This window comes from Arthrobacter sp. B6 (genome assembly GCF_001663775.1).
In the GTDB taxonomy this organism is placed as follows: Bacteria; Actinomycetota; Actinomycetes; order Actinomycetales; family Micrococcaceae; genus Arthrobacter.
In genome coordinates this window covers 1,102,178-1,152,010 of record NZ_KV467168.1, presented here as the reverse complement: position 1 = coordinate 1,152,010, position 49,833 = coordinate 1,102,178, and the positions used below count along the sequence as shown (strand labels likewise).

41 protein-coding genes and 1 tRNA gene (1 of these 42 running past the window's edge) are annotated in these 49,833 nt (G+C 65.5%); 24 read left to right on the top strand and 18 right to left on the bottom strand.

Translation table 11 applies throughout. From position 1 onward, the window contains the following. Nucleotides 1–52: 52 nt before the first annotated feature. From AU175_RS04895 to AU175_RS04885, 3 genes are all read right to left on the bottom strand, one after another. Nucleotides 53–1,474, bottom strand: a complete 1,422-nt coding sequence (locus AU175_RS04895) for a class II fumarate hydratase (RefSeq protein ID WP_066286314.1) — start codon at nt 1,472–1,474, stop codon at nt 53–55. Nucleotides 1,475–1,550: 76 nt separating this feature from the next. Beyond that, nucleotides 1,551–2,165 carry a carbonic anhydrase gene (locus AU175_RS04890; protein ID WP_066286313.1) on the bottom strand — a complete coding sequence of 205 codons (615 nt, stop codon included), beginning with the start codon at nt 2,163–2,165 and terminating at the stop codon, nt 1,551–1,553. A 9-nt stretch (nt 2,166–2,174) separates the two neighbouring features. Continuing rightward, a complete protein-coding gene (locus AU175_RS04885) occupies nt 2,175–2,855 on the bottom strand; it encodes a DUF4245 domain-containing protein (RefSeq protein ID WP_082979010.1) in 681 nt (226 codons plus the stop codon). A 230-nt stretch (nt 2,856–3,085) separates the two neighbouring features. On the opposite strand from AU175_RS04885, the gene glpX reads away from it, so the two are divergent. Further along, nucleotides 3,086–4,108 carry a class II fructose-bisphosphatase gene (gene glpX / locus AU175_RS04880; protein WP_197497133.1) on the top strand — a complete coding sequence of 341 codons (1,023 nt, stop codon included), beginning with the start codon at nt 3,086–3,088 and terminating at the stop codon, nt 4,106–4,108. A 113-nt stretch (nt 4,109–4,221) separates the two neighbouring features. Here glpX and AU175_RS04875 read toward each other — a convergent pair whose 3' ends face one another. From AU175_RS04875 to AU175_RS04850, 6 genes are all read right to left on the bottom strand, one after another. Next, nucleotides 4,222–5,178, bottom strand: coding sequence for an endonuclease domain-containing protein (locus AU175_RS04875; RefSeq protein ID WP_066286305.1), 957 nt, complete (start codon nt 5,176–5,178; stop codon nt 4,222–4,224). 280 nt (nt 5,179–5,458) lie between these two features. Continuing rightward, on the bottom strand, nt 5,459–6,427 hold the full coding sequence (locus AU175_RS04870) for a lipid II:glycine glycyltransferase FemX (RefSeq protein ID WP_066286302.1): 969 nt from the start codon (nt 6,425–6,427) through the stop codon (nt 5,459–5,461). 3 nt (nt 6,428–6,430) lie between these two features. Then, nucleotides 6,431–7,681 (bottom strand): mannose-6-phosphate isomerase, class I, encoded by a 1,251-nt coding sequence (manA, locus tag AU175_RS04865; protein ID WP_066290565.1) that lies wholly within the window; start codon nt 7,679–7,681, stop codon nt 6,431–6,433. 57 nt (nt 7,682–7,738) lie between these two features. Beyond that, nucleotides 7,739–9,382, bottom strand: coding sequence for an LCP family glycopolymer transferase (locus AU175_RS04860; RefSeq protein ID WP_066290562.1), 1,644 nt, complete (start codon nt 9,380–9,382; stop codon nt 7,739–7,741). Between the two features lie 10 nt (nt 9,383–9,392). After that, nucleotides 9,393–9,980 carry a 5-(carboxyamino)imidazole ribonucleotide mutase gene (purE, locus tag AU175_RS04855; RefSeq protein ID WP_066286301.1) on the bottom strand — a complete coding sequence of 196 codons (588 nt, stop codon included), beginning with the start codon at nt 9,978–9,980 and terminating at the stop codon, nt 9,393–9,395. Further along, entirely contained in the window at nt 9,977–11,173 is a 1,197-nt protein-coding gene (locus tag AU175_RS04850; protein WP_082979009.1) for a 5-(carboxyamino)imidazole ribonucleotide synthase, read from the bottom strand. The genes purE and AU175_RS04850 overlap by 4 nt, the downstream gene beginning before the upstream one ends. Before the next feature lie 174 nt (nt 11,174–11,347). On the opposite strand from AU175_RS04850, the gene AU175_RS04845 reads away from it, so the two are divergent. Continuing rightward, entirely contained in the window at nt 11,348–11,923 is a 576-nt protein-coding gene (locus AU175_RS04845; protein ID WP_066286300.1) for a GtrA family protein, read from the top strand. Nucleotides 11,924–11,985: 62 nt separating this feature from the next. Here AU175_RS04845 and AU175_RS04840 read toward each other — a convergent pair whose 3' ends face one another. Further along, nucleotides 11,986–12,681: a TIGR03089 family protein gene (locus AU175_RS04840; RefSeq protein WP_066286299.1), complete on the bottom strand. Its 696-nt coding sequence runs from the start codon at nt 12,679–12,681 to the stop codon at nt 11,986–11,988. A 412-nt stretch (nt 12,682–13,093) separates the two neighbouring features. On the opposite strand from AU175_RS04840, the gene AU175_RS22265 reads away from it, so the two are divergent. The 3 genes from AU175_RS22265 to AU175_RS04825 are packed head-to-tail and all read left to right on the top strand — an operon-like array spanning nt 13,094 to nt 18,592. After that, nucleotides 13,094–13,639 carry a WhiB family transcriptional regulator gene (locus tag AU175_RS22265; RefSeq protein ID WP_082979008.1) on the top strand — a complete coding sequence of 182 codons (546 nt, stop codon included), beginning with the start codon at nt 13,094–13,096 and terminating at the stop codon, nt 13,637–13,639. 11 nt (nt 13,640–13,650) lie between these two features. Continuing rightward, on the top strand, nt 13,651–16,998 hold the full coding sequence (locus AU175_RS04830) for a glycosyltransferase family 2 protein (RefSeq protein ID WP_066286297.1): 3,348 nt from the start codon (nt 13,651–13,653) through the stop codon (nt 16,996–16,998). After that, on the top strand, nt 16,991–18,592 hold the full coding sequence (locus AU175_RS04825) for a DUF5719 family protein (protein WP_066286295.1): 1,602 nt from the start codon (nt 16,991–16,993) through the stop codon (nt 18,590–18,592). The genes AU175_RS04830 and AU175_RS04825 overlap by 8 nt, the downstream gene beginning before the upstream one ends. 36 nt (nt 18,593–18,628) lie before the next feature. Here the strand turns inward: AU175_RS04825 and AU175_RS04820 are convergent, their stop codons facing one another. Continuing rightward, nucleotides 18,629–19,144, bottom strand: a complete 516-nt coding sequence (locus AU175_RS04820; protein ID WP_066286293.1) for a metallopeptidase family protein — start codon at nt 19,142–19,144, stop codon at nt 18,629–18,631. Between the two features lie 116 nt (nt 19,145–19,260). Here AU175_RS04820 and AU175_RS04815 point away from each other — a divergent pair, with 116 nt between their 5' ends. The 4 genes from AU175_RS04815 (at nt 19,261) to AU175_RS04800 (ending at nt 22,845) form a co-directional block, all read left to right on the top strand. Then, entirely contained in the window at nt 19,261–19,650 is a 390-nt protein-coding gene (locus AU175_RS04815; protein ID WP_066286292.1) for a DUF3499 domain-containing protein, read from the top strand. Nucleotides 19,651–19,727: 77 nt separating this feature from the next. Further along, nucleotides 19,728–19,982 (top strand): Trm112 family protein, encoded by a 255-nt coding sequence (locus AU175_RS04810; RefSeq protein ID WP_066286291.1) that lies wholly within the window; start codon nt 19,728–19,730, stop codon nt 19,980–19,982. A 73-nt stretch (nt 19,983–20,055) separates the two neighbouring features. Next, nucleotides 20,056–21,543: an adenosylhomocysteinase gene (gene ahcY / locus AU175_RS04805; RefSeq protein ID WP_066286289.1), complete on the top strand. Its 1,488-nt coding sequence runs from the start codon at nt 20,056–20,058 to the stop codon at nt 21,541–21,543. A gap of 63 nt (nt 21,544–21,606) precedes the next feature. Beyond that, complete coding sequence (locus AU175_RS04800) at nt 21,607–22,845, top strand: L,D-transpeptidase (protein ID WP_066286287.1); 1,239 nt, start codon at nt 21,607–21,609, stop codon at nt 22,843–22,845. Between the two features lie 4 nt (nt 22,846–22,849). On the opposite strand, the gene AU175_RS04795 is transcribed toward AU175_RS04800, so the two are convergent. After that, nucleotides 22,850–23,650: an RDD family protein gene (locus AU175_RS04795; RefSeq protein ID WP_066290553.1), complete on the bottom strand. Its 801-nt coding sequence runs from the start codon at nt 23,648–23,650 to the stop codon at nt 22,850–22,852. 72 nt (nt 23,651–23,722) lie between these two features. Here AU175_RS04795 and AU175_RS04790 point away from each other — a divergent pair, with 72 nt between their 5' ends. Both AU175_RS04790 and AU175_RS04785 read left to right on the top strand, forming a co-directional pair. Then, entirely contained in the window at nt 23,723–24,715 is a 993-nt protein-coding gene (locus tag AU175_RS04790) for a stage II sporulation protein M (protein ID WP_197497033.1), read from the top strand. 123 nt (nt 24,716–24,838) lie between these two features. Next, nucleotides 24,839–25,900: a TIGR01906 family membrane protein gene (locus AU175_RS04785; RefSeq protein ID WP_066286283.1), complete on the top strand. Its 1,062-nt coding sequence runs from the start codon at nt 24,839–24,841 to the stop codon at nt 25,898–25,900. A gap of 30 nt (nt 25,901–25,930) precedes the next feature. On the opposite strand, the gene AU175_RS04780 is transcribed toward AU175_RS04785, so the two are convergent. Both AU175_RS04780 and AU175_RS04775 read right to left on the bottom strand, forming a co-directional pair. Continuing rightward, entirely contained in the window at nt 25,931–27,760 is a 1,830-nt protein-coding gene (locus AU175_RS04780; protein ID WP_066286282.1) for an AMP-dependent synthetase/ligase, read from the bottom strand. 68 nt (nt 27,761–27,828) lie between these two features. Beyond that, nucleotides 27,829–29,559 (bottom strand): dolichyl-phosphate-mannose--protein mannosyltransferase, encoded by a 1,731-nt coding sequence (locus AU175_RS04775; RefSeq protein WP_066286280.1) that lies wholly within the window; start codon nt 29,557–29,559, stop codon nt 27,829–27,831. A gap of 46 nt (nt 29,560–29,605) precedes the next feature. On the opposite strand from AU175_RS04775, the gene rsmI reads away from it, so the two are divergent. Together rsmI and AU175_RS04765 are read left to right on the top strand one after the other, a co-directional pair. Then, the gene (gene rsmI / locus AU175_RS04770; protein ID WP_442855274.1) at nt 29,606–30,511 is read left to right on the top strand and encodes a 16S rRNA (cytidine(1402)-2'-O)-methyltransferase; all 906 of its coding nucleotides are present in this window, start codon (nt 29,606–29,608) and stop codon (nt 30,509–30,511) included. 223 nt (nt 30,512–30,734) lie between these two features. Then, entirely contained in the window at nt 30,735–32,234 is a 1,500-nt protein-coding gene (locus AU175_RS04765) for an NAD-dependent succinate-semialdehyde dehydrogenase (protein ID WP_066286278.1), read from the top strand. A gap of 27 nt (nt 32,235–32,261) precedes the next feature. On the opposite strand, the gene AU175_RS04760 is transcribed toward AU175_RS04765, so the two are convergent. Genes AU175_RS04760 through AU175_RS04750 form a run of 3 tightly spaced genes read right to left on the bottom strand, consistent with a single transcriptional unit; the run spans nt 32,262 to nt 37,324 of the window. After that, nucleotides 32,262–34,742 (bottom strand): transglutaminase family protein, encoded by a 2,481-nt coding sequence (locus AU175_RS04760; RefSeq protein WP_066286276.1) that lies wholly within the window; start codon nt 34,740–34,742, stop codon nt 32,262–32,264. Then, nucleotides 34,739–36,184, bottom strand: coding sequence for a DUF58 domain-containing protein (locus AU175_RS04755; protein ID WP_066286274.1), 1,446 nt, complete (start codon nt 36,182–36,184; stop codon nt 34,739–34,741). Before AU175_RS04755 ends, AU175_RS04760 begins: the two co-directional genes overlap by 4 nt. Before the next feature lie 9 nt (nt 36,185–36,193). Continuing rightward, nucleotides 36,194–37,324, bottom strand: a complete 1,131-nt coding sequence (locus AU175_RS04750) for an AAA family ATPase (protein ID WP_066286272.1) — start codon at nt 37,322–37,324, stop codon at nt 36,194–36,196. A gap of 163 nt (nt 37,325–37,487) precedes the next feature. Here AU175_RS04750 and AU175_RS04745 point away from each other — a divergent pair, with 163 nt between their 5' ends. The 5 genes from AU175_RS04745 to AU175_RS04725 all read left to right on the top strand — a co-directional run bounded on the left by AU175_RS04745 (nt 37,488) and on the right by AU175_RS04725 (nt 43,696). Beyond that, a complete protein-coding gene (locus AU175_RS04745) occupies nt 37,488–38,393 on the top strand; it encodes a TatD family hydrolase (RefSeq protein WP_066286270.1) in 906 nt (301 codons plus the stop codon). A 282-nt stretch (nt 38,394–38,675) separates the two neighbouring features. Further along, on the top strand, nt 38,676–39,833 hold the full coding sequence (locus AU175_RS04740) for a resuscitation-promoting factor (RefSeq protein ID WP_066286268.1): 1,158 nt from the start codon (nt 38,676–38,678) through the stop codon (nt 39,831–39,833). 167 nt (nt 39,834–40,000) lie between these two features. Further along, the gene (rsmA, locus tag AU175_RS04735; protein ID WP_066286265.1) at nt 40,001–40,873 is read left to right on the top strand and encodes a 16S rRNA (adenine(1518)-N(6)/adenine(1519)-N(6))-dimethyltransferase RsmA; all 873 of its coding nucleotides are present in this window, start codon (nt 40,001–40,003) and stop codon (nt 40,871–40,873) included. Further along, nucleotides 40,870–41,832, top strand: coding sequence for a 4-(cytidine 5'-diphospho)-2-C-methyl-D-erythritol kinase (locus AU175_RS04730; protein WP_066286263.1), 963 nt, complete (start codon nt 40,870–40,872; stop codon nt 41,830–41,832). Before rsmA ends, AU175_RS04730 begins: the two co-directional genes overlap by 4 nt. Before the next feature lie 37 nt (nt 41,833–41,869). Beyond that, nucleotides 41,870–43,696: an ABC-F family ATP-binding cassette domain-containing protein gene (locus AU175_RS04725; RefSeq protein ID WP_066286261.1), complete on the top strand. Its 1,827-nt coding sequence runs from the start codon at nt 41,870–41,872 to the stop codon at nt 43,694–43,696. Between the two features lie 63 nt (nt 43,697–43,759). Here AU175_RS04725 and AU175_RS04720 read toward each other — a convergent pair whose 3' ends face one another. After that, nucleotides 43,760–44,386, bottom strand: coding sequence for a TetR/AcrR family transcriptional regulator (locus tag AU175_RS04720; protein ID WP_066286260.1), 627 nt, complete (start codon nt 44,384–44,386; stop codon nt 43,760–43,762). A gap of 124 nt (nt 44,387–44,510) precedes the next feature. On the opposite strand from AU175_RS04720, the gene AU175_RS04715 reads away from it, so the two are divergent. The 6 genes from AU175_RS04715 to AU175_RS04690 form a co-directional block, all read left to right on the top strand. Beyond that, nucleotides 44,511–44,582, top strand: a tRNA-Gln gene (locus tag AU175_RS04715). Nucleotides 44,583–44,705: 123 nt separating this feature from the next. Continuing rightward, entirely contained in the window at nt 44,706–46,190 is a 1,485-nt protein-coding gene (gene glmU, locus AU175_RS04710; RefSeq protein WP_066286259.1) for a bifunctional UDP-N-acetylglucosamine diphosphorylase/glucosamine-1-phosphate N-acetyltransferase GlmU, read from the top strand. Then, on the top strand, nt 46,187–47,167 hold the full coding sequence (locus AU175_RS04705) for a ribose-phosphate diphosphokinase (RefSeq protein WP_066286255.1): 981 nt from the start codon (nt 46,187–46,189) through the stop codon (nt 47,165–47,167). The genes glmU and AU175_RS04705 overlap by 4 nt, the downstream gene beginning before the upstream one ends. A 247-nt stretch (nt 47,168–47,414) precedes the next feature. Continuing rightward, nucleotides 47,415–48,014 carry a 50S ribosomal protein L25/general stress protein Ctc gene (locus AU175_RS04700; RefSeq protein WP_066286253.1) on the top strand — a complete coding sequence of 200 codons (600 nt, stop codon included), beginning with the start codon at nt 47,415–47,417 and terminating at the stop codon, nt 48,012–48,014. A 76-nt stretch (nt 48,015–48,090) separates the two neighbouring features. Beyond that, entirely contained in the window at nt 48,091–48,681 is a 591-nt protein-coding gene (gene pth, locus AU175_RS04695; protein ID WP_066286251.1) for an aminoacyl-tRNA hydrolase, read from the top strand. Between the two features lie 121 nt (nt 48,682–48,802). Further along, nucleotides 48,803–49,833, top strand: partial view of a helix-turn-helix transcriptional regulator gene (locus AU175_RS04690; protein ID WP_066286250.1) — the 5' portion only. Its footprint extends 1,708 nt past the window's final position; the window shows 1,031 of its 2,739 coding nt (coding positions 1–1,031); it begins with the start codon at nt 48,803–48,805; its stop codon lies beyond the right edge, outside the window.

Sequence of the window (49,833 nt, the reverse complement as noted above, 5' to 3'; positions counted from 1 at the left end):
TGGGGGGGGGGGGGCCCGCCGTCGTACGGGGGGCCTCCGGTCGTCTGGGGACCTATGCCTTGTGCGGCGGGCGGGTCATGGACATAACGTCCAGTGCCGTGTCCAGCTGCTCTTCGGTTACTTCGCCGCGCTCCAGGAAGCCCATGGCCACCACGGTTTCACGGATGGTGAGGCCCTCGGCCACTGCCTTCTTGGCGATCTTCGCCGCGTTTTCGTAGCCGATGTACTTGTTCAGCGGGGTGACGATGGACGGTGACGCTTCGGCAAGGAAGCGGGCGCGCTCCACGTTTGCGGTGATGCCGTCAATCATCTTGTCGGCCATGACGCGGCTGGTGTTTGCCAGCAGGCGCACGGACTCAAGCAGATTGGCGGCCATCACGGGGATGCCGACGTTCAGTTCGAAGGCGCCGTTGGTTCCGGACCACGCAATTGTGGTGTCGTTGCCGATGACCTGCGCGGCCACCATGATGGAGGCCTCACAGATGACGGGGTTGACCTTGCCCGGCATGATCGAGGATCCGGGCTGCAGGTCCGGAATGGCGATTTCGCCCAGGCCGGTGTTTGGACCGGAGCCCATCCAGCGGAGGTCGTTGTTGATCTTCATGAAGGAGATCGCAATGTTGCGCAGCTGGCTGGACGCCTCGATGAGGCCGTCGCGGTTGGCCTGTGCTTCGAAGTGGTCGCGGGCCTCGGTCAGAGGGAGGCCCGTGTCGGTGGCGAGCAGTTCAATCACCCGCTCCGGGAACCCGGCCGGGGTGTTGATGCCGGTGCCCACAGCCGTGCCGCCGAGCGGAACTTCAGCGACGCGGGGGAGCGAGGCGTTGATGCGCTCGATGCCATAGCGGACCTGCGCAGCATAGCCGCCGAACTCCTGGCCGAGCGTCACCGGAGTGGCGTCCATGAGGTGGGTGCGGCCCGACTTGACGACGTCCTTGAACTCCACGGCCTTGCGCTCCAGCGACTCGGCCAGGTAGCCGAGGGCCGGGATGAGGTCGTTGATCAGGGCCGAGGTGGCCGCGACGTGGACCGAGGTCGGGAAGACGTCGTTGGAGGACTGCGAGGCGTTGACGTGGTCGTTCGGGTGCACAACTTTGTCGCTGCCCGCAGCCTTGAGGGAGCGCGTGGCCAGTTCGGCGATGACCTCGTTCGTGTTCATGTTCGACGACGTGCCGGAGCCGGTCTGGAAAACGTCGATCGGGAAGTCGCCGTCGTATTTGCCCGCAGCCACCTCATCGGCGGCCTCTGCAATCGCCTTGGCCAGCTCGCCGTCGAGCACTCCAAGTTCTGCGTTGGCCTGGGCCGCTGCCTTCTTTACCCGGGCGAGGGCCTCGATGTGGGCGCGTTCCAGGGTTTTGCCGGAGATGGGGAAGTTTTCAACTGCACGCTGCGTCTGTGCTCGGTACAGGGCGTTCACGGGGACGCGGACTTCGCCCATCGTGTCGTGTTCAATGCGGAATTCTTCAGTGGAAGTCATGGGGCTAGCTTAGGACGCACCAACGCCGCATCGAAAACCGTGAACCGCATGCTACGGGCAGCCTTTCAGCGGGCGTTCAGAGCTCGCCTATCCCGGAAACAAGGTCCGCGCGGCCGTCGGCGAGGCTGTACGAAAGTCCGATGACCGCTGCCCGGCCGCTCTCGATTGCGTCCGAAATCACACGGGAGCTGTCCACGAGGCGGTGGGAGGTCTGTTTGACGTGCTCCACCACCATGTCGTTCACGTCTGGTTTGTCATTCCGGAGGGACGTCAGCACGGACGGTGTGATGCGCTCGACAAGGTCCCGGATGAAGCCCACCGGCATCTGTCCGGTTTCGACGGCGGACTTTGTGGCACTCACGGCACCGCAGCTGTCGTGGCCCAGCACCACGATCAGCGGCACCCCCAGCACGCCGATGCTGTATTCGAGTGAGCCGAGGACGGCGTCGTCGATGACCTGGCCCGCTGTCCGCACCACAAAGACGTCACCGAGTCCGACGTCGAAAATGATCTCGGCGGCGAGGCGGGAGTCGGAGCAGCCAAAGATCACGGCGAAGGGATGTTGGTTCTCCACGAGCGAAGACCGCCGGGAGGCGTCTTGGTTGGGGTGGGAGGATTCGCCGTTTATGAAACGTTCGTTGCCTTCGCGAAGTCGTCGCCAGGCCAGGGCCGGAGTCAGGTAGGTTGCCACGGCCCTACCTTACGATGTGGGGCCCGCCGAGGGGGAAACCGTGACGGCAGGGTTACTTTCCAGGGACTTCACGACGGCGTCCGCCAGCACCGCGAACTCGTCGAGTTTTGCGGGTCCACTGAGGACAACGGTGGTGCCCCGGTAACTGAGCACCATGCTCCTCTCGCCCTTGCCAGTATCCCGAAGTTCCCATTCCTGTCCGCCTGCACTGCGCGACCCCGTGACAGGGGCGTTTCCTGTTTGCTGGAGGAGCCAGGTGGGATTGGCCTGACGGGTCTGGACAAGACCGATGAAGGACTCGTCAGGTGTCAGGAAGCCGACTTCCCAGGTGGGTACACCGCTGCCGCTGCCGGACTCCCAGCGGGCGTAGTTGGAACTGAATGTGTCACCAGTGTCCGGCGCCACGGGTGTGAATCCTGCCACATCCGTAGCGTTCCGGGCCACCGCGCTCACGTCGATGTCCGGCCGGAAGCCGTCACTCTTCGGGAGCGGGTTCATCAGGACGACCGGCAGGAACGCGGCGATGCTGACCAGAAGCGCGATGACCATGCCGATGACTGACGCGTTCGCGCGTTTGGCCGCTGCCGCCGGGATTACGGGCTTGACGGGCTGATCCCCGCCGTCCTCCGTGGCCTTGCCGGCGCCCCCGGAACCGGAGGCATCGTGGTCCGGGCTGGTCTTTTCCTGCATATCACTCACCCCTCTATAGTCGCCCATGCGGGCGTCCAACTCACACTCCGGACGCTGGTTGTGCGGGAGGCCGCCCCCACAGCGCACATTGCGGGCGCGCGTCATGCCATGCCCGGAACGCGATGCCCCGACTATGATCGTTAGCAGAGGAATCACCGTATCCGCCTGAACAGGGGGAACAGGTCCAATGATCGCCACTCAAAGAAGAGGTTCACGTGTCACCAGCGCCTATGACCCAGCAATACTCCACGATTTCACCGTCCCTGGCTGTGGGGATCGACGAGCCGGACCGCAACCTTGCCCTTGAACTCGTCCGCGTCACCGAAGCCGCGGCCATTGCCGGTGGCCACTGGGTTGGCTTCGGTGACAAGAACAAGGCCGACGGCGCCGCCGTTGACGCCATGCGCTCCTTCCTCCACACGGTCCACTTCAACGGCGTTGTGGTCATCGGTGAAGGCGAAAAAGACGAAGCCCCGATGCTCTTCAACGGCGAGCACGTCGGCGACGGCACCGGCCCTGAATGCGACGTCGCCGTAGACCCCATCGACGGTACCCGCCTGACCGCCCTCGGCATCAACAACGCCCTGGCCGTGCTGGCCGTGGCCGAGCGTGGGTCCATGTTCGACCCCTCCGCTGTGTTCTACATGGAGAAACTGGTCACCGGCCCGGAGGCCGCTGACATGGTTGACCTGCGTTTACCGGTCAAGCAGAACCTGCACTTAATCGCCAAGGCAAAGGGCGTGAAGGTCAACCAGCTGAACGTCATGATCCTTGACCGTGACCGCCACCGTCCCCTGGTCGAAGAGATCCGCGAAGCGGGCGCGCGTACTAAGTTCATCATGGACGGAGACGTTGCCGGCGCCATTGCCGCGGCCCGTTCCGGTACAGGTGTTGACGCCCTGATGGGCATCGGCGGCACCCCGGAAGGCATCGTGGCGGCCTGCGCCATCAAGTCCCTGGGCGGCGTCATCCAGGGCCGGCTGTGGCCCACCAGCGACGATGAGAAGCAGAAAGCCATTGACGCCGGCCATGACCTGGAACGCGTACTGTCCACCAACGACCTCGTGTCCAGCGACAACTGCTACTTCGCGGCCACGGGCATCACGGACGGCGACCTCCTCAAGGGCGTCCGCTACTCCAAGGACAAGGTCCTCACCCAGTCCATCGTGATGCGCTCCAAGTCGGGGACCATCCGTTTCGTTGACGGTGAGCACCAGGCCAGCAAGTGGGAAGGCTACGCCCGCAAGAGCTAGGTTCTTCGGCTCCCCCCGAAGACGCGAACGTACAGTTGAGGCCCCGGATCCAAGCGGATCCGGGGCCTCAACTGTACGTTCGCCGGCCGCCAGGCGCCTGTCCCCAACCACGTTCATCCTCGGGCGACGGACTGATGCTCCGTCTGGCTCTCCGGCAGTCGTCGGGTGGCTGCCCTGACTTTTTCCAGGACAAAGGGCTTATCACCCTCGAGGTCCTCCTTGAAGACCCTGATTTCAGTCCAGCCCAGCCGCTCCGTGGTCGCCCGCCTCATTTCATCGAGTTTGATCTGGCCGGGATCCGAGTGGTGCCCGCCGTCGTACTGCAGGGCAATACGATGTTTCGGGTAGGCCGCGTCCGGCCAGACAGCGGGGTAACCCCAGCTGTTGCGGACCACATGGTTTAGCAGCGGCTCGCCAAGGTTGGATCGAGCAAGGGCCAAACGCATTCGTGTTTCCTGCGGTGAATCTGCGCCAGTGCGTATTTCCTCGAGGGCCAGCCGCGCGGTCTTCACGCCCCGCATGCCCGGGTGCGCAGCGATCATCCTATTCAGGTCAACTATCGTGGCCAGAGGCTTCTTTGGTCGCGGGAATTCAGGCCCGTGGGCCGCCACCACGGAATCTCCTGCCGCAATCAATTCATCAACGGTGAGCAGGCTTGCAAGATCCAGCCACGTCCGCGCCGGCGAGGTGACACGGACGCCGTCGTGCATCACCACCTCGCCTGGCTGGAACGTCATCCGGTGGCCAATGACGTTCCTGCGCCTGGGCTTACCGTCTGACCGGCCGCGCGCGATATGGATCCGCCAGTCTTCCTCGAGCCAGGCAGGTAGGCCGAGCGCCCAGATCCTGCCTCCAGAATGGTGTGTCAAGGTCGATGACTTGTCCAGCGTCGTATAGGCACGAAGGTTGGCGGGCACAGCCGCGTTTCCGTTCATGGGGATGCGGATGCCGCGGGACGGAATGAGGACGTCGGGCTGCCGCTGGCGCTTTCGTGACACGCCGGAGCACGCGGCGATAGCCGTGGTAAACGAGCCGGCTAACAGTTCGTCAGGGAGCGGTGAGAGTGCCATGCTCCAGTGTGCAAGAAAATCGCAGCGGTCGTGAGGGTTATCCACAGGCCAGCGACGCTCAATTACGCGAGCGTACACTTGGGGCCCCAGAATCTTCCGGCGTTTTCTAGTGGGTCGTTGAAACTCCAAGGAGTCTGGGTCTTGGATAGGGCCACAAGTGTACGTTCGCGCCAGCGGACAGGGCCACAAGTGTACGTTCGCGCCAGCGGACAGGGCCACAAGTGTACGTTCGCGCCAGCGGACAGGGCCACAAGTGTACGTTCGCGCCAGTGGGAGGGGCTTAAGTGTTCGTTCGCGCCAAGGGGGAGGGGAGTGTCCGCAGCCTGTCCCGCAGCTTGCGCGCCAACTGGTACGCGTTGTACCGGAGCTTTTTTACCGGGAGGTCCCAGGCACCGGGGTACGAGATTTCGCGGCCACCGAAGGATTTCTTGAAGGCACTGAAGCCTGACCACTTGTGGTCGGGCTGGTCCGCCGGTGCCACTCCCCAGAGGTCCACGTGCTTCAGCCCCCGGTCCTTCGCGTCTGCCATGAGGGTCACCAATAGCGGAATGCCGGCACTGAGCTTCCGGTGGGTGTCGTCCAGGGCTGCATGGGCGTAGGTGCGGGTGTCGGCGGAATCGTAGGCCAGGGCTGCGGCGATGGGCTCTCCCTGCAGTTCCGCGATGAAGAGCGTCGCGGCGCCTGCGGGCATCATGGAGGTCACCACGCTGGTCAGGTAGTCGTCGCTCTGCGGCTTGAATCCGTTGCGCCGTGCCGTCATGTGGAGGAACTTCAGCAGGATGCCAATGTCATCCGGGTCCTGCGACGTCCGGAAGGTGACGCCCTTCTTGTGGATGTTCCGGTACAGGTTCCGGTTTACGGGCTTCATGGCGGCCAGGACGTCCTTGAAATCACCGTCCAGGTCCACGATCCAGCTGAGTTCGGGTTGTGGGTTGCTCGGTGCCGGCTGGAGGCCCCGGCGACGGAGCTCGTCCGCCGCCGCCGAAACCCCAAGTCCCGCGGATACCGGTTCGATCCGGACAAAGACGGCACCGCAGGAGCGGGCCAGTTCAATGAGGGCGGCGAGGGCGGCGTCGAACGCGTCAGGGGAAGAGGCCACCGGGCCGTAGGGCGCGTACAGCACCTTGCCGGCAGGGTTGGTCTCCTCAACTGCCAGGAAGCTCCAACCGGGGCCGGATTGCTGGTGAACGGTACGGCCGAGCGATGACAGGACGTCCGCCCAGGCGGGAGTCTGGAGGAAATACTCCACCGGTCAGGCTTTCATGGAGGTGGTGACGGCGAAGGCAACTGACGGTTCCTGCGTCCCGGAAACGGGGTGGACGTTCACCGGTGCTTCGGACGCAGCCAGGAACGCGCTTCCGCCGCGTGCCAGCTGCAGGTCGCCCTTGGGTGAGTCGAGGTACACGGTTCCCTCGACCACAATCACCACGGCCGCCCCGGACTGGGCCAGGGGAACCGGCGGTGCTCCCGGGGCCAATTCGATGCGCTGCAGTTGGAACTCCCGGAACGGCGGCTGGTAGAGCTCCTGGCCGAGTTCGGAAAACTCCGGCCTGAGCATCGGTACCGCCACCGGCCTGAATTCGATGGTGCGCAGGAGCTCGGGGACATCAATGAACTTCGGTGTCAGTCCGCCTCGGAGCACGTTGTCGGAGGAAGCCATGACCTCCACGCCCATGCCATGCAGGTATGCGTGCACGTTGCCCGCGGGGAGGTACACCGCTTCACCGGGGGCCAGCGAAATCCGGTTCAGCAGCAGCGAAATCAGCACACCCGGATCGCCCGGGTACTTTTCGTTCAGGCTGAGCACCGTCGACAGCTCGGACCGGTACGGCTCAAGGGAGGCGCCGGAGACGAGCACACCGGCGACCAGGGCGGTAGCCTCAGCCACGGCGGGCCCGCCTGAAATCAGCCGTTCGAAGGCCATCCGCAGCCCGGTGCTCTCGTCGGAGTTTCCGAGGTCTTCCAGAAGTTCAGTCAGCAGCGGAGGCCGGTCGGCCTCAACTGCATCGAAGGCGGCTGCCAGGTGGAGCAGGGTGGCACGCGTGTCAGCCGCTGGCCGGAAGCCGCACAACGCCTCAAACGGCGTGAGCGCAAAGATCATTTCAGGCTTGTGGTTGTCATCGCGGTAATTCCGGTTGGCCGCATCGGGAGCCACGCCTTGGGCATTTTCCCGCGCGAACCCGGCCCTGGCCTGCGCGCTGCTGGGATGGACCTGCAGGGAGAGTGGCTGCGCGGCCGCGAGAACCTTAGTGAGGAACGGCAGCCGCGGTCCGAAGCCGGCCACGGATTCAGCGCCGAGGAAATGCTCCGGATCCTCGGCGATCAGCCGGTCCAGCGGCACATCCGAACCGTCAGGGCGCCGTGCGACGGAGGGCGAGTCCGGGTGCGCGCCAATCCAGAGTTCGGCTTCCGGACGGCCGGATTCGGGGCGTCCCAGAAGCCCGGCGATCGCCGTCGTGGATCCCCAGGCATAATCGCGGAGGACGTTCTCAATTTCGTACACAGCCGTGTCCATTTCTTGGTCTTCAGGTTTAGGGCATGCGGTCACGGGGAGTGGCGCCTACAAGGGCGCGCACAGGCCGTTCGAGGCGACCAGCTCACGCAGCGCCTGCTCGTTGCCCTCGCTCTTGAGCTGGTTCAGCATCGCCTCGGTGATCGGTTCGCCGTAGGGCGTGGTGGTCACCGGTGTGAAGTCCGACGGCGGTGTGGGCTGCTGCGCCTGGGCGCGGCCGCCTGCCAAAACAGTAGGCGGAAGCGTCCCGGACGCCTGCAGGCGGCCGCCGCCCGCGGGGACCGGCACCATGCCGTCAACAGGCAGGGCGGCCTGTGGCCCCGACGCGGAAGCGAGCAGCTGATCCACCTTGTCGTGGATGACGTCAAAGTCAGGAACGGTGGAGAAGGAGACATCAAAATCGGGTGGCCCGATGGTGAGCCGCTTGACGTCCTGGCCCTTGGCTTTCATGGCGAGGTCAACGAAGCTTCCCAGCTGCGAGGAGGAGATATTCGAGTCCACGACTTTGGTCCCCGCGTTGGCGATATCCTCGAACTTGGCCAGCAGGGTGGCCGGGTCCAGCTGCTTGAGCATGGCCTGCTGAACGCACTGCTGGCGCTGGATGCGGGCGTAATCGTCAACAAATTCACGGGATCGGCCGTACCAGAGGGCTTGGTCGCCATTGAGAGTCTGTTCACCGGCGGGGATCCAGCCCAAGGGCATGCCGTGAACGCGGCTGACTTCATCAAATATGCCGCTCATGGGAACCCAGCCGCCGGCCTTGATCCTGATGCCGCCCATGGCATCGATGAGCTTGGCGAAGCCTTCCATGTCTACCAGGACATATGCCTGGATGGTCAGGCCGAGGGTACCGGAGACGGCCTCGAGGGTTGCCTGGGCGCCGGGGTCGGCTACTCCCGGGTAGAGGTCGGCGTGCTCGTTCGTCACCTCAGTGTTGATGGCGTTGATCAGGCACTCGTCGCCGCAGTTGTAGCCGTCCGGATAAATCTGGCGCATGGGGGAGCCCTCACTGAACTGGGCGTTCTGGAGGTTGCGCGGTACGGAGATGATGGCGGTCTGTCCGGTCTTGGCATCGACGCTTAGAACCGAAAGGCTGTCCGGCCGCCGGCCGGTGCGGTCATCACCCGCGTCGCCACCCATCATCAGGAAGTTGTAGCGGCCTTCCACGGGATCGATGGCCGGGCCGGAGGAGAAAATGCTGCCGATGGCGTTACGGCCCACATTGAGCAGGTAGGCGGCGTAGCCCAGCGAGCCGCTGCTGAGGATGAGGGCCAGGACCAACGCAATTCCGACGGCGGGACGCGCCCCCGGCGCCAGCAGCACGGGCCGGATCAGCCGAAGGGTGTTGATGAAAAGGAACGCCCAACCGAGGGCCAGGGCGACGAGGACCAGGATGATCAGGAGCGAAGTGAACGGGTTGGTGATGACGTTAATCAGCAAAGGCCGGTTGAGGACCAGCAGCAGAATGGTGGCGAGCAGCAGCGCCCAGACGCCGAAGGTGACCCGAAGGGCAAGGCGGCCGAGCTTACGGTCACCCGCCACAATTTGGGCACTGCCGGGTACCAGGAGGGTCATCAGCAGCAGGACAAAAGCCCGCTTGGTCCGGACGGGGGCCGAGGCGCTGGACGGATACCGGACAGGATCAGTCATGACCCCTCCGGTTGAGGGCTGCTGCGTTTCGCTTCTGGACATTTCCGGTACCTTAGCGGGCGCCCCGGAGGACACCATTGCCGTCAGCGAAGACTTCGCTGACCTTCTGCCGGAGGTTGGCTCCCTTTCGGGCAGCGACGTCATTGAGCTCCTGGGCGAAATCCAGGAGGTCGGCGCGAAGCGAGGCTGCCAGGTCGTCGGTGCCGGACGCAAGGATGCGGACGGCAAGAAGGCCGGCATTGCGGGCGCCGGCGATGGACACGGTGGCCACTGGAACGCCGGCCGGCATCTGGACGATGGACAGGAGGGAATCCATGCCGTCCAAGGTCTTGAGGGGGACCGGAACACCAATAACGGGCAGGGGCGTCACGCTGGCGAGCATGCCGGGGAGGTGCGCGGCCCCGCCTGCGCCGGCAATGATGACCCGCAGCCCGCGTTCATGGGCGCTTTGGCCGTACCGGATCATTTCGGTGGGCATCCGGTGTGCGGAGACAACGTCGGCTTCAAAGGGAACACCGAACTCGGCCAACGCCTCCGCCGCGGCCTCCATGACCGGCCAATCCGAATCTGAGCCCATAACCAGCCCAACGATGGGGCCGGCGCCGGTGTCGCTGATGCCGGAGGTGGTTTCGGTGGTCATGCGTTCTCCTCGGAAATCCGTGCTGATTCTTCGGTGGGGACCCGGCCGTCTCGAATGATGCCGGCCACCCGCGTTGCCCGTTGCCGGACCGCGTCCACGTCGTCCGTGGAGGTCCCCACGAGGTTGACATGGCCAATCTTGCGGCCGGGACGCACCGACTTGCCGTAGCAGTGGACCTTGGCGGCCGGTTCGCTGGCAAGAGCGGCCGGGAAGGCCGAAAACAGATCCTCGTTGTCGCCGCCGAGGAAATTCTTCATCACCACTACGGGGCCGAGGACATCGGTAGCGCCCAGCGGCAAGTCCAGGACTGCCCGCAGGTGCTGTTCAAACTGGCTGGTGACCGAACCGTCCTGGGTCCAGTGGCCGGTGTTGTGGGGCCGCATGGCCAGTTCGTTAATGAGGAAGCCGACGCCGGAACCCGGGGTTTCGAAAAGCTCTGCCGCCATCACTCCGGTCACACCCAGTTCCGTGGCAACGCGGAGGGCTGCGTCTTCCGCGGCCGCAGCAACCTCAAGCGGGATGTTCAGGGCAGGGGCGATGACTTCGTCACAGACGCCGTCCACCTGGATGGTGTGTACCACCGGCCAGGCCCGCGCTTCGCCACTGGGGGTCCGTGCCACCAGGGCGGACAGTTCCCGGCTGAAGTCAACCTTGGCTTCCGCCAGGAGCGGGCTCATGGCTTCGAACCAGGGAGCGGCCTCCTCGGCAGCGTCGGCGGAGTCGATGATTCGAACGCCCTTGCCGTCATAGCCGCCGCGTGGCATTTTGAGGACCACGGGCCAGCCGATCTCATCGCCGAACCTCACCAGGCCGGGAACGTCAGCCACTGCGGCCCATGTGGGGTTCGGGAGCCCCAGCCTGTCGATGGCCGCCCGCATCACGAGCTTGTCCTGGGCGTTGACCAGGGCGTCCGGACCGGGCTGGACGTTAACGCCAGCGGCCAAAAGCTCACGGAGGTGGTCCGTGGGCACGTGTTCGTGATCGAAGGTCATAACATCGAGGCCGTCCGCGAAGTCGAGGAGGGTCTGGAGATCCTTGTAGTCACCCACCGGGGAGGTGGCAACGGCTGATACGGCTGAAACGTCCTCAGCCTCAGCCAGGACGCGGAGTTCAAAGCCTAGTGCGGTGGCGGCTGGGGCCATCATGCGCGCGAGCTGGCCGCCGCCAACCACGCCGATTACTGGAAAAGTCACAAGTGCCAGCCTACAGAAAAGCGGGCCGGATCCCGGCTTTCTGGCTCCACTTGGCCTGAGTTTCGGGTAATTACGCCGCCTGCTTCCCCCGGGTGCGGCGGCGCATGGGGTGAATTCAGCGCTAAAATGGACCTTTGGCCGTGTGGCCCACAGTTCTGACGGCCATGGAGGGTCATGTTTAGCTCAGTTGCAGATCGTATCCGGGGGCTCGCCTCGCTGTTTTGGCGTGAGGTGGCCAAGTTCGGGGCGGTGGGCGGTGTGGCGTTCGTCATTGACTCGGCTGTCTATATCTGGCTGTTCACCGGACCGATGCACGGCAGCGAGGTCTGGGCGAAGGCTGTGGCTACCATCGTGGCCAGTATCTTCTCCTGGATTGCCAACCGCTATTGGACGTTCCGCCACCGGAAGCAGGCCAACGTTGCCCGCGAAGCCGCGCTTTTCGCCGTGATGAACCTGGTGGGGCTCCTGATTGCGTCCGGCTGTGTTTGGTTCGCGAAGTACATCCTGGACTTGAATGACAAGCCCTCGCTGTTTATTGCAGGCAGCGTTGTGGGCCTGGTCCTAGGCACTATATTCCGGTTCTTCGCCTACCGTTTCTGGGTCTTCAATGAAGAACTGGACCAGGAGCCGGAGTTCTCACACGACCACGAACTCATCGAGCTCCACCACCACGAAAAGACGGCCGCGGCGGCAGTCCAGGGCGGAGAACGGCTCGACGGGGACGCTCCCGAAGGCCCCCGGCCGTCCTAGTCCTGGGTACGCAGGGCGTTCTGCGGCCACGATCAGCGGCCGGCGCCCTACCAGCCGGCGGCCTACTTGCCGTGGATGCGTTCGGCGGCGAGGAGCTTGTCCGTCAGCTCAACGTCCGGGTGCGCCATCAGCACGGACCCGCCGCTCTTCCAGGCACCCAGGGAGTTGGACAGTGCTGCTTCCAGGCCTTCGGCGGCAGGCACCAGAAGGCGCACCCCCTCTTCGTGCGGGGCGGCAAAGCCGGTGAGCAGGCCCTCATGGAGGTGCTGCCGGCCGTCGCTGCCGCGAATGGCGCAGCCTGATTCCGAGGGATCCGTGTGGGCCATAAACACGTCTCCGTGCGAACGGACCTCCGAGGCGTAGTCGATACAGCCGCCCGGCAGCTCGCCCGGCCACCGCATTGCCAGGGCCGGGAGCGCAACGGCAATCACGGCGTGGTGCCGTCCCGTTGAGTCCGGCCGATCAGTTACGAGATAGTCGGCATCGCCGCCGTCCAGCACGGTTTCCATTCCGAGCTGCCAGGCGGCCAGTGCCCAAATGACCGACTTCCAGTGGGCCGGAAGGTCAAGGTTTACACGCATACCGGGCTCGGCGTCGAGTTCGTCCTGCAGCAGGTTGCTGGTTTTGGCGACCCAGTTGTCCAGCACCCGTCCCGACAGCTCGACACGCTCTGAGTCCGGCCCGTACCAGGTCAGGCGCGGTGAGGTGGCATGTCCGGAGCGCAAAGTGGTCATCAGTTCGATCGCTGGGATGCTCATTGCTACATCTTGGCACGAGAGCCTCAGCCAGTCACCGGAAATCGTGCGCTGGCGATGGGATGAATAGTGAGGCACCGAGCGTCGAAGTTGCTGTGATGTTACTCACACGAGTTTCTCATTTCGCTTGCGTTATTCACGCAGAGGCTGTATTTTCTGCCGGAATCCATGGGGATTTGGCGGAGAAGCCCGCACTCCGTTGGTCCATGTCGCATGCGCGGCAGGCGTGCCCGTAAAAATTCCCGGGCGTGGCGTGCCCTGAGTTGGCCGGGACTGTTGATTATTATCCCTCCACGGCTTGACTCGCCTGTAGTTACACACGTGTAATTAGATATCGAAGGCCATTGCGCAAATACCGGCACACAACCGAGTGTCCAAGTATCCAGGCAGGGGCAGCAACATCAGGAGGGTCGCCGTGGGGCAAGCAGAGCGTATCCATGAAGATGCAGTCGTCGCCGGACAGGCAACGGCGAAGTACCGTTCACGAGGCGTGCCGAGCGATTGGTATGTGGATCCAGCGGATCCGGACGCCGCTGAGCGCTACAACCGCAATACCAAAGAGACTTTTGAGGATCAGGCCACTGCGTTCCTCGCTGCCCATGAAGCGCTGCTCGACGGCGGACATGACCAGGACGATGACGACCTGGATCCGCCCATGGAACTCCAGACGCTTACCGGGGGCACCACTTCGCAGCCCGTGTGGATCGGGCTGCCTTTCCAGCAGGATTTCGACGACGAAGGCGAACTGGGCTGGCAGACCGATGCTCTCTGTGCCCAGACGGATCCGGAAGCATTCTTCCCTGAAAAGGGGGGATCCACACGCGACGCCAAGAAGGTCTGCGGTGCGTGCAATGTGCGGTCCCAATGCCTTGAATACGCGCTGGCGAACGACGAACGGTTTGGCATTTGGGGAGGCCTTTCCGAGCGTGAGCGCCGGCGGCTAAGGAAGCGAGCAATCTAATTCTTCAGGAAGTGCACGTCACTGCCGTTGTGGTGTCCCACAACGGCAGTGCCTATCTCCCCAGAACCCTGGCTGCCCTGGCGGACCAGACCCGGCCTGTCGATTCGGTCATTGGTGTGGACACAGGATCCAAGGACGACTCTGAGAACGTGTTGGTGCGGGCCCTCGGCGAAGCCAACGTCATCACGCATCCGCAGGCCAAGGCCGGAATGGGCGGCGCCATACGTGCCGGGCTCGAGGCCCTGTCACCCTGGGACGGACATCCTGGAGGTTCGGGCACGGAGTGGATCTGGCTGCTTCACGACGACGCCGCGCCCGCACCGGAAGCGCTGGCCGAACTGTTGGGCGCAGTGGAACGTGCCCCCTCGGTCACGGTCGCCGGCTGCAAACAGCTAGACTGGCACGAAGGGCGCCGGCTCATCGACGTCGGGCTTTCCACCAGCAGATGGGCCGAGCGACTCACCCTGATTGACGCTGACGAGCTGGACCAGGGCCAATACGATGGCCGTACCGACACCTTCGCCGTGAACTCCGCCGGAATGCTGGTTCGCCGGGACGTCTGGGAACAGCTGCAGGGGTTTGATCCCGCGCTGCCCGGCAGCGGTGACGATATCGACTTTTGCTGGCGAAACCGCCTTGCCGGACACCGCGTCGTAGTGGTGCCCACCGCCCGAATGTTCCATGTAGCGCACAGGCCGCACGCCCTCGGGAATGCCTCGGCGGCCCGGAAAGCACAGGTGCACCTGCGGCTCAAGCACACCCCGCTGTGGAAGGTACCCCTGCACGCGGCGGGCGCGCTCCTGGGGAGCATCTTCAAACTCGTCCTCAGCATCGCGGTCAAGGATCCCGGATACGGCTTTACCCAGTTCGCGGCCACCTTGACGGCCTTGGGCAGGCCGGGTGCGGTGGCGAAGGCGCGCCGGACAGCCGCCCGGACGCGGCGGATCCGCCGCTCGGTCGTCGGCAAGCTTCAGACGTCCCGCCGGGAGGTTTGGAGCCACCGCCGTTCACTGATGGAGGCGCTGGGATCCGACTCCTCGCCCTCGGAGGGACTTGAAAAGGACCCCCTCGCCGACCAGCCGAGCGGGGATTCAGCCGATGATTTCGCAGCCCTGACCACCAGCGAACGTGGCTGGGTGGGGAACGGCGCACTGGTGGCGGTATTGATCGCCTCCGTGGCGTCACTCACGGCACTCACCGGCCTCTTTCGTGCAGAGTCCGCGTCGGGTGGCGCGCTGATACCTGCCTCGTCGACTCTAGGCGAGATCTGGCACCACGCGTCCAGTTGGTGGATCAGCCTGGGCGCCGGGCTGCCCGGCAGGGGGGATCCCTTCGGCTATGTGCTGTGGACCCTTGGCCTGTTGGGCGGCGGCGACGCAAACAGCGCCATCGCCTGGCTTCTCCTGCTCGCCGCCCCGCTGTCCGGTCTGGCGGCATGGTATGCCTCCGGTGCCCTGACGTTCCGGCGCCGCTTCCGTCTTGTTGCCGCCCTTTTCTGGGCCGGCGCTCCGGCTTTGCAGGTCGCCTTGAACCAGGGCAGGATTGGCGCCCTGGTCGCCCACATCATGGTCCCCCTGGTGGTTCTGGCGCTGCTCCGCGCCACTGGAACCGCCCTGGGTCATGGGCGGTTCCTGCTGCCATCACCCGGTGACCGGCGGTTCACCGAAAGACCACCGGAAAAGCCGGGAATCAACGGCACGCCGTCCTGGACGGCGGCAGCGGCCGCCGGCCTGGCCCTGGCGGTTGTGTCCGCCTCCGCACCGTCGCTGCTGGCCCCGGCCGCCGTCGTCATTGTCCTGTGTGGGCTCCTGCTGGGCCGGCGCGGCCGCACCGTGTGGTGGGCCCTGCTTCCGAGCGCCGCCCTGTTCATCCCTTTCGGCCTGTCCGTGCTGGACCGGCCGCGCGCCCTGCTCGCTGATCCGGGCGTCCCGCTGGGCTTCGCCGGCGCCCCGTTGTGGCAGCAGATCCTGGGCCAGCCGATCCGGTTCGCCCCGGACGGCGGGCTGTCGGGACTGCCGTTTTTTAGCGGCGCTGTTCCGTGGGCCCTGCTGCTCGCCCTGCTGCTGGCCGTGCCGGTGCTTGTCCTCGCCCTTGCGGCGATCCTGATGCCCGGAAAACGAAGCGGTGCGGCCCGTGCCCTCTGGGTGGCCGCCCTCATCATCCTTGCCGGCGGCTGGCTGGTCAGCCACGTGGCCACCGCCGTCAACGCAGACACGTTGGTGACACCCTTCACCGGCCCGCCGGTCTCGGCAGCCGGCTTCGCCCTGCTGGGCGCCGCGCTGATCGGCGCGGAGCGGCTCCTGGACGCGGCGGACAGGGCGTCCGTTGCAAGCAGTCCGCAGAAAATCCTCGTGCGTTCCGGGGTCGCACTGGCCACCGTCCTCCTGCTGGCCGGCCCCTTGGCCGGAATGGCGGCCTGGTCCGCCCAGAACCTCCTCCGGTCAGCCACGTCGGCCGGCCCGGCTCAGGATGCAGCGGGCGACCCGCTGGGCGTGCCCCGGCTGGTGGAGGCCGGCGATTCCCGGATCCTCCCCGCCACTGCCATCGACCGCGGTACTGGCCCGGAGCAGACCCGCACGCTGCTGATCAGTACCTCGGAAGACGGCACGTTCAACGCTGCCCTGATGCGCGGCGCGGGCACCACCCTGGACAGCCTGTCCACCATCGCGTCCGCCCGGAACATCATGGGCGCGCCGGGCACCGAGACAGTACGCGACGACGACAGCGTCACCGCAGCCGTCCGCGGTGTCGTTGCAACCATCGTGGCCGGACAAGGAGTGGACCCGCGCCCCGAACTGGAGCAGCTGGGAGCGGGGTTTGTCGTCTTGCGCTCCGCCGATACTGCCGCCCAGCTCACCGCCAGCAGGATGGACGCAGTGCCTGGTCTCATCGCCGTTGGACAGACCGACGTCGGGTGGCTCTGGCGGATCGCTCCGCTGAACCAGCCGGTTCTGCAGCAGGCAGACGTTGCCCACCGTGCCCGGATCGTTGACGGCACCGGCGCCACCGTTGCGTTGCTTCCTTCCGGCTTGGACGACGTCGACACGGAAGTTGCGGAAGGACCTGACGGGCGGCTGGTGGTACTCGCCGAACGTGCCGATCCCGGATGGAGCGCCTGGTTCGACGGCCGGAAGCTCACATCCACCACCTCCGGCTGGGCACAGGCCTTCACGCTGCCGCCTTCGGCCGGGCAGCTCACCATCCGCTACGAGAACCCTTGGGCGCTGTGGTCCGGCATCCTGCAGATCACGGTCATCGGCCTCACCGTCATGCTCGCGATCCCCATCCCGGCCCGCCGGTCCAACACCGGGCTGTCCCGGGACGAGGGCTCCTTGCGTAAGGAACACCAGAATGCATAAGGACACGTCCCCGGAAACGGGCAACCCGTCTGGTAAAGGCCTTTTGACGGGCCTGGTCTCGGCCGCAGCGATTATTGCAGCCGCCGGGGGAATCATTGCCGCGGCCACGCTGGCTCCGGAACCTGCGGGCAGCCGGAGCCTGCCGGCCGCACTGGCTGCCGTGCCAGCCGGTTCCAGCGTTGGAGTCTGCCCGGGTCCGGCCCGGCTTCTGAAAGGCACCGAAGCCGGGACGGATCCCCAGTTCAGCCCGGAATCTGCAACTGCCCGCAGCGCCGTCTCAGGTGCAGTAATCAGTGCTCCCGGCGGCGTCCTGCCCGCCAGCCGGCTTTCGGCCCTCGACGGGACTACCACCGTCGTGATCGCCAAGGACAGCGCACAGGCCAGCGGGGCAGCCGGACCGCAGGAACTCAAAGCCGGCGTCATCGAAGAACAGGCCGTGGACGCCGCGAGCGTCCTGAGTGCCGATGCCCGTGAAGGCCAGAAACCCTCTGCGGCAGCCCTGATGAAGTATTCGGCCACCGACGGCGACCTCCAGGGTTCCGCAGCTGCCAACTGCCAGCAGCCTTCCAACGACGTTTGGCTCGCCGGGGCCAGCACCACGTTGGGGCGCACGTCGGTCCTGATCCTCAGCAACGCCTCCACCACGCCTGCCACCGTCAGCCTGGAACTGTACGGCACAAAAGGCCAGATCCAGGCCCCCGGGAGCCGCGGCCTCCTGGTGGCACCGGGCAGTACCAGGTCCATCGTCCTTGCAGGGCTGGCGCCCGGGGAGGCCCAGCTCAGCGTGCACGTGCGGAGCGCTGGCGGTCCCGTGGCCGCAGCGATCCAGCAAAGCGTCCTCAGGGGACTGACACCCGGCGGCGTGGATTTCATTTCCCCGGGAGCCGGCCCCGCCGCTCGCCAGGTCATGACCGGAATCGACATCCAGGACGCAGCTTCCCTCGCGTCCCTCACCCGGGAAAAGGGCTACGAGGACGCCGGCCCCGCGCTGCAACTTACGGTCCCCGGCCAGTCGGATGCTGTGGTGGAGATCAAGCTGTTCGGGCGCGACGGCCAGCAGGCATTGCCCGGCGGGGGAGTGGTCACTGCCAAGGCAGGCTCTGTAACCGAAGTGTCCCTGGCGGGCGTTCCGGCAGGCCACTACACATTGGCCGCCAGCGCGGATGTGTCGTTTGTGGCTGCGGCGCGGGTAACGCGCGGGCTCAAGGAAGATCAGGCCTCCGACGTCGCGTGGGCGGCTGCAGGGGTCAGGCTTGGGAGCCAGCATGTGGTGCCGGTGCCCCAGGGTGGCAAACGCATCCTGGTTTTTGGAGCCTTGGAGGACCGGGCCACCATTTCATACTCCGCCATCACGGCCGACGGCAAGATCCAGCCTGCTTCCACCGCGGACATCGCCGGGGGAACCACCACGTCCATCGACGTCCCGGAGAAGGTCGGAGAATCGGTGGTAGTGGGGTATGTCGTGTCTGCCTCCGGCGACGCCGCCTACGGCGCCCTGATTCTCCAGCAGGATGGACGGGATGACATGTCTTCGCTGGCACTCATGCCCGCCGCGTCAGGCCAGGAACAGATTCCGGTCACGCTCGGGTACTGACGGAGTAGTGCCGGTTAACACGGCAGGCAGAGGGACTCAGTACCGGCGGCGGTAAACCGGATCCAGGGTCTCGGGTGCAACTCCAAGCATCTCGGCCGTGTGTTCCACAACAACATCGTGGACCAGGTCCTGGAGCTCTTCACGGCTGGCGCAGCCCTGTTCCACCACGCGGCGGTAAAGGGTGATGATGGGTCCCTCATCAGCGGTCGCAGGAGTATAGGAACCCATGGGGGCAGCACCTGCGTCCGCCACGAGTTGTTCCAGCTGAGGGGGTATTTCGTCGACGGCGAACCGGACACCGTCAAGGGTTTTGCCCCAGATGTCGTGCAGCCGCTGTGCGGAATCCAGAACCATGTCATCGAAGCGGTCCGACCGCGTACGGTAACCGGGATGGGTGGGCAGCATCAGCTCACCCCGCAGGCCGCGTCCATGCCTGTTCCGCCGGCGCATCGCGAAACTCCTGCCCGGGGAGCCCGAACCGGTGTCCCCACTGCGGACACCCGGGTCAGCCAACCGGACCGTAAAAGCCGAATCATGGTTCGATGACTGCATACATTGACTCTAAACCCGGCAGCTCAATTGCGCGACATAAAAGGGCGCGGACCGCGTGGCGCGGCGCGAGGGGCAATGCGGCAAACCGGCCGGGACACCGAGTAGTCTGGGATGTCGTGGGAGCTATCCGTCAATGTTCAAGGTCAGGCTGCCGCCAGTCGGCGGTAGCTACTCTGACGTACGTATATGCCGACTCCACTGCCGTCCTTGGCCCCCTGGCAACATACGCTGAACCGCATTGTTACGATTTGTGCGAGCAGCATGCCGGCTCACTGACAGTGCCCCGCGGCTGGGAAGTGCTCCGGCTGGCCATGCCGTCAACTCCCCACCAGCCCGGGCCGGACGACCTTCTGGCACTGGCAAATGCCGTCCGGGAAGCCGCAGCCCTCCCTCCGCAGGCCCCTGCCTCGCAGGCGCAGCGTTCCACCCACTCGGCGCTCGAAGCGCCGGCAGGGACGGATGGTGCCCGCCGTGGCCACCTCCGCGTGCTCCGTGAACCGTCCTGATGCTGATCTGGCGGTAGGCTGGAAGCTGCTAATCAGTCAGCCACCGGGGCAAACAGGCCCCTCAGGGAGCATCAACCATGCCAAAGATCAGTCCTGAACTGTTGTCAGTCCTGCGCTGCCCCGTCACCGGATCGAAGCTGGTCCAGGAAGGCGAAGAGCTCGTCTCGACGGCGGCTGGGGACTCGGGCGAAAAGCTCCGCTACGCGATCGAGGACGGCATTCCGCTGCTTCTGCCGCCGGAACTGCTGCCGGCCGCCAACGCCGCCAGTTCGGACCAGCACGATTCCCGCCCCGGTCCTGCCGGTCCGGCTGCCGCAACCGGTACCGCGTAAGCCTCCCATCACCCGCACCACCCCGCAGGCGCATTGACGCCTTCGCCCTCATCGGACAGAGCAAAGGATCCCCATGACTTTTGATTACAAGGTCGCCGACATCTCGCTGGCAGAGGCCGGCCGCCACCAGATCCGCCTCGCGGAGCACGAAATGCCCGGCCTCATGTCGCTCCGTGCTGAATTTGGACCCACGCAGCCGCTCAAGGGTGCCAGGATCGCCGGTTCCCTCCACATGACGGTGCAGACCGCCGTGCTGATCGAGACGCTCACCGCCCTGGGCGCGGAGGTCCGCTGGGCCTCCTGCAATATCTTCTCCACCCAGGACGAAGCCGCCGCCGCCGTCGTGGTGGGCAAGGGGACAGTTGAGGATCCGCAAGGGGTTCCCGTATTCGCCTGGAAGGGCGAAACGCTCGAAGAATATTGGTGGACTGCCCAGCAGATCCTGACCTGGCCCGGTGCCGACACCAATCCTGACCTTGGCCCGAACATGATCCTTGACGACGGCGGCGACGCCACCATGCTGGTCCACAAGGGTGTTGAGTTTGAGGCGCTCGGCGCCGTTCCGGCCGCAGCCGCGGACGAGTCCGAAGAAGGCATTGTCTTCCTGGATGTCCTCCGTGCATCCCTGCAGGAGGACCCGCGAAAGTGGACGCGCATCGGTTCCCGCCTCCGCGGCGTCACCGAGGAAACCACCACCGGCGTCCACCGCCTCTACCAGTTGGCTGAACAGGGCAAACTGCTGTTCCCGGCCATCAACGTCAACGACTCCGTCACCAAGAGCAAGTTTGACAACAAGTACGGGATCCGCCATTCGCTGCCGGACGGCATCAACCGCGCCACCGACGTCCTGATGGGCGGCAAGGTCGCCGTCGTCTGTGGCTACGGCGACGTCGGAAAGGGCGCCGCTGAGGCGTTCCGGGGCCAGGGTTCCCGGGTCATTGTTACCGAGATCGATCCCATTTGCGCGCTCCAGGCAGCCATGGACGGCTACCAGGTGGCCAAGCTGGAGTCGGTGCTGAGCGAAGGCCACATCTTCATCACCACCACAGGCAACAAGGATGTCATCCTGGCCGAGCACATGGCCGGCATGCGCGACAAGGCCATCGTGGGCAACATCGGCCACTTCGACAACGAGATCGACATGGCAGGACTGGCCCGGATCCCCGGAATCAAGAAGGTGGAGATCAAGCCCCAGGTGCACGAGTGGGTCTTCGAAGCCGACCCGGCCACGGGACAGGGCAGCCGCTCCATCATCGTCCTGTCCGAGGGGCGCCTGCTGAACCTCGGCAATGCCACCGGCCACCCTTCGTTCGTGATGAGCAACTCCTTCGCCAACCAGACGATCGCCCAGATCGAGCTGTGGACCAAGCGTGACCAGCCGGAAGGGGAACGCGAGTACGACAACCAGGTGTACGTCCTGCCGAAGATCCTGGACGAAAAGGTTGCCCGCCTGCACCTCGCGGCACTGGACGTCGAACTGACCGAACTTTCCAAGGAACAGGCCGACTACCTTGACCTCGACGTCGCCGGCCCCTACAAGCCGGAGCACTATCGTTACTGAGGTGTGACGCCCAGGGCGCTGGCCGTGCCCGGGGTTGTTACCTGCAACCCTTAAGATCGGTACATGGAGCCTGACGACAAACCGCGCCGCCCCGGAACCGCCAAGAAGATTCTCCTGGTGGCGATGGTGTGCGTCCTGGCGGCAGCCGGCGGGGCTTTCGCAGCTGTAGCGCCTGGCCTGGCGAACGCTTCCCTGGAATCTGAAGCGGGCTCCGCCGTCCGGTCCGCCCCCGGCGTGGCTTCGCCCGTGGTTGCTCCGGTGACGCTTGACGTAGCACCGGCCGACGGGGCCAAACAGGTCAATCCCGCATCACCGGTTTCCGTCAAGGTCGGCAATGGGCGGATTGAGAGCGTCACCCTCACCAGCACCGCCGGGGACCCCGTTCAGGGAAACTTCGCCGACGACGGGAGCAGCTGGACCGCGTCCGAACCCCTGAAGTTCAACACCGAGTACAGCTACACGTACGTGGTCACCGACGGCGCCGGCCGGGAGACCAGCACCACGCACTCGTTCAGCACTGTTTCAAGCACGCACGAAGCGGATGCCGCCATCTATCCCCTGGACGGTATGAAAGTCGGCGTGGGGCAGCCGCTGCAGGTGATTTTCAGCGAACCCGTGCTGAACCGGGCTGAGGTGGAAAAAGCCATCAAAATTACTTCCAGTGCCGGTCAGACCGGCGCCTTCCACTGGTTCAGCGACACGATGGTCCGGTACCGGCCGGAGGCCTTCTGGGCGGCGAACTCCACCGTGACCATGGACATGCAGCTCTTCGGCGTTGACCTCGGCAATGGCCAAATCGCCAACTTCAACAAAAAAGTCAACGTCAATTTCGGAGACAAGAGGGTGGCCATAGCTGATGCTGCTGCCCACACCTTTACCCTGAGCGTCAACGACCAGGTGGTCAAAACGCTCCCGGTGAGCATGGGCGATGAGCGGTTCCCCTCCGCCCGCGGTTATGCCGTGCTGATGGAGAAGAACCGGTACGACCACTTCAGGGCCGCGAGCATCGGCCTCAAGCCCGGCGATCCCGCGTACTACGGCAATGTGGATGTGGAGTATGCGATCCGCCTGACTTTGAGCGGCGCCTACATCCACCAGGCACTGGAGTCCGCCTTCCCGTACATCGGGAACAAAAATGTCTCGCACGGTTGCATCGGCTTCGCCCCCGACGGCGCCGCCTGGGTCTTCAACAACATGACCACCGGAGACGTCGTGCAGATCATCAACACCGAGGGGGACTACGCCGCGCACGAGGACGGCTACGGTGACTGGAACATCCCGTGGGCCGAGTACGACAACTGACCGGTCAGGACCCGAACGGGAGCCGTTCCAGCCGCTCGCCCACTACGGAATTACGACGACGGGCCTCCCGAAGCCGGGACAGGTCGCGGTTGCGGCGCTCAGCAACCACTGCGGCCAGGTAGTCGTCGGGGCCGGTTCCCGGGGGCGGGGGAGGCGCGACGTGCCTGGCGAGTTCCGTGGCAATCGAGGCAGCCATGCCGGCACGGGACAGCGGTGACATCATGCCCGCTTGGCGGATGAACTGCGACGCCTGGCGTGCCGTGGCGTCCGGGATGCGGCCAATGTCGGCTGCTGCCGCCCAGGCACTCAGGCGCGGTGGCATAAACACCGGTGCGGCGCCCTCGACCGGCACCCGGCTCCGCAGGGCGTACGTTCCCGCCATGATGTCCCCGAGCCGCTTGGACCTGTCGTTGAAGAGGGCCACGGCAATGGCCAGGCCGCCCAGCGTGAGGTAGATCTCCAGGAAACCGGTCAGCCCGCGGATGACGGCGTGCCGGAAACGGATGGCGCCGCCGTCGTCACGCACCACCCGCAGTCCTGCCGCCAGCTTTCCCAGCGAGAGTCCGCGGCTCAGGGTTTCCACCGCCACCGGGACAATGACAAAGCAGAACACCACGCTTGAGAGCATGAGGGCGCGTGCCGCGGCCTCATCGAGTTCCGCGCTGGCCGCGGCCACGCCGAAGAGCATCAGCACCAGCAGGACCACGTTCACCATCACATCCAGCAGCAGCCCCAGGGCACGTGCGGCGAAGGACGCGGGGCGCAGTTCAAGGACAACGGCCTCGCCCGTGACGATTGAGCTCAAAGCAGTGTTCCGTTCCACGCGAATTATCCTGCGGACCCTCACAGTCTAATGGCGTGCGGTTAGGCTGGAGCCGTGGATATGGATGCCTTCTCCGCCGTCAACGGGGACACGTGGTCGAGGCTGCACAAACTTGCGTTCAAACGGCGCCTCAGCGGGGCTGAAGCCGACGAATTGCTGCGCCTGTACCAGCTGACCTCCGCGCACCTCTCGCTCATCCGGTCAATCGCCCCCGAAAGCGGGCTCTCGGCGTCGCTCTCGGCAACCCTGGCCCAGTCGCGGACACGATTCACCGGGGCTCGTTCGAACTTTGCAGCCGACCTGGCCCGCTTCTTTGTGGTCGCGCTGCCTGCCGCGCTGTACCGGCTGCGGTGGCTCACGGTGGCCTGCGGGGCAGCATTCATCCTGATAGGCGCAGCCTATGCGCTCTGGATAGGGACTTCCCCGGAGGCACTGCGTGCCGTCGCCTCGGAGGAGGACGTCAGGCAATACGTCGAAGAGGACTTCATTGACTATTATTCGGAAAACCCGGCGGCGTCGTTCGCCGGTGCCGTGTGGACCAACAACGCCTGGATCAGTGCCCAGGCTGTAGCCCTGGGGATTACCGGGTTCTGGGTACCCATGATCCTGTTCAGCAACGCCCAGGGTGTGGGCATCGCTGCGGGCATTTTTGCGGCGTCCGGCAAAACCGACGTTTTCTACAGCTACATCCTCCCGCACGGACTCATGGAGCTGACAGCCGTGTTTATCGCCTGCGCGGCCGGGCTGCGGATCTTTTGGGCCATGGTGTCGCCTGGCCGCCGCACGCGCGGCCGTGCCGTCGCCGAGGAAGGCCGGTCCCTGATCACCGTGGCGCTGGGACTGGTGCTGGTGCTCTTCGTCTCGGGCCTGGTGGAAGGATTCGTCACGCCCAGTCCGTTGCCCGTGTGGATCAAGATCGGCATTGGGTCCGCGGTGTTGGCCCTGTACTGGCTGTATGTGCTGGTATGGGGCCGGCGTGCCTATCTGGCCGGTGCCCGAGGCGACCTGGGCACCGAAGATGCCGGATACAGCGAAATTGCTGCCTGAATCCGGGCCCGCCCGGGGTGGCTCCTCGCCCTGCCGGAGGACCGGACTGTAGGCTCGTGAAGAGATACTTGTGCCGCCCGGACCAGAGCCGGCAGCACGGACCCCAACGGAAGTGACGCTGCTGTGAATGACAATTCTCCGACCCCTGCCAAACGCAAGGAGCCGCAGCCGGATCCCCTCCTGGACACATCGACGGATTCGGAGGAGCCGGCCTTTTCCTGGATGAGTGGTTCCGCTTCAAGTGGGACAGACAGCAAGAGGCCGACAAAAACTGCAGACAGCGCCGGGTCCGAAACTGCTCCGCAGCCCGAAAGCCGGGCCGACCGCAAGGCTGCCGAAGCCGCCGTCGAACCGACCGGTGAGCAAAGTCCGCCGACGTTCAGCGAGCCGCTGCCCACCTCCGCGCTCCAGGTCCGTCCGCCGAAGGAGGAAGTGGAGCGGCGCAACGCCGAGCGTGAGAGTGCAGCGAAGGCCAAGCCGCTGGCACCGCGGGTGATGCAGGTTCTCCTCGCGATTTTTTACCCCGTCATCCTGCTGGTTCTGGCGGTCCGGGCAGTCACCAGCCCCCTGTTCCTCTGGATTGAGTACAACCGCCCCGGATTTCCAGGCGACGGCTACGGGTTCAGCACAGACGACAGGATGACCTACGGCTCCTACGCCGTTGACTACCTCAGCAACTGGTCCGGGCCCCGCTACCTGGGTGAACTGGTAAACCGCAGCGGGGACAAGCTCTTCAAGGACGGCGAGGTCAGCCACATGGCGGACGTAAAGCTCGTGATCCTCTCCGCCTTCGGCGCCGGCGCCCTCCTGATCCTGGTCAGCATCATCGCCATCGCCTACCTCCGCCGCCGAAGCACCGGCGGCGTGCGCCGGGGCCTCTTCGCGGGATCCATCCTGGCCCTGGCGATCATCCTCGGCCTCGGTGCCCTGGCCGTACTGGGCTGGCAGCAGTTCTTCACAGAGTTCCACCGGATCTTCTTCGCCAGCGGGTCATGGACCTTTGCGCTGGAGGACACCCTGATCAGGCTGTTCCCCGGTCAGTTCTGGATCGACGCCGGAATCGTGATCGCCGCGCTGGTGTTCCTCGTGGCGCTGGTGACCCTGATCCTGACGTGGCCCACTCGCCGCCGTCGCGGCCTGGCCGGAGCCGAGCCGGCGGCCCCGGCCCAGGCGGAGGCACCGTAGGGCTGGCGGACGTAGCCGCCCACGGGTTGTTCAGCTGTACAGCTTGGTGATCTCCGCGTCGAGGTCACGGACGACGGCGGCGCGCTTCAGTTTGAGCGACGGCGTCAGCTGCCCGGAAGCAAGGGTGAACTGGGCGTCCACCACGGTGAAGCGGCGGATGGATTCCGCTTTGGAGACCAGTGCGTTGGCCTGGTCCACCGCTTCCTGGATGGCCGCCCGCACGCGCGGATCGGCGGCGGCATCACGCAGGGACAGCGCCGGCAGTTTGTGCAGGGCACACCAGTTCTCCAGGCCTTCAGGATCCAGGCTGACCAGCGCGGCGACGAACGGCTTTCCGTCTCCCACCACCACGGCATGGCCCACCAGCTGGTGTGCGCGGATCTTTTCCTCGAGGGGCCCGGGAACAACGTTCTTCCCGCCGGCAGTGACCAGCACGTCCTTCTTACGGCCCGTGATGGTCAGGAAGCCCTGGGGATCCAGCTTGCCCATGTCCCCGGTGCGGAAGAAACCGTCAACAAATGCCTCGGCGTTGGCGGCCTCATTGGCGTGGTAGCCCTTAAATACGCCGATGCCCTTCACCAGGATCTCGCCGTCCTCAGCGACGCGGATGGTGGTGCCGGGGATGGGTATGCCAACGCTGCCCACTCTGGTCATAGTGGGGGTGTTGGCTGTGCAGGGCGCGGTGGTCTCGGTCAGGCCGTACCCTTCCAGGACGGGAACTCCTGCACCACGGAAGAAGTGGGCTTCTTCGATGGCCAGGGGGCTGGCCCCCGAGACGGTGTACCGGATCTGCCCGCCCAGTGCCTGGCGGAGCTTGGGATACAGCAGCCGGTCGAAGACGGCATGACGGGCACGGGAGAGGAAACCGGGCCCGTTGCCCTCGCCCCGGGCGGCTGCGTCCTGCTCTTTCGAAAAACCGATCGCAGCGGCTGACCCGGCATCGAAGATGCGTGACTTGCCGGCCAGGGCGGCTTTGTGGGCGGCGCCGGCACGGACTTTCTCAAAAATGCGCGGCACCACCAGCAGGAATGTCGGCCTGAAAGTCGCCAGGTCCTCCAGTAACTGTGCTGCGCTGCCGGTATGCCCCAGTGTCGCGCCGGCACTCAGGCAGACAACCTGGACGGCGCGCGCCAGCACATGCGCCAGCGGCAGGAACATCAGGGTCCGGGCGTTCTCCTGCATCAGAAGCTCCGGAAGGAACGCCACGATGTTTTTTGCCACCAGCGCGAAGTTTCCATGGGTGATTTCGCAGCCCTTGGGGTTGCCGGTGGTGCCGGACGTGTAGACCAGGGACGCCACGTCTTCCAACACCGCCGCGGAACGGTGCCGTTCAAGCTCGGTGTCCGTAACCCCCGTCCCGGCAGCGGCGAGGCTGGCGAGGTCCGGGGCCACGCCGTCGTGATCCATTCTCACCACGTTCACCAGGCGGTCCTTGAGGAGTTCGGACGCAGCCAGGACCTTGACTACCAGATCCACTTTTCCGCGGTCCTCCGCGAAGACCCTGAGCGCGCCGGAGTCATGCAGTATCCACTCAATCTGGCTTGCGGACGACGTTTCGTAGATGGGCACCGTAACGCCACCGGCGAACCAGATGGCAAAGTCCACCAGTGTCCACTCGTAGCGGGTGGCGGACATGACTGCCACGGTGTCGCCAGGCTCCAGCCCTCCCGCGATCAGCCCTTTCGCCAGCGCACTGACATCCTGGAGGAACTTCTGGGCCGTGACGTCCGTCCAGCCATTTGGCCCCTTGCGTGCGTACAGCGCGTGGGCAGGGTTAGCCGCATATTGTTCCAGCAGGAGGTCCGTCACGTTGCTGGCAGGATCGAGCTCCACGAGCAGTTCTGTGCTTGCTTCTCTCACAGGCGGTCTCCGTTCGGCTGCCACAGCGCGGCGAGGCAGAAATTGTCAGGGTCTCCTGCAATCCTGCCCTAGATCCAGGAAGGCATCCACATCCTGTAGCGCCACTCCTGGTAGGGAATGACTTCGGCAGCCCACACGGGGTAGAAGAATGCGGACAGCAGCAGCGTCCCGGCCACAAAGAGTGCTACCAGGTAGAGCCCGGAGCGCCGGCGCCACGGTGGATCAGTAGTCCGGCCAAGGACGAGGCCCAGGCAATACACCAGGGCCAGCACCAGGAACGGCTCAAAGGAAATGGCGTAGAAGTAGAACATGGTGCGCTCCGGATACAGGAACCATGGGAGGTAGCCCGCACCCACCGCGGCAAGCACGGCGCCCGCGCGCCAGTCGCGGCGTCCTGCCCACCAGAAAAGAAGCACTGCCAGCGAGATGGTGGCTCCCCACCACACGAGGGGATTCCCCACCGAGAGGATGGCTGAGGCGCAGCTGGACACCTCACACCCCTGCGTCCCCTGTTGGGGCGACTCGTAGAAGAAGGATGTGGGCCGGCCCATCACCAGCCAGCTCCAGGCGCTCGCCTCGTAGGGGTGCTCGGAGGCCAGCCCCTGATGGAATTTGTAAGCCTCCAGATGGTAGTGCGCCAGGGACCGGACAGAATCAGGGAGCCAGCCCCAGTCGGGCGAAGGATTGGACTCAGCCCAGCGCCGGAAGTAGGCGTCGTCGGAGCGGAACCAGCCAGTCCAGGTGGCGGCGTAGACGACTGCCGCGACGGGCACCATGCTGGCGAACGCCGGCAGCCCGTCCTTGATGATGCCCCCGCTGAACCAGCCGCGGATTCCCGCGGCGCGGCGGGCCGAGAGATCCCACAGGACGGACAACAGGCCGAAGGCGGCCAGGAAGAACAGCCCCGACCACTTCGTACCCACGGCCAGGCCCAGGCACACGCCGGCGACGATCCGCCACCACCGGATGCCCAGCCACGGACCGGCCAGCAGCTGGCCGGCGGAGGGCCTGCCATCCTTCCCGGCTGCTGCTTGCCCGGCGAGCCGGGCCGCCAGCCTGAGGCGCCCGTCGTCACGGTCCATCAGGAGGGCCCCGAAGGCCGCCAGGATCCAGAACATCAGGAAGATATCCAGCAGCGATGTCCGGGACATCACCAGGTGGTGGCCGTCCACCGCCAGCAGGATCCCCGCCGCTGCCGACAGGGGCAGGGAACGGAACAGCTTCTGCGCGATGAGCGCGAGCAGCAGGATGGACACGGTACCGGTCAGGGCAGCGGCGAAGCGCCAGCCAAAGGGGTTGTCGGCGCCAAAAAGCCACATTCCGCCGGCAATCATCCACTTGCCCACCGGAGGGTGGACCACATACTCGGGCGTGTCCAGGAGGACGGAAGGGTTCCCTGCGTTGAAGGAATCGTTTGCCTTGTCCGGCCAGCTCCGCTCATAGCCGCTGACCAGGAACGAATAGCCGTCCTTGACGTAATAGGTCTCGTCAAAAACCAGGCTGTGCGGATTGTCCAGGCGGGTGAAGCGGAGGAACCCACCAATGACCGCCGTCAGCAGCGGAACCAGCCAGAACCACAGCCGGAGCGACGGCGGGTAGTCCCGCCAGCTGCGGACGCTGCCGATCAGCCGCTTCCGGAGTTCTTCGGCGGAGTAAGCCGCGGCCGGCCGGACGATCCAGGGCCTGCCGGCGCCGGCCTGCGCCTGTGCGGTGCGTTCCGGGGAGCCGGCGGGCTGACCTGTTGGCCGGGACTGGCCTGCCCCGGCGGGCCGCGTGGGGGTCTGGGTCACGTGCCCCATGCTACCTTTTGCAGCTGGTCCGGCCTGCCAGCAGTAGGCTGGTGGCGTGGACCCTAAACCCGAAACCCTCCCCGACTCCAGCCTGCCTGACGCCGCCGGGCCCAACGCCGGAGCTGCCGGACCGGGCAGGATTGTGCTGGCCGCCACGCCGATCGGCAACTCCGGCGATGCTTCAGCACGGCTTGTCGAACTGCTGGCCACCGCTGACATCGTCGCCGCCGAAGACACCCGGCGCCTCCACCGCCTGGTCCAGAACCTCGGCGTTACAGTGTCAGGCCGCGTGATCAGCTACCACGAGCACAATGAGGCAGCGAAGACTGCCGAACTCCTTGAGGCGGTCCGGGCCGGGAAAACCATGGTCATGGTCACCGACGCGGGGATGCCTTCGGTTTCAGACCCGGGCTTCCGGCTCGTCGAGGGAGCTGTTGCCGCCGGGCTCACTGTCACAGCCGCCCCCGGCCCGTCCGCAGTGCTGACAGCACTTGCTCTCTCCGGCCTGCCCACGGACAGGTTCTGCTTTGAAGGCTTCCTTCCCCGGAAAGCGGGGGAACGGGCGTCGAGGCTGGCCGATCTTGCTGCCGAGCGTCGGACGATGGTGTTTTTCGAAGCTCCGCACCGGCTGGAAGCCATGCTCAGGGCATTGCGCGAGCGGTTCGGCGCCGAACGCAGGATTGCGGTGTGCCGGGAACTGACCAAGACCTATGAAGAGGTCATCCGCGGGACCGTGGGCGAGCTGCTGCTGTGGGCTGAAGGGAACGAGGTCCGGGGTGAGATAGCGGTAGTGCTCGGGGGAGCGCCGGAACAGGCCCCTGGGACACCGGAGGATCACGTGGCCGCAGTCAACGCGCTGGTTTCGCAGGGAATCCGGCTCAAGGAAGCCGTGGCCGCGGTGGCTGAAGATGTCCGCGTCAGCAAGCGGGAGCTGTATTCAGCGGTCCTGGCGGCGCGCTGAACCCGGCACGTGGGTTGCCGTCCTGAACGCGGATGCAAACCCAGCGTCGGCCAGCCACCGGACTGCTGTGCACCTGCACAGCCCACGACTGATTCTGTAGTGCGTCCAGGCGTAGACCCCCCGGCTGCGGCAGCAGTAGTCTGACAGTTAATCAGCCCCAAAGGCAGGTCGTTCCGGCCGCCGGTGCGCGGCTGGAAACAACCCTACTGACGAGGGAGTCACCGTGACTGTCACTGCACAGCCAGCTGTTACCGCAGAGCGCGAGAGCGAACTGCTGGCCTCTGTTCCCACCGGCCTGCTTATCAATGGTGAGTGGCGGCCGGCCGCATCCGGGAAGACGTTCGACGTCGAGGACCCCGCCACGGGCAAGGTGCTGCTGAGCATTGCCGACGCCGGGGCCGAGGACGGCAAAGCGGCGCTGGACGCTGCCGCTGCGGCGCAGGAGTCCTGGGCGAAGGTCCCGCCGCGTGAACGTGGTGAGATCCTGCGCCGTGCCTTTGAGCTGGTCACCGGGCGGGCAGAGGACTTCGCCCTGCTCATGACCATGGAAATGGGCAAGCCGCTGGCGGAAGCCCGCGGTGAAGTCACCTACGGGGCGGAGTTCCTGCGCTGGTTCTCCGAGGAAGCCGTCCGCGCGTTCGGCCGGTACTCGGTTTCCCCGGACGGCAAGTCCCGGCTCCTGGTAACGAAGAAGCCGGTGGGTCCGTGCCTGCTGATCACGCCGTGGAACTTCCCGCTGGCGATGGCCACCCGCAAGATCGCACCCGCCGTCGCCGCTGGCTGCACCATGGTGCTCAAGTCCGCCAACCTCACGCCCCTGACCTCGCAGCTCTTTGCCGCCGTCATGCAGGAAGCGGGCCTGCCCGCCGGTGTCCTGAATGTCATCCCGACCTCCACGGCCGGCGCCACCACCGGTCCGCTGATCAAGGACTCCCGCCTCCGCAAGCTGTCGTTCACCGGCTCCACCGAAGTGGGGCGCCGCCTGCTCTCCGACGCGTCTGAGACCGTCCTGCGTACCTCCATGGAGCTGGGCGGCAACGCCCCCTTCGTGGTCTTCGAGGACGCGGACCTCGATGCCGCTGTCGCCGGTGCCATGCTGGCCAAGCTGCGCAACATGGGTGAGGCCTGCACTGCAGCCAACCGCTTCATCGTGCACGAGTCTGTCGCGGACGAGTTCGCGGAGAAGTTCGCCGCGAGGATGAAGGACATGACCACGGCCCGCGGCACCGAGCCGGACTCCAAGGTGGGCCCGCTGATCGACGCCAAGAGCCGGGACAAGGTCCACGAACTGGTCTCCGACGCTGTGTCCTCCGGCGCCAGGGCCGTCCTGGGTGGCGCCCCCGCGGAAGGCCCGGGCTACTTCTACCAGCCCACCATCCTCACCGGCGTCACAGAAGGAACCCGGATCCTGTCCGAGGAAATCTTCGGCCCCGTGGCACCGATCATCACGTTCGGCACCGAAGAGGAAGCCGTCCGACTTGCCAACAGCACCGAGTACGGGCTCGTCGCCTATGTCTTCACCCGCGACCTGAACCGAGGCATCCGGATGGGGGAACGGCTCGAGACCGGCATGCTTGGCCTGAACGCCGGCGTCATCTCCAACGCCGCCGCACCTTTCGGCGGCGTCAAGCAGTCCGGCCTGGGCCGTGAAGGCGGCCTGGAAGGCATCGAGGAATACCTCTACACGCAGTACATCGGCATCGCCGACCCCTACGCCGGCTGACCGGAGTCACGCGAAAAAGCGAGCTAACTACCCTTCGCTTGGACGCCGCAGGCCGTCGCGCGCCCGTGACCACGAGCGTGCAGCGGCCTGTACCGTCCGCCGCACCTGCCGGCCGATGAACCGGAATGGCGCCGTCAGTATCCGTCCCCAGAGGGCCAGGACCGACGGCGGAAGCCAGTCTGCGCGCAGACGGCGCCCGCGCGTGACATTGGCCCTCAGCGCGGCCTGGAGTGCGGCAATCCGGGCGGCGGCGGGCTTCTGCCTGCCCGGGGATTCGCCGGCCGGTGGGCCGTACGTGTGGCGTTCGAAGTCGGCGGTGAGGGAGATGACGGCCTGGTGTGCGGCGTCGTCCATTCCACCGGGTTCACCCAGCAGACGCGAGCCGCGGAGCCGGGCCGAGTATGTCCTGGGCGTCTCGCTCGGTCCTGGCGGCAGGCCATAGTCCGTGCCGAGGTCGCGGAGCTCTGACCACGCCATATGGACGGCCGCCGGCGACGGAGGATCAGTGATACGCAACCTGCCGGCGCGGACACCAATCCGTACCAGCCGCGGGGAAGATACCAGCAGGAGCAGCCCGGCCGCCCCGGCCAGTCCCAGCAGCCACGGCAGCATCTGTGACCCTGCGTCGCTGCCCGGTCCGCCACCCGGAAGAGGCAGCGGCGTGGCGCTGGGCAACGGCGTGGCTGACGGATCGGTCCCCGGAATAAGATCGTCGTTGTTGTCCAGGGTTCCGGGCGCGCCGAATGTCGAGCTTTCCGTGGCATACTCGGGGACCACACCGCGGGACGGGGTGGGCTCAAACGGCACCCAGCCCAGCCCCTGGAAGTAAAGTTCCGGCCAGGCATGGGCATCGCGGGCGTCCACTTCGTACTCGGAGAAGACTCCCTGCCCGGCCACGGTCACCGTGGCTCCTGTCAGCCGCCCAGGGGCGTAGCCAACGGCGATCCTGCTCGGAATGCCCTCAAGCCTGGCCATGACGGCCATGGCGGAGGCGTAGTGGATGCAGTAGCCGCTCTTTTGGGCGAGGAAATCGGCGAGCACGGACAGGCCGTTGCCGTCATAGCCGCCCTGGACCGGGGACTGCAGGGAATACGTGAAGTCGGCTGACCGCAGGTATCTCTGGATGGCCATGGCCTTGGCGTAGGCGCTGCCGCCGGATCCGGTGACAGAGTCGGCTGTGGTCCTGACGATGTCGGGCACGTTACCCGGAACCCGGGTGAAATCCTCCGAAATGCCCCGCACTGCTGCTGACGAGCGGTCCAGTAGGCTGGCAGTGAGGCGGGGCACGGAGGAGACTACGGTGTACTCTTGGCTCCGCGAGTTGGTATCCACGCCCTTGATGCTCAGGGTGGCGGGGTCCCACGACCAGCGCCCGTCCAGGCCCCGGATCGACTCGGGGGCGTACGGCACCGGCAGGTACGGGCTCGTGAACGCGCCCGTGTCCACCGCCGTCACCTGAGTGAGCTGCTCATCGGCGAGGATCTCGTAGCCGGTCTCGATCTGGCCGGCCACGGGCTGGCGTGATGCGTCGCGGTCGTCCGGCCCCCAGGAGTCGCCGTCGAAATTGTCAACCGTGACCGAGCGCAGGTACAACGGCGTGACCGCGTTGGTGGCGTAGGTGATCCGTCCGGTTCCTGCGGGGGTCCTAAGGCTGTTTCCGAGCGTGATCATGGGATTCAGGCCCGTGGAAGTGCCCCAGGGGTTCACTCGGGATCCTTGCGGAAAAGTTCCCCGGTCGAAGCCCGGGATGGCCATCGGAATGATCAGGGTGGCCACCAGGGCAACGGATCCCGTGAGCGCGGCTCTCTTCAGCTGGCCAGGGTTGCGCGCGGTATCGGCCGGTGTGTGCGCGTCCGGCGCGAACCACTGGCTGCACGCCAGGATCAGCAGGTACCCGGCCACTGCGGCACTGAAGCCCCAGACGCCCACGCTTTGCGGCTTCACCATGGCCGGCACGATGAGGATGGCGAACAGGCCCAGGCCTGTGGTGGCCGGCATGCCAAGGGGCAACGCCAAAGCATCGATGAGGATGACCGTCAGGCCCAGGACAGCACAGGTAACCATGACGATTCCGGCGTTGGGGGCAACCGGGGCGCTTTCGGCGAGCACTGTCTCGCTGGCGCGGCGGATGAACCTGCCCAGGTCCTTCATGGTGTCGCCCGACGGAATGATCCCGGCAATGCCTGTGCCGCGGAAGAATGTCAGCGTCAGGATTGCTATGAGTGAGGCGAAGCCGCCGGCGGTGACCAAGAGGGGCTGCGCCCGGACGGCCCGGAGCGCCGCCATGGTCAGGCACACCACAAAAACGGTGGTCAGGACGGGCAGGTACCACGCCCATCCCCGCAGGACACCGTTCAACGACAGGGCAGCGCCACACACGGAGATCCCCAGGGCGCCCGCCATCACCCACGGGTAGGCGCCCACACGCGCTTTGCCGGGTGCCTTGCCGGAGGGCAGGGGAAGGGGCTGCGCGGAGGGGGAGGTGCGTTTCTCGGGGGCGAGTGTCATCGTGCCACTCCCGCGCCGCGCCGAACGTCAGCTGCCGCCGCATCCAGCGCTGTTCCGCCCTGGTCAAAATGGCTCCAGGCCGCGGGCACCGGAACCGCCGGCGACACCGCAACCGCGCGCCATCCTCCGCGCCGGAGCTCTTCAAGCTGGTCGTGGAACTCCGACGGCTTCTCCGCCACGATAATGGCGAAGGCATTCGCTCCGTAACCCGCGGCCGGGGCCAGGGCATTGGCTTCCGCCAAGGACAACCTGCCCAGGATCGCAATGATCGGCCCCCGCATCCGGTGTGCCGAGAGCTTGTCCATGAGCCCGTCATCAAAGGGTGCCGGACCGGAATCCTGCGCAAAGCCGTGGTCGCGTCCGGTACCAACGTCCCTGCGGGCAGGGACCGGGCTGTGATGGCCGTGATGCGGCCCGGAGAGCTGGATGGCCGCCAGGCTTTCGGCGATGGACTGCAGCCCGCCAGTACCCACGTACTCGTCGGTTTCCGGTTCGGGCGCGGAGGGGGAACGAAGGAAGGCCGGTTCGCCCCGGGCATCGAGCAGCCGCAGCGCATAATTCCGCTCGGCAAGGTGGGTGCTGATGGAGATGGCTGCCACCACCGCCCACTCGAAGGTGCTGCTGGTGAGCATCTCGTGCCCGTCCATGGCTGCCGCCCCGCCAAAGCCCGTTCCGGGGCCGCCGGCGAAGGCTACATAGCGCTGATCAAGGATGACGGTGGCCTCCGGCGTGGTGACCGACTCCTCCTGCCTCACCATCAGGGCTCCGTGCCGGGCAGTCGCCGGCCAATGGACGCGGCGCATTGGGTCGCCGTGCCGGTATTCGCGGGTCATCACATCGTCGTCGCTGGGGTTGGCCCGGATCCGGGTGGCAGTGACGCCGTCGCTGCCACGCGCCCCCGCGAGTCCGGTGACCGGGAGTTCGACGGCGGCAGGCGTCACGGTGAGCGTGTCGCCGTCGTCGATTGCCTGCCGGTGCAGGGACAACCCAAACGGGTCCGTGAACTCTGCGGTCACCGGTCCGATGACAAACTGCCCGCGCTGGCTGGAACGCAGATGGTATTCATACCGGCTGGTGCCCCCGGTTGCAGACCGCGCAGGAAAGTGGAACGCAGGCGACTCCCCGAACCGCGGCGGCAGCCTTTCCTCCATGATGGCACGGCCGGTGCCCTGTCCGGTCCGCGCTACGGCAAGCCGGACGGTTGTGGTGGAAGAGGTCTCCACCGGCGAAGGATTGAACTCACGGTAGACCTGGAATTTTGGCTTCACCAGCCGGATTCCCGCCAGCGAGATAAGGGGAAGCACGATCAGCAGCACGCTGAGGCTCAGGAGATCCCGGCGGCCCATGATCTGGGCAGCCAACAGCGCCACAGCACCGGCCGCGAGGAGGCCCCAGCCGCGCTGGCTGAAAAGGTGGCGGGGCAGTCGGTCCAGCAGTGCCATGGGCTCTGCCTAGTGGTTCCTGCGGAACCCGGAGCCCGGTGCCGTCCGGGCATCCGGTTTCGCCGCGGTCCGTGCCGGCGCGCCGGCGAGATCCTGGCTGACGGGCAGCCTGTTCAGGATGCCGCGGATAACGCTGTGCGGGGTTTCCCCGGCGCTGGCGGCCTTGCGGTCCAGGATGATCCGGTGGGCCAGTACGGATTCAGCAACGTTCACCACGTCATCGGGAAGCACAAAATCACGTCCGTCCAGTGCCGCTGTGGCCTTGCCGGCCCGGAGCAGCTGCAGCATCGAGCGCGGACTGGCTCCCAGCCGGAGCAGGGGACTGTCACGTGTGGCCCTGCCCACGGACACGGTGTATTCCTTGACCGCCTGCGACACGTAGACCTGCTGGACGGCGGCGATCATTGCCGCAACGTCCGCGGCGGTGACCACGGCGGACACCTTGGACAGCGGCGACGTCGCCTGATGGGTCTCCAGCATCTCGATCTCGGAGGCCTTGTCCGGATAGCCCATGAAGATGCGGGCCATAAAACGGTCCCGCTGGGCTTCCGGCAGGGGATAGGTGCCCTCCATCTCGATCGGATTTTGCGTGGCAACCACCATGAACGGCTCGTCGAGTTTGTAGGAGTGCCCGTCCACGGTGACCTGGTGCTCCTCCATGCATTCCAGAAGGGCGGATTGCGTTTTCGCGGAGGCCCGGTTGATTTCGTCACCGATCACAATGTTGGCGAATACCGCGCCCGGGCGGAACTCGAACAGCCGGGAGGACTGGTTGTAGATGGACACTCCGGTGACGTCGGACGGCAACAGGTCAGGGGTGAACTGGATCCTGCTGACAGTGCAGTCGATAGTCCGTGCGAGGGTCTTGGCGAGCAGGGTTTTGCCAACGCCCGGCACGTCCTCAAGCAGGAGGTGGCCCTGGGCCAGCAGGACGGTCAGGGCCAGTTTCGCGGCCTCCGACTTTCCATCGATGACCGTATTGATCTCCTTCAGGATGCGCTGGCTTGCAGAGTGGAAGGCGGCAGCGTCCATCGCCTGGACCTTGTGGCCGTTCAGCTGCGTGACCGGTTCCGCAATCCCTGCGAAGTTCCGGCTGGCGGTTTCGATCTCATTGACGGCCGTGCGTCGGTGGGAGTCCATCGGCAACCTTTCAGCCCGGTTTCGACTGGGACGGGACAGCAAGCCTGCCTTCGCCCCTCGGTGGGCGTTCGCATCTGTTGGTAACAGACTACTAACAGAACTGCCGTGCCTGACAGAGAGTTCCGGTAAATCGCGGTGCTTCGGCCGCAGCTAGGGTAGGGGGATGCGCAATTCCCTGGTTCCCGCCGCTTACCGTGCCCCCGGATCGGACGCTTCAGCCCCGGCAGGGGCGGCGGGTGGGCGGGGCTTTCCCCCGGCGCCGGAGCCGCTGCCACTGCCCGTGATGGATAACCACACGCACCTTGACTTTCCCGACGGCGCCGCGCCGGTGGGGATCACCGCTGCCCTTGACGCTGCCCAGGCGGTGGGAGTCCAGGGTGCGGTCCAGGTGGGCTGCGACCTCGAATCCTCCCGCTTCACCGTCCAGGCGGTGGATCTGGACAGCCGGCTGTTGGGGGCCGTGGCACTTCACCCGAATGATGCACCGGATTACGCCGCCCGCGGCGAGCTGGAGGACGCGCTGGCCGAAATTGAACGGCTCGCCGCCCATCCCCGCATTCGGGCCATCGGCGAGACCGGGCTGGACTTCTTCCGCACCGAAGGGGAAGGGCTGGTGCACCAGCGCTACTCGTTCAGGCGGCATATCGACATTGCCAAGAGGCTGGACCTGACCCTCCAGATCCACGACCGCGATGCCCACGACGACGTTGTGCAGGTCCTGCGTGAGGAAGGGGCTCCCGAGCGCGTAGTCTTCCACTGCTTTTCGGGGGATGAGGAGCTCGCCCGCCTCTGCAACGAGGAAGGCTGGAGCATGTCATTCGCAGGGACTCTGACCTTCAAGAACGCCCACAACCTTCGGGCGGCGCTCGCGGTGGCGGACCCCGGGCTGGTGCTGGTGGAAACAGACGCGCCCTTCCTCACCCCGCACCCGCACCGTGGCCGGGCGAATGCCAGCTACACGGTGCCGTACACCGTCCGGGCCATGGCGGAATTGACAGGCACTGACCTTGCCCGTCTCTGCCACCAGATCAGCGAAAACACGGTGCGGGCATACGGGTCCTGGGACTGAGCTACCTCCGGCCGCGAGCCTCGGACACATACGTCGTATGCAAAATTCTTGGCCACTTTATAACGCTACGGTTACAGTGGGAAACTATTAGCCGGGGTCGGGGAAGGCCTTCGGATAATTTCACTTCATCCGCTGCAGGATCATGAACGGCTTTGATGCCGCATGCCTGCCGCTTGGAGTATGGCGGCGCAATGATGCCCGGAGCTGACCTCAGGGGTTCTGCGCCGGGTGTTTTACTGCGTTTTTCCCCGTGCCCGGACGGTCCTAAAGTTACGGGCAATCGTGGTCAAGCTTTTCACATCTGACGGCAAGTTCAGTTTCGTCAAGGTTGGTACCCAGCTGGTGGTGCTGTGTGCACTCGTTGTTGGGCTCGTAGCCTTCGTCGGAAATAACAAAACAATCACGCTCAATGTGGACGGCAAGGTGAGTTCGGTCCAGACCTTCGGCGGCACAGTAGGCCAGGTTGTCAAAAGCGCAAAGCTGGACCTGAAGCCGGCGGACCGGGTGTCGCCCTCCGTCGATGAGACCGTGAAAAACGGCACCGTTATCAACGTGAATATGGCCAAGGCCGTGAAAGTCAGCCTCGACGGCACTGAACGGACCGTGAGCACCACCGCCCCGGACGTCGCCGGGCTCGTGACCGAGCTGGGTGTAGCCAGTTCGTCGTCCGTTTCCGTCCCGAAGGACGCAGCGTTGGCGGTGGACGGATCGTTCGTTTCCATTTCGACCCCCAAGACCGTCAGCATCGTCGCCGACGGACAAGTCACAGCGGCAACCACAACGGCGTCCACCGTGCAGGCTGTCCTGGACGATGCCGGCGTAAGCCTTGGCGTCAACGACCGGACGTCACAGCCCGGCAACGCTCCCGTCGTCAACAACATGGTGGTCAAGGTTTCCCGGGTGGACACCGGCCAAACGGCGGCCACCACCGAAGACGTCCAGTTCGAGACGATGACCTCCGAAAGCGCGGACCTGTTCAAGGGCGAGAAGAAGGTGACCCAGGCCGGCGCCGTCGGAAAGGTTGAGCGGACCTTCAAGCTGGTGCTGGTTGACGGCCGTGAGGCTTCCCGCACGCTGGTTTCCGAGACGGTTTCCGTCCAGCCCGTGACGGAGCAGGTCACCATTGGCACGAAGGCGAAGCCCGCAGCAACCGCCACGGCCGGTGCCAACACCGGTGCCGCTGCCCCGGCCATGATGAACGAGGCCATGTGGGACAAGATCGCCCAGTGCGAATCCACTGGCAACTGGTCAATCAACAGCGGCAACGGCTACTACGGCGGCCTCCAGTTCGACATCCAGACGTGGATCGGCGCGGGCGGCGGGGCCTACGCCCCCAACGCCAGCCTTGCCACCAAGGCCCAGCAGATCGACATCGCCAACCGCGTGTACGCACAGCGTGGCCTGCAGCCCTGGGGCTGCGGCTGGGCAGCCACCAGCTAGTGGGCTTCGCTCTGGCCGGATCCAGGATCCGCCCCTGCGGCAGCTGACCACAGCCGTGCAGAGCATGACCAACAAAGCCCAAGGCAATGGCCGGACCCGGATTCCCGGGCCCGGCCATTGCCGTTGACGCCACCTGGCGTGCGTGGCGTCCGGGATAGGATACCTAGGTGACTGAACCGAGCCCCGCCGCGCCCGCACCCCTCTTCGGTGCCTCCGACATACGCCGGCTGGCGGAAGAGATCGGAATCCGGCCCACGAAGACGCTTGGGCAAAACTTCGTCATTGACGGCAATACCATCCGCAGGATCGTCTCCGTCGCCAGCATTGGTGCTGAAGAGACTGTCCTCGAGGTCGGGCCCGGGCTTGGCTCGCTGACCCTGGGACTGCTGGACGCTGCAAAGTCAGTGGTCGCCGTCGAGATCGATCCGGTCCTGGCCGCGAAGCTGCCGCATACGGTCAGCGAGTGGCGGTCCGAGGCGGCTGATGATTTCCACCTGGTCCAGGCTGACGCGATGAAGGTGACCTCGCTGCCGGTGGAACCAACCGCCCTCGTCGCCAACCTTCCCTATAACGTGGCCGTACCAGTGGTCCTCCACCTGCTGCAGCACTTCCCGAGCCTCCAACACGGCCTGGTGATGGTGCAGGACGAGGTTGCGGACAGGCTCGCCGCGGGACCCGGATCGAAGACGTATGGCGTGCCGTCGGTCAAGGCGGCGTGGTACAGCAGCATGCGGAAAGCCGGGGTGATTGGCATGAACGTGTTCTGGCCCGCACCCAAGATCCACTCAGGGCTCGTGGCGTTCACCCGGAGGGAGCCGCCCGTCACCACGGCCACCCGCGAACAGGTCTTCGCCGTGATTGACGCTGCGTTTGCGCAGCGCCGCAAAACCCTGCGGGCGGCCCTCGCCGGCTGGGCAGGTGGCGCCGCAGAAGCCGAGCGCTGCCTGGTGGCAGCGGGCGTCGATCCTACAGCCCGGGGGGAAGTCATCGACATCGCAGCGTTCGCCCGGATTGCCGAAGCCCGTGAGGCCAACGCGTGAATGCGCTGGCGGGAAGGTTCCCCGCGCGGACCGTCCGGGTGAAGGCCCCGGGGAAGGTCAACGTTTCCCTGGACGTCGGGCCGCTCCGGCAGGACGGCTATCATTCGGTTGCCAGCGTGTACCTGGCCGTCTCGCTCTATGAAGAGGTCTCGGCCACCAGCACGGTATCCCCGGGTATCACCGTGAGCATCAGTCCGGACAGCACCCTTGACCTGGACGACGTGGACATTCCTCTGGATGAGAACAACCTCGCCTACAAAGCCGCTGCCATTATGGCGGACGTCTCCGAACACGCCACCGGGGTCCACCTCGAGATCACCAAGCGGGTGCCCGTGGCCGGCGGCATGGGCGGTGGCTCGGCGGACGCCGCTGCGACGCTGCTGGCATGCGACGCGCTGTGGAACAGCGGACTGTCGCGGGAAGAACTGGCGCACCTTGCGGGGGAGTTGGGTGCCGATGTTCCGTTTTCCCTGCTTGGCGGGACGGCTGTGGGGTTGGGCCTGGGGGACGAGTTGTCGCCTGCGCTGGCCAAGGCGCAGACAGACTGGGTCCTGGTGGCAGCCGATTACGGGCTGTCCACCCCGGAGGTATACCGCACCCTGGACAGGCTGCGTGAAGCCGAAGGCGTGGTCGCAGCCGAACCGGAGGCAGTGGACCCCAAAATCCTGCAGGCCCTGCGGAGCGGTGACGCGGACGCTTTGAGCCGGGTCCTGGTCAACGACCTGCAGCGTGCCTCGATTGAACTGGCTCCGGACCTCCGCGTGACACTGGGGATGGGCGAATCACTCGGCGCTATCGCGGGCATCGTTTCCGGCTCCGGTCCCACAGTGGCGCTGCTGGCGCACAGCCCGTCGGCAGCGGAAAGCCTCGCCGAGGATCTGCTGCACCGTGGGATGACGGCCTGGGCAGTCCACGGGCCCGTGCCCGGGGCCCGGATCATCTCCGATACCCTCCTTTAAGAGCCCCCTTCGTATTCAGCAGTAGAAAGCAGTCCTCTTGGCACACCTTCTTGGCGGCGAGAACCTTACGGTTTCGTACGCGACGCGCACCGTCCTGGACGGCATCACCCTCGGACTGGAGGAGGGTGACCGGATCGGCATGGTGGGCCGGAACGGCGACGGTAAATCCACGCTGATGCGCCTGCTGGCCATGCGCTCCACCCCGGATTCGGGCCGGGTGACCAAGCGCAGCGAGGTCAACATCGGATACCTGGATCAAAGTGACGTGCTCGACGGCGACCTCACCGTCGGAGCGGCGATCGTCGGCGACCAGGCCGACTATGAATGGGCCCGCAATCCGCAGATCCGCGAAGTCATGGGCGGACTGGTGTCCGACGTCGACTGGCACGCCAACGTCCACGCCCTCTCCGGCGGGCAGAAACGGCGCGTGGCGCTGGCGAAGCTGCTGATCGAGGATCATGACGTCATCATGCTGGACGAGCCCACGAACCACCTCGACGTCGAAGGCGTCGCGTGGCTGTCCCGACACCTGAAGACCCGCTGGCGGGCCAACCAGGGTGCCTTCCTCGTGGTCACACACGACCGCTGGTTCCTCGACGAAGTCTGCACCAAGACCTGGGAAATCCACGACGGGATCATGGACCCGTTCGACGGCGGCTACGCGGCCTACGTCCTGGCCCGCGCCGAGCGTGACCGCTCGGCCACCGTGATGGAAAGCAAGCGCCAGCAGCTGGTGAAGAAGGAACTGGCGTGGTTGCGCCGCGGCGCCCCGGCCCGCACAGCCAAGCCCAAATTCCGGATCGAGGCCGCCAACGCCCTGATCGCCGACGTCCCGGAGCCGCGCGACTCGACGGCACTGAGCAAGATGGCCACGGCACGCCTCGGCAAGGACGTCCTGGACCTTGAAAACGTTTCGCTGGACTTCATCGGCGGCGACGAAGGACAGAAGCTCTTTGACAACATCACGCTGCGGCTGGCACCGGGTGAGCGGCTGGGCCTGGTGGGCGTCAACGGCGCCGGCAAGACCACGCTGCTCAAGCTCCTCAACGGCCAGATCGAGCCCACTTCCGGCAAGCTGAAGCGGGGCAAGACTGTGGTCACCGCGGTGCTGACTCAGGAGGTCAAAGAACTCGACGATGTCTCGGACCTGCGCGTCATCGAAGTGATCGAGCGCGAGAAGCGGTCCTTCAATGTGGGCGGCAAAGAGTTCACGGCGGGCCAGCTCGTGGAGCAGCTTGGCTTCACGAACGAGAAGCAGTGGACCCCGGTGAAGGATCTTTCCGGCGGTGAGCGCCGGCGTCTCCAGCTGCTGCGCCTGTTGGTGGGGGAGCCGAACGTGCTGATGCTCGACGAACCCACCAACGACCTCGACACCGACACCCTCGCCGCCGTCGAGGACGTCCTGGACGGCTGGCCGGGCACGCTCGTGGTTGTAAGCCACGACCGCTACTTGCTGGAGCGCGTGACGGACCACCAGATGGCCCTGCTGGGCGACGGCAAGATCCGCGCCCTGCCGCGCGGCGTGGACCAGTACCTGGAGCTCCGCGAATCAGCCCTGGCTGGTTCCACCATCACCGGTGGCGGCAACCCCGTCACCGGTCCCAGCGGCAGCTCCGCGCCCGCAGCATCCGGCGCCTCCGAAGCCGAAAAGCGCGACGCCCGTAAGGCCAAGAACCGGATCGAACGCCAGCTGGGCAAGCTCGAGCAGCAGGAAAAGAAAATCCACGACCAGATGGTCAAAAGCACAGCCGAAAACGACTTCGATGCCCTGGCCGAGCAAAACAAAAAGCTCAAGGACCTCGCCGGCGATCGCGAAGCGTTAGAACTCGAATGGCTGGAGGCCCTGGAAGTCCTCGGCGAGTAGGTATATCGGCGCGAACGTACACTTGTGGCCCCGGTTCCTGGGGCCTCAAGTGTACGTTCGCGCTCAGTCCTCGCTCGCCAGCTCCGGGTCTTTCTTCAGGCCGGTCAGGCCGTTCCACGCCAGGTTGACCAGGTGTGCTGCCACGGTGTGCTTGTCCGGGCGGCGGCTGTCCTGCCACCACTGGCCGGTCATGGCCACCATGCCCACGAGCATCTGTGCGTACATGGCGCCGTCCTCGGCGCTGAAGCCGCGGCGGTCAAACTCGTCGGACAGGATGTGTTCCACCCGGGCGGTCACGTGGGACAGCAGGGTGGAAAAGGCGCCTTCCGGCTGCGACGGCGGGGCGTCCCGCATCAGGATCCGGAAGCCGTCGGTGCGGTCCTCGATGTAGGTCAGCAGGGCGAGGGCGGCCCGTTCCACCAGGATGCGCGGCTTGGCTTCTTCGGTCAGGGCGGAGTTGATGGCGTCAAGCAGGATGCGGAACTCGAAGTCCACCACCTGCGTGTACAGGCCCTCCTTGGAACCGAAGTGCTCGTAGATGACAGGCTTGGAGACCCCGGCGCAGGCGGCAATCTCCTCAATGGTGGTTCCATCAAGCCCGCGGATGGCGAAGAGCCCGCGTCCCACCTCGATCAGCTGGCTGCGCCGCTGCAGGCCTGTCATCCGGATCCGGGGAGGGTCGTTGCTCACATTTCCATCATGCCTTACCGCCGGGAAGCCCCTGGATGGAGGCGGATTCGGGCCCATGTCGCATCGAGCCCCGAACCCATGGCAAAATAAATACTTGTGCCCGGGCCTCGTGCCGGCGGCATGGTCCGCTCTGGTGTAATGGCAGCACCCCGGCCTTTGGAGCCGTGGAGTATAGGTTCGAATCCTATGGGCGGAACTGCTGTGCGATGACCGTCCAGTAGGATGAACTCGGTGTCGCACCGGCCGCTGGCCCGGCCGGCGCCGCGCCCAGCGCACCGCGCACCCAAGCACAGCGCAAACAAGCAAGGAGAGCCCGTACGTGATCCTCGAGACTACCGGCCCAGCCGCCGTCATCGTTCTGGCAGCAGGCGCCGGTACCCGGATGAAATCCCGTACCCCCAAGATCCTCCACGAAATCGGCGGCCGCTCCATGGTGGGGCACGCGCTGCTGGCCGCCCGCAGCATCAACCCCCGGCAGCTGGCCCTTGTGGTCCGCCATGAGCGTGACCTCGTGGCCAAGCACCTCGTTGACCTGGACCCGGACGCCGTCATCGTCGACCAGGACGACATTCCGGGCACCGGCCGCGCCGTTGAAGTTGCGCTCTCGGCCCTCGACGCACACGAAGAGCTGGCTGGAACGGTCGTTGTCACCTATGGCGACGTTCCACTGCTGACTGGCGGACTGCTGGCCGAACTGGTAGCAACCCATGAGCGTGAAGCCAACGCAGTGACCGTCCTGACGGCTGTCCTTGACGACGCGACCGGATACGGCCGGATCCTCCGCGGGGACGACGGAACGGTCACCGGCATCCGCGAGCACAAAGACGCCACAGAAACTGAGCGGCTCATCCGTGAGGTCAACTCGGGAATTTACGCTTTCGACGCCGCCGTCCTGCGCGACGCGCTTGTCCACGTCACTACCGACAACTCCCAGGGCGAAAAATACCTCACGGACGTCCTGGGGCTGGCCAGGGAGGCAGGCGGCCGGGTTGCCGCCGTCGTCACCGAGGACCGCTGGCAGGTGGAGGGCGCCAACGACCGCGTCCAGCTGTCGGCCCTCGGCGCGGAACTGAACCGCCGGACAGTTGAGGCGTGGATGCGGGCCGGTGTCACCGTGGTTGATCCTTCCACCACGTGGGTCGATTCCACCGTCACACTGGATGAGGACGTCCGGATCCTGCCCAACACCCAGCTGCACGGCACCACCACGGTGGCGCGGGACGCCGTCGTTGGTCCGGACACCACATTGACCGACGTCAGCATCGGTGCGGGGGCAAAGGTGACCCGGACGCACGGTTCGGGTGCGGTTATCGGCGCGGACGCCGCCGTCGGGCCTTTCACGTACCTCCGTCCCGGCACTGTCCTGGGCGAGACCGGCAAGATCGGCGCCTTCTACGAAACCAAGAACGTCACGATCGGCCGCGGCTCCAAACTGTCCCACCTGGGTTATGCCGGCGACGCCGAAATCGGCGAGGACACCAACATCGGGTGCGGCAACATCACCGCCAACTACGACGGCGAGAAAAAGCACCGCACCGTCATCGGGTCAGGCGTCCGCACAGGTTCAAATACGGTGTTTGTCGCCCCTGTCACCGTGGGCGACGGGGCCTACAGCGGCGCCGGCGCCGTGATCCGCAAGGACGTTCCGGCGGGTGCCCTGGCAGTGACGCTCGCCGCGCAGCGGAACTCCGAAGGCTGGGTTCTGGCGAACCGGCCCGGCACGCGCTCCGCTGAGCTTGCCCAGGCGGCCACCGAAGATTCCTCAAGTACCCAGGCACCTACAGAAGAGGGCAAGCAACAATGACCGAAATTACGGCGCGCGGCGAGAAGAAGCTGGTGCTTGCCGCAGGGCGGGCACACCCCGAGCTTGCCCGGGAGATCGCCAAGGAACTGGGAACCGAGCTGCTGCCCATCGACGCTTACGACTTCGCCAACGGGGAAATTTACGTGCGTGCCGGCGAGAGCGTCCGCGGCACCGATGCCTTCGTTATCCAGGCACACCCTGCACCGCTCAACAACCACCTGATGGAGCAGCTGATCATGATTGATTCGCTGAAGCGGGCATCCGCCAAGCGCATCACCGTGGTTTCGCCTTTCTACCCCTACTCCCGCCAGGACAAGAAGGGCCGCGGCCGCGAGCCGATCTCGGCCCGCCTGGTTGCCGACATGTACAAGACCGCCGGTGCCGACCGCATCATGAGCGTTGACCTGCACACGTCGCAGATCCAGGGGTTCTTCGACGGCCCCGTGGACCACCTCATGGCCATCCCGCTGCTGGCCGACTACATCCGCACACGGGTCGCAGCGGACAACATCACGGTGGTCTCCCCGGACACAGGCCGCGTCCGGGTGGCCGAGCAGTGGGCAGAGCGCCTGGGCGGCGCCCCGCTGGCGTTTGTCCATAAGAGCCGCGACCTGACCGTTCCGAACCAGGCCGTGTCCAAGACCGTCGTGGGCCAGATCGAAGGCCGCACCTGTGTCCTGATCGACGACATGATCGACACAGGCGGAACCATTTCCGGTGCCGTCCAGGTGCTCAAGAATGCCGGTGCCAAAGATGTCATTATCGCGGCCACCCACGCCGTCTTCTCCGACCCCGCGGCCCGCCGGCTGTCCGAGTCGGGCGCCCGTGAAGTGGTTGTCACCGATACGCTGCCCATTCCCCCCAACAAGCGCTTCCCGCAGCTGACCGTGCTGTCCATCGCGCCCCTGATTGGACGCGCCATCCGCGAAGTGTTCGACGACGGATCCGTCACCAGCCTGTTCGACGGCAACGCCTGACACTCAGACGCCCCCCGCGTGGGGCCCGTTTTCAGTAAGTGGGCCCTGCGCTGGTAAGCTGATCCACGAAACCTTGGCGAGGGAGAGCATCTGGTAGCCGTATCCACGGAAACCGGACTGCAGGTCTCCGTTATCGACTGGGTCTGAACCTCCCTTCTTGAAGGGCAGCCTGCGGGCCGCCCGGCGTTGAAGGTCGCAACAGACCTCCGCCCTTGCTGAACACCGTTTAGTCTTCAAGGAGAAATACATGTCTGAGCAGAAGCTCGCAGCAGAAGTCCGCACCGAATTCGGCAAGGGCTTCGCCCGCCGCGCCCGCATGGCCGGCCAGATCCCGGCCGTCATCTACGGCCACGGCGCAGAGCCGATCCACATCACCCTGCCGGCCAAGGCCACCACCCTGGCTGTCCGCACCGCCAACGCCCTGCTGTCCCTGGACATCAACGGCGAAGGCCACCTGGCACTCGTCAAGGATGTCCAGCGCGACCCCATCAAGCAGATCATCGAGCACATCGACCTGCTGACCGTCCGCAAGGGCGAAAAGGTCACCGTTGACATCCCTGTGCACGTTGTTGGCGAGCTTGCTCCGGGCAACGTCTACAACCAGGAACTCACCGTCATCTCCCTCGAAGCTGAGGCAACCCACCTGCCCACCGCCGTCGAGGTGAGCATCGAAGGCCGCAGCGCCGGCGAGCACATCCACGCTTCCGACCTGGTCCTCCCGAAGGGCGCCGTCCTGCTGGCCGACGCTGACGCGCTGGTTGTCAACATCTCCGAGGCCACCGAGGTCACTGACGAAGAGGCATCCGAAGGCGCCGCTGAGGCGTCCTCCGAAGCAGCAGCCGAGTAATTTCGGACCACACCTGCAGTGGCCGGATCCCCACAGGGATCCGGCCACTGCCGTTTTCCCACCTTAGGATTGACGCATGACTGACACGTGGCTGATCGTTGGCCTCGGGAATCCCGGGGCCGAGTACAAAGGCAACAGGCATAACGTAGGCCAGATGGTCCTGGACGAGCTGGCCGGCCGGATCGGCGGCAGTTTCAAGACGCATCGTGCCCGGGCCCAGGTCGTCGAAGGCCGCCTTGGGATCGGCGGTCCCCGCGTCGTACTGGCCAAGCCCATGAGCTACATGAATGTCTCCGGCGGCCCCGTCGCAGCACTGGCAAACTTTTACGGCATCTCACCGGACCATGTCGTCGCAGTGCACGACGAGATCGACATACCTTTTAACACCGTCAAATTGAAGTGCGGCGGCGGTGAAGGCGGGCACAACGGACTGCGCGACATGTCAAAGGCCCTCTCCACCAAGGACTACCTGCGGGTCCGGGTGGGAGTCGGACGTCCGCCGGGGCGGATGGACACCGCCGACTATGTTCTCCGTGATTTCGGAACGGCGGAGCGCAAGGAGTTGCCGTTCCTGCTCGATGAAGCGGCAGACGCTGTGGATGTGCTGGTCAGGGAAGGCCTGACCGCCGCGCAGCAGAAGTTCCATCCGGCAAAGTCCCAGCTCTAGCAAAATAAAACTTAATCGCCTGTTTGCTGTCTAGTAGTCAGTACCTCGGGGTAGTCTTCTTCGTAAGCGGGGGAGCGATGGGGCTTTATCCCCGCTAGAGCGGGATCTAGGGGATAAGTTCATGTCAATCGAGCCACTCAGCTGGGGACGTGGGTCAACGCTCAACGATGTTGAGGTGCACACGGACACAGCCGCACAGTCCGAGCACCAGCGATGGTCCGTACCTGCCCGGAGTGCCAACCTCGAAGCCGTTCGTACAGCCCTGACCAGCAAAAACTCCTTGGGTGTGATCATCACCGGCGGCCGGGGAGTGGGAAAATCCTCCTTGGCGCGGACGGCGGTTGCCGAACTGGGCCCGGACATCTGGGCTCTCCAGCTGCGCAGCGGCCATCCTGCCTCCAAGACCCCCTACAGCTGCCTGTCCTCCCTGCTGGCGCGGCTTCCCCAGGCTTACATGGGTTCCCCGACGGCCATCCTCCGTGGCATCACGTCCCTGATCAGGAGCGACGCAGCGGGGCGGCCCTGCGTTATCACCCTGGACACCGCGGGCAGCATCGATGACATGAGCGCCGGCGTCCTCTTGAACATCCTCCTGACCGGGACAGCCCGGATCGTCGCTGTCGCGCCTAAGAGCAGTGACCTGCCGGCGGATTTCCATTGGCTGCTCACCGAGCGCCGCCTGACCGAAGTCAGGCTGGACAACCTGAACGAGCTGCAAACCCGCCAGGTGCTGTTGTCCTTGCTGGGCCACCGCGTTTCGGCCTCCCTGGTGAGCATCTACCACAGCATGGTGGGCGGAAACCCCCTGCTGTTGAAAGCCCTGGTGACGGAGCAGCAGCTATCCGGGAACCTGGTGCTCTCGGATTCCGTTTGGACCCTGCGTGACAAGGTAGTGCTCGACGGCGCGGCCAGCCTGGATGACATCGTGCGTTCCAGGTGGGCGCGGAAGACACCGGAGACACGTGGCGTCATCGAAATGCTCTCCTGTGCCCGCAGCGTGGAACTGTCCCGCCTCACGTCGATCTTTGGTGCCGGCATCGTGGCAGACATGGAAGACGCATGCCTCCTCAAGATCGATGGAACTGACAGCCGCTGGGTCTCCCTCCGTGAAAAGTACCTTGGCGACGTCGTCCGCTCATGGCTCAGCATCGC

Excerpts from the sequence above, each read along its gene's own strand:
- AU175_RS04750 (WP_066286272.1), bottom strand. The coding sequence starts at position 37,324 with ATGGACTCCCACCGACGCACGGCCGTCAATGAGATCGAAACCGCCAGC.
- AU175_RS04840 (WP_066286299.1), bottom strand. The coding sequence starts at position 12,681 with ATGAGCATCCCAGCGATCGAACTGATGACCACTTTGCGCTCCGGACAT.
- AU175_RS04700 (WP_066286253.1), top strand. The coding sequence starts at position 47,415 with ATGTCTGAGCAGAAGCTCGCAGCAGAAGTCCGCACCGAATTCGGCAAG.
- AU175_RS04745 (WP_066286270.1), top strand. The coding sequence starts at position 37,488 with ATGCGCAATTCCCTGGTTCCCGCCGCTTACCGTGCCCCCGGATCGGAC.
- AU175_RS04845 (WP_066286300.1), top strand. The coding sequence starts at position 11,348 with ATGTTTAGCTCAGTTGCAGATCGTATCCGGGGGCTCGCCTCGCTGTTT.
- AU175_RS04755 (WP_066286274.1), bottom strand. The coding sequence starts at position 36,184 with ATGGCACTGCTGGACCGACTGCCCCGCCACCTTTTCAGCCAGCGCGGC.
- AU175_RS04800 (WP_066286287.1), top strand. The coding sequence starts at position 21,607 with ATGGAGCCTGACGACAAACCGCGCCGCCCCGGAACCGCCAAGAAGATT.
- AU175_RS04825 (WP_066286295.1), top strand. The coding sequence starts at position 16,991 with ATGCATAAGGACACGTCCCCGGAAACGGGCAACCCGTCTGGTAAAGGC.
- ahcY (WP_066286289.1), top strand. The coding sequence starts at position 20,056 with ATGACTTTTGATTACAAGGTCGCCGACATCTCGCTGGCAGAGGCCGGC.
- glpX (WP_197497133.1), top strand. The coding sequence starts at position 3,086 with ATGACCCAGCAATACTCCACGATTTCACCGTCCCTGGCTGTGGGGATC.
- AU175_RS04705 (WP_066286255.1), top strand. The coding sequence starts at position 46,187 with ATGACCGAAATTACGGCGCGCGGCGAGAAGAAGCTGGTGCTTGCCGCA.
- AU175_RS04895 (WP_066286314.1), bottom strand. The coding sequence starts at position 1,474 with ATGACTTCCACTGAAGAATTCCGCATTGAACACGACACGATGGGCGAA.
- AU175_RS04860 (WP_066290562.1), bottom strand. The coding sequence starts at position 9,382 with ATGTCCAGAAGCGAAACGCAGCAGCCCTCAACCGGAGGGGTCATGACT.
- AU175_RS04820 (WP_066286293.1), bottom strand. The coding sequence starts at position 19,144 with ATGCAGTCATCGAACCATGATTCGGCTTTTACGGTCCGGTTGGCTGAC.
- AU175_RS04810 (WP_066286291.1), top strand. The coding sequence starts at position 19,728 with ATGCCAAAGATCAGTCCTGAACTGTTGTCAGTCCTGCGCTGCCCCGTC.
- AU175_RS04775 (WP_066286280.1), bottom strand. The coding sequence starts at position 29,559 with ATGGGGCACGTGACCCAGACCCCCACGCGGCCCGCCGGGGCAGGCCAG.
- AU175_RS04760 (WP_066286276.1), bottom strand. The coding sequence starts at position 34,742 with ATGACACTCGCCCCCGAGAAACGCACCTCCCCCTCCGCGCAGCCCCTT.
- pth (WP_066286251.1), top strand. The coding sequence starts at position 48,091 with ATGACTGACACGTGGCTGATCGTTGGCCTCGGGAATCCCGGGGCCGAG.
- AU175_RS04885 (WP_082979010.1), bottom strand. The coding sequence starts at position 2,855 with ATGCAGGAAAAGACCAGCCCGGACCACGATGCCTCCGGTTCCGGGGGC.
- AU175_RS04875 (WP_066286305.1), bottom strand. The coding sequence starts at position 5,178 with ATGGCACTCTCACCGCTCCCTGACGAACTGTTAGCCGGCTCGTTTACC.
- purE (WP_066286301.1), bottom strand. The coding sequence starts at position 9,980 with ATGACCACCGAAACCACCTCCGGCATCAGCGACACCGGCGCCGGCCCC.